Origin of the sequence: Proteiniclasticum aestuarii, assembly GCF_017368455.1 — a bacterium.
Lineage (GTDB): Bacteria > Bacillota > Clostridia > Clostridiales > Clostridiaceae > Proteiniclasticum > Proteiniclasticum aestuarii.
Genome location: NZ_JAFNJU010000009.1, coordinates 115,343 through 173,013 on the forward strand (window position 1 = coordinate 115,343; position 57,671 = coordinate 173,013).

At 45.8% G+C, this 57,671-nt stretch carries 52 protein-coding genes (1 of these 52 cut by a window edge); 44 read left to right on the forward strand and 8 right to left on the reverse strand.

Annotated elements, in window-relative coordinates:
* Positions 1-116: 116 nt before the first annotated feature.
* The 30 genes from J3A84_RS12025 (at position 117) to J3A84_RS12170 (ending at position 29,127) form a co-directional block, all read left to right on the forward strand.
* Positions 117-536 (forward strand): CBS domain-containing protein, encoded by a 420-nt coding sequence (locus tag J3A84_RS12025; protein ID WP_207600279.1) that lies wholly within the window; start codon positions 117-119, stop codon positions 534-536.
* A gap of 136 nt (positions 537-672) precedes the next feature.
* On the forward strand, positions 673-1,818 hold the full coding sequence (gene rpsA / locus J3A84_RS12030; RefSeq protein ID WP_207600280.1) for a 30S ribosomal protein S1: 1,146 nt from the start codon (positions 673-675) through the stop codon (positions 1,816-1,818).
* Between the two features lie 2 nt (positions 1,819-1,820).
* Complete coding sequence (locus tag J3A84_RS12035) at positions 1,821-3,263, forward strand: aminoacyl-histidine dipeptidase (RefSeq protein ID WP_207600281.1); 1,443 nt, start codon at positions 1,821-1,823, stop codon at positions 3,261-3,263.
* A 26-nt stretch (positions 3,264-3,289) separates the two neighbouring features.
* Positions 3,290-4,108: a sulfurtransferase gene (locus J3A84_RS12040; RefSeq protein ID WP_207600282.1), complete on the forward strand. Its 819-nt coding sequence runs from the start codon at positions 3,290-3,292 to the stop codon at positions 4,106-4,108.
* Positions 4,108-5,019: an FUSC family protein gene (locus tag J3A84_RS12045; protein ID WP_207600283.1), complete on the forward strand. Its 912-nt coding sequence runs from the start codon at positions 4,108-4,110 to the stop codon at positions 5,017-5,019. Before J3A84_RS12040 ends, J3A84_RS12045 begins: the two co-directional genes overlap by 1 nt.
* A 279-nt stretch (positions 5,020-5,298) precedes the next feature.
* Positions 5,299-5,874: a Maf family protein gene (locus tag J3A84_RS12050; RefSeq protein WP_207600284.1), complete on the forward strand. Its 576-nt coding sequence runs from the start codon at positions 5,299-5,301 to the stop codon at positions 5,872-5,874.
* 26 nt (positions 5,875-5,900) lie between these two features.
* Positions 5,901-6,581, forward strand: coding sequence for a RadC family protein (gene radC, locus J3A84_RS12055; RefSeq protein ID WP_207600285.1), 681 nt, complete (start codon positions 5,901-5,903; stop codon positions 6,579-6,581).
* A 22-nt stretch (positions 6,582-6,603) separates the two neighbouring features.
* Positions 6,604-7,617 carry a rod shape-determining protein gene (locus J3A84_RS12060; RefSeq protein WP_207600286.1) on the forward strand — a complete coding sequence of 338 codons (1,014 nt, stop codon included), beginning with the start codon at positions 6,604-6,606 and terminating at the stop codon, positions 7,615-7,617.
* Positions 7,618-7,620: 3 nt separating this feature from the next.
* Entirely contained in the window at positions 7,621-8,469 is an 849-nt protein-coding gene (gene mreC, locus J3A84_RS12065) for a rod shape-determining protein MreC (RefSeq protein ID WP_207600287.1), read from the forward strand.
* A gap of 17 nt (positions 8,470-8,486) precedes the next feature.
* Positions 8,487-8,957, forward strand: coding sequence for a hypothetical protein (locus tag J3A84_RS12070; protein ID WP_207600288.1), 471 nt, complete (start codon positions 8,487-8,489; stop codon positions 8,955-8,957).
* 142 nt (positions 8,958-9,099) lie between these two features.
* Complete coding sequence (locus J3A84_RS12075) at positions 9,100-9,738, forward strand: septum site-determining protein MinC (protein ID WP_207600289.1); 639 nt, start codon at positions 9,100-9,102, stop codon at positions 9,736-9,738.
* A gap of 23 nt (positions 9,739-9,761) precedes the next feature.
* Positions 9,762-10,559 carry a septum site-determining protein MinD gene (gene minD / locus J3A84_RS12080; RefSeq protein WP_207600290.1) on the forward strand — a complete coding sequence of 266 codons (798 nt, stop codon included), beginning with the start codon at positions 9,762-9,764 and terminating at the stop codon, positions 10,557-10,559.
* Between the two features lie 12 nt (positions 10,560-10,571).
* Entirely contained in the window at positions 10,572-10,835 is a 264-nt protein-coding gene (gene minE / locus J3A84_RS12085; protein WP_207600291.1) for a cell division topological specificity factor MinE, read from the forward strand.
* 105 nt (positions 10,836-10,940) lie between these two features.
* Positions 10,941-12,086, forward strand: coding sequence for an FtsW/RodA/SpoVE family cell cycle protein (locus tag J3A84_RS12090; RefSeq protein WP_207600292.1), 1,146 nt, complete (start codon positions 10,941-10,943; stop codon positions 12,084-12,086).
* A 54-nt stretch (positions 12,087-12,140) separates the two neighbouring features.
* Positions 12,141-13,553, forward strand: a complete 1,413-nt coding sequence (locus J3A84_RS12095; RefSeq protein ID WP_207600293.1) for a ribonuclease E/G — start codon at positions 12,141-12,143, stop codon at positions 13,551-13,553.
* Positions 13,554-13,679: 126 nt separating this feature from the next.
* Positions 13,680-13,994: a 50S ribosomal protein L21 gene (gene rplU, locus J3A84_RS12100; protein WP_207600294.1), complete on the forward strand. Its 315-nt coding sequence runs from the start codon at positions 13,680-13,682 to the stop codon at positions 13,992-13,994.
* A 2-nt stretch (positions 13,995-13,996) separates the two neighbouring features.
* Positions 13,997-14,329 (forward strand): ribosomal-processing cysteine protease Prp, encoded by a 333-nt coding sequence (locus J3A84_RS12105; protein WP_207600295.1) that lies wholly within the window; start codon positions 13,997-13,999, stop codon positions 14,327-14,329.
* A gap of 4 nt (positions 14,330-14,333) precedes the next feature.
* Positions 14,334-14,633: a 50S ribosomal protein L27 gene (gene rpmA, locus J3A84_RS12110; protein WP_207600296.1), complete on the forward strand. Its 300-nt coding sequence runs from the start codon at positions 14,334-14,336 to the stop codon at positions 14,631-14,633.
* Between the two features lie 163 nt (positions 14,634-14,796).
* Entirely contained in the window at positions 14,797-16,074 is a 1,278-nt protein-coding gene (gene obgE, locus J3A84_RS12115) for a GTPase ObgE (protein WP_207600343.1), read from the forward strand.
* 12 nt (positions 16,075-16,086) lie between these two features.
* Complete coding sequence (gene yhbY, locus J3A84_RS12120) at positions 16,087-16,383, forward strand: ribosome assembly RNA-binding protein YhbY (RefSeq protein WP_207600297.1); 297 nt, start codon at positions 16,087-16,089, stop codon at positions 16,381-16,383.
* A complete protein-coding gene (gene nadD, locus J3A84_RS12125) occupies positions 16,380-16,988 on the forward strand; it encodes a nicotinate-nucleotide adenylyltransferase (protein ID WP_207600298.1) in 609 nt (202 codons plus the stop codon). The genes yhbY and nadD overlap by 4 nt, the downstream gene beginning before the upstream one ends.
* A complete protein-coding gene (gene yqeK / locus J3A84_RS12130; RefSeq protein ID WP_207600299.1) occupies positions 16,951-17,559 on the forward strand; it encodes a bis(5'-nucleosyl)-tetraphosphatase (symmetrical) YqeK in 609 nt (202 codons plus the stop codon). The genes nadD and yqeK overlap by 38 nt, the downstream gene beginning before the upstream one ends.
* Before the next feature lie 8 nt (positions 17,560-17,567).
* A complete protein-coding gene (locus J3A84_RS12135; RefSeq protein WP_207600344.1) occupies positions 17,568-18,497 on the forward strand; it encodes an RluA family pseudouridine synthase in 930 nt (309 codons plus the stop codon).
* 98 nt (positions 18,498-18,595) lie between these two features.
* Complete coding sequence (locus tag J3A84_RS12140) at positions 18,596-18,823, forward strand: hypothetical protein (RefSeq protein WP_207600300.1); 228 nt, start codon at positions 18,596-18,598, stop codon at positions 18,821-18,823.
* A 299-nt stretch (positions 18,824-19,122) separates the two neighbouring features.
* Complete coding sequence (glgB, locus tag J3A84_RS12145; RefSeq protein ID WP_207600301.1) at positions 19,123-21,039, forward strand: 1,4-alpha-glucan branching protein GlgB; 1,917 nt, start codon at positions 19,123-19,125, stop codon at positions 21,037-21,039.
* Positions 21,039-22,172, forward strand: a complete 1,134-nt coding sequence (locus J3A84_RS12150) for a glucose-1-phosphate adenylyltransferase (RefSeq protein WP_207600302.1) — start codon at positions 21,039-21,041, stop codon at positions 22,170-22,172. Before glgB ends, J3A84_RS12150 begins: the two co-directional genes overlap by 1 nt.
* Positions 22,173-23,309 carry a glucose-1-phosphate adenylyltransferase subunit GlgD gene (gene glgD / locus J3A84_RS12155; protein WP_207600303.1) on the forward strand — a complete coding sequence of 379 codons (1,137 nt, stop codon included), beginning with the start codon at positions 22,173-22,175 and terminating at the stop codon, positions 23,307-23,309.
* A 9-nt stretch (positions 23,310-23,318) separates the two neighbouring features.
* Entirely contained in the window at positions 23,319-24,746 is a 1,428-nt protein-coding gene (gene glgA, locus J3A84_RS12160) for a glycogen synthase GlgA (protein WP_207600304.1), read from the forward strand.
* A gap of 19 nt (positions 24,747-24,765) precedes the next feature.
* Complete coding sequence (locus J3A84_RS12165) at positions 24,766-27,189, forward strand: glycogen/starch/alpha-glucan phosphorylase (protein WP_207600305.1); 2,424 nt, start codon at positions 24,766-24,768, stop codon at positions 27,187-27,189.
* A 117-nt stretch (positions 27,190-27,306) separates the two neighbouring features.
* Complete coding sequence (locus tag J3A84_RS12170; protein ID WP_207600306.1) at positions 27,307-29,127, forward strand: glycoside hydrolase family 13 protein; 1,821 nt, start codon at positions 27,307-27,309, stop codon at positions 29,125-29,127.
* Positions 29,128-29,183: 56 nt separating this feature from the next.
* Here the strand turns inward: J3A84_RS12170 and J3A84_RS12175 are convergent, their stop codons facing one another.
* Positions 29,184-30,533, reverse strand: coding sequence for a D-alanyl-D-alanine carboxypeptidase family protein (locus J3A84_RS12175; RefSeq protein ID WP_207600307.1), 1,350 nt, complete (start codon positions 30,531-30,533; stop codon positions 29,184-29,186).
* A 181-nt stretch (positions 30,534-30,714) separates the two neighbouring features.
* Between J3A84_RS12175 and J3A84_RS12180 the strand changes: the two genes are divergently transcribed.
* On the forward strand, positions 30,715-31,254 hold the full coding sequence (locus J3A84_RS12180) for a helix-hairpin-helix domain-containing protein (protein ID WP_207600308.1): 540 nt from the start codon (positions 30,715-30,717) through the stop codon (positions 31,252-31,254).
* Between the two features lie 36 nt (positions 31,255-31,290).
* Here the strand turns inward: J3A84_RS12180 and gltX are convergent, their stop codons facing one another.
* Both gltX and J3A84_RS12190 read right to left on the reverse strand, forming a co-directional pair.
* Positions 31,291-32,760 (reverse strand): glutamate--tRNA ligase, encoded by a 1,470-nt coding sequence (gene gltX, locus J3A84_RS12185; protein ID WP_207600309.1) that lies wholly within the window; start codon positions 32,758-32,760, stop codon positions 31,291-31,293.
* An 86-nt stretch (positions 32,761-32,846) separates the two neighbouring features.
* Positions 32,847-33,740, reverse strand: a complete 894-nt coding sequence (locus J3A84_RS12190) for a ComEC/Rec2 family competence protein (RefSeq protein WP_207600310.1) — start codon at positions 33,738-33,740, stop codon at positions 32,847-32,849.
* 217 nt (positions 33,741-33,957) lie between these two features.
* On the opposite strand from J3A84_RS12190, the gene J3A84_RS12195 reads away from it, so the two are divergent.
* Positions 33,958-34,689, forward strand: coding sequence for a lysophospholipid acyltransferase family protein (locus J3A84_RS12195; protein WP_207600311.1), 732 nt, complete (start codon positions 33,958-33,960; stop codon positions 34,687-34,689).
* Positions 34,690-34,751: 62 nt separating this feature from the next.
* Here J3A84_RS12195 and J3A84_RS12200 read toward each other — a convergent pair whose 3' ends face one another.
* Positions 34,752-35,219, reverse strand: coding sequence for an Lrp/AsnC ligand binding domain-containing protein (locus J3A84_RS12200; RefSeq protein WP_207600312.1), 468 nt, complete (start codon positions 35,217-35,219; stop codon positions 34,752-34,754).
* A 211-nt stretch (positions 35,220-35,430) separates the two neighbouring features.
* On the opposite strand from J3A84_RS12200, the gene J3A84_RS12205 reads away from it, so the two are divergent.
* Positions 35,431-35,838, forward strand: coding sequence for a hypothetical protein (locus tag J3A84_RS12205; RefSeq protein WP_207600313.1), 408 nt, complete (start codon positions 35,431-35,433; stop codon positions 35,836-35,838).
* A 119-nt stretch (positions 35,839-35,957) separates the two neighbouring features.
* Here J3A84_RS12205 and J3A84_RS12210 read toward each other — a convergent pair whose 3' ends face one another.
* Positions 35,958-38,993 (reverse strand): vitamin B12-dependent ribonucleotide reductase, encoded by a 3,036-nt coding sequence (locus J3A84_RS12210; RefSeq protein WP_207600314.1) that lies wholly within the window; start codon positions 38,991-38,993, stop codon positions 35,958-35,960.
* 222 nt (positions 38,994-39,215) lie between these two features.
* On the opposite strand from J3A84_RS12210, the gene J3A84_RS12215 reads away from it, so the two are divergent.
* Genes J3A84_RS12215 through J3A84_RS12225 form a run of 3 tightly spaced genes read left to right on the forward strand, consistent with a single transcriptional unit; the run spans position 39,216 to position 41,075 of the window.
* Positions 39,216-39,722, forward strand: coding sequence for a gamma carbonic anhydrase family protein (locus tag J3A84_RS12215; RefSeq protein WP_207600315.1), 507 nt, complete (start codon positions 39,216-39,218; stop codon positions 39,720-39,722).
* Between the two features lies 1 nt (position 39,723).
* On the forward strand, positions 39,724-40,569 hold the full coding sequence (locus J3A84_RS12220) for a CvfB family protein (protein WP_207600316.1): 846 nt from the start codon (positions 39,724-39,726) through the stop codon (positions 40,567-40,569).
* A gap of 50 nt (positions 40,570-40,619) precedes the next feature.
* A complete protein-coding gene (locus J3A84_RS12225) occupies positions 40,620-41,075 on the forward strand; it encodes a GAF domain-containing protein (RefSeq protein WP_207600345.1) in 456 nt (151 codons plus the stop codon).
* Positions 41,076-41,137: 62 nt separating this feature from the next.
* On the opposite strand, the gene J3A84_RS12230 is transcribed toward J3A84_RS12225, so the two are convergent.
* The 3 genes from J3A84_RS12230 to J3A84_RS12240 form a co-directional block, all read right to left on the reverse strand.
* Positions 41,138-42,175: an aromatic acid exporter family protein gene (locus tag J3A84_RS12230; protein ID WP_207600317.1), complete on the reverse strand. Its 1,038-nt coding sequence runs from the start codon at positions 42,173-42,175 to the stop codon at positions 41,138-41,140.
* Between the two features lie 145 nt (positions 42,176-42,320).
* On the reverse strand, positions 42,321-44,999 hold the full coding sequence (locus J3A84_RS12235) for a calcium-translocating P-type ATPase, PMCA-type (RefSeq protein WP_207600318.1): 2,679 nt from the start codon (positions 44,997-44,999) through the stop codon (positions 42,321-42,323).
* Positions 45,000-45,108: 109 nt separating this feature from the next.
* Complete coding sequence (locus tag J3A84_RS12240) at positions 45,109-47,022, reverse strand: NAD(+) synthase (protein ID WP_207600319.1); 1,914 nt, start codon at positions 47,020-47,022, stop codon at positions 45,109-45,111.
* A gap of 297 nt (positions 47,023-47,319) precedes the next feature.
* Here J3A84_RS12240 and J3A84_RS12245 point away from each other — a divergent pair, with 297 nt between their 5' ends.
* The 8 genes in view from J3A84_RS12245 to purD are tightly spaced (at most 12 nt apart) and all read left to right on the forward strand, a layout consistent with a single transcriptional unit that may run on beyond the window.
* Positions 47,320-51,045, forward strand: a complete 3,726-nt coding sequence (locus J3A84_RS12245; RefSeq protein WP_207600320.1) for a phosphoribosylformylglycinamidine synthase — start codon at positions 47,320-47,322, stop codon at positions 51,043-51,045.
* A gap of 12 nt (positions 51,046-51,057) precedes the next feature.
* Entirely contained in the window at positions 51,058-51,537 is a 480-nt protein-coding gene (gene purE, locus J3A84_RS12250) for a 5-(carboxyamino)imidazole ribonucleotide mutase (protein ID WP_207600321.1), read from the forward strand.
* The gene (purC, locus tag J3A84_RS12255) at positions 51,537-52,244 is read left to right on the forward strand and encodes a phosphoribosylaminoimidazolesuccinocarboxamide synthase (RefSeq protein WP_207600322.1); all 708 of its coding nucleotides are present in this window, start codon (positions 51,537-51,539) and stop codon (positions 52,242-52,244) included. Before purE ends, purC begins: the two co-directional genes overlap by 1 nt.
* Positions 52,241-53,635 (forward strand): amidophosphoribosyltransferase, encoded by a 1,395-nt coding sequence (gene purF / locus J3A84_RS12260; protein WP_207600323.1) that lies wholly within the window; start codon positions 52,241-52,243, stop codon positions 53,633-53,635. The genes purC and purF overlap by 4 nt, the downstream gene beginning before the upstream one ends.
* Positions 53,632-54,633 carry a phosphoribosylformylglycinamidine cyclo-ligase gene (gene purM, locus J3A84_RS12265; RefSeq protein WP_207600324.1) on the forward strand — a complete coding sequence of 334 codons (1,002 nt, stop codon included), beginning with the start codon at positions 53,632-53,634 and terminating at the stop codon, positions 54,631-54,633. The genes purF and purM overlap by 4 nt, the downstream gene beginning before the upstream one ends.
* Entirely contained in the window at positions 54,621-55,208 is a 588-nt protein-coding gene (locus J3A84_RS12270; protein WP_207600325.1) for a formyltransferase family protein, read from the forward strand. Before purM ends, J3A84_RS12270 begins: the two co-directional genes overlap by 13 nt.
* On the forward strand, positions 55,177-56,682 hold the full coding sequence (gene purH / locus J3A84_RS12275; protein ID WP_207600346.1) for a bifunctional phosphoribosylaminoimidazolecarboxamide formyltransferase/IMP cyclohydrolase: 1,506 nt from the start codon (positions 55,177-55,179) through the stop codon (positions 56,680-56,682). The genes J3A84_RS12270 and purH overlap by 32 nt, the downstream gene beginning before the upstream one ends.
* Positions 56,683-56,691: 9 nt before the next feature.
* On the forward strand, positions 56,692-57,671 hold the 5' portion of the coding sequence (gene purD, locus J3A84_RS12280) for a phosphoribosylamine--glycine ligase (RefSeq protein WP_207600326.1). It continues 274 nt past the right edge of the window; only the first 980 of its 1,254 coding nucleotides appear in the window; it begins with the start codon at positions 56,692-56,694; the stop codon falls past the right edge of the window.

A 57,671-nucleotide genomic window follows, 5' to 3' on the forward strand; every position in this document is an offset into this window, starting at 1 on the left:
TATAAGACGGGCAGAGCTTATGAACGATTTCTGAAATTCCTTCTGAATACGGTTTCATAATCCGGTTCTATGTTATAATGAGAGTGTAAAAGAAATACGAAAGAGGTACAGTGCATATGAATATTGCTTTTTTTCTAACCCCAAAGTCAGAACTGATTTACGAAATGGTAGACTCTACCATGCGGCAGGTTCTGGAGAGGATGGAACATCATGGCTATTCTGCAATTCCACTCATTGACAATGATGGAAAGTATGTTGGAACTCTTACTGAAGGGGATCTGCTCTGGAAAATCAAGAATACTCCAGGTCTGTCCTTTAGAAACACCAATAAAGTGAAGGTCAAGGATATCGAGAGAAGAAAGAAACATGAAGTGGTCACCATCAGTGCAGACATCAACAACATCATCGTATTGGCCCGTACACAGAATTTCGTTCCGGTGGTGGACGATGAAGGTGTGTTTATCGGTATCATCAAGAGAAGTGATATCATAGACTATTGTTATAACCTAATTACAGACGAAAAGAAGATCGGTTAATAACATATTACTGAGAAAAAGCTGAAGAAACTTCAGCTTTTTTATGTTACTATGTTGATATAACTATGCCATAAAAGGCGCAAGAAAGGGGTAAAGGCTACTATAAAGCCTAGTGAAGAATATGGATGAAAAAAACATGAATGATATTTCCATGGAAGAGGCAATGGAAGGATTCGCTCTGAATAAAGTGAAGGATGGAGATATCCTGGAGGGCACAATCCTCAAAGTGAACAAGGATGAGGTCATAGTAAACATCGACTATTATGCGGACGGAGTGATTCCAAGAGATGAGCTTACCAAGGACCATCATGAAGACATCACACAGACCAGCAGCATCGGCGATAAAATCAAAGTGATTGTGCTGAAAGCAGATGATGGTGAAGGAAATGTCCTGCTGTCAAAGATCAAAGCCGATGCCATCGTGGCAAAGGAAGAACTTGAAAAAGCCCTGGAAGAGAAAGAGGCTGTGGAAGTGAAGGTCCTTGAAGTGGTGAAAGGCGGTCTGAGAGTATTCTTCAAGGGTCTATCAGGGTTCATGCCTGCGTCCCTGGTATCCAACACTTACGTGGAGGATCTGAGCAAATTCACCGGAGAAACACTGAAGGCCTACGTGGAAGAATATGACGAAGAGCAGAGCAGGCTGATCTTCTCCAGAAGAGCCTATCTTGCTGAAAAAGATGCGGAAGAGAAAGCAAGGCTTCTTGCTACACTCAAGGAAGGACAGTCTGTAGAAGGAACGGTGTCGAACATCACTTCCTATGGTGCATTCATTGACCTGGGCGGACTCATCGGTCTTGCTCACATTTCCGACCTTTCCTACGGCAGAATCAACCATCCAAGTGAAGTACTCAGCGTTGGGGATAAAGTGACTGTCCATGTGCTGAAAATCGATCAGAAGAAGGAGAAGATTTCTCTTTCCCTGAAGAACAAGGGCCAGGATCCATGGAACAGAGTACATGAAATGAAGATCGGACATGTGTATGAAGCCAGCGTGAAGAAAATCATCGATGCAGGGGCCATCGTGCAGCTGGAAAACGGCATCGACGGACTGGTTCACATCAGCGAGATCAGCTATGACCATGTTACAGATGTCAATGAAGTACTGAAGGAAGGTCAGAAGGTCAACGTCAAGCTACTGAATATCGATGACGAGCGTAAGCGCGTCAGCTTCTCCATCAGAGATGCAAAAGAGGAAGACCAGAGTTTCTATGAAGAAGAAGATTCTGTGACCCTTGGTGACGTGTTTCAGAACTTAATGGATAAGTTTAAGGAGGAGAACTAAGAATGAGCATATTAAGCCAGTATGAACCTAAGAAGGTGCTGCACTACTTCGAAGAACTGACAAAGATTCCCAGAGGCTCAGGAAATGAAAAAGCGGTATCGGATTATCTGAAGAAGTTTGCAGAGGACAGAAATCTTGACGTCATTCAGGATGAAGTCATGAACATCATCATCAAAAAGCCCGGAACCTCAGGATATGAAGACAGCAAGCCAGTGATCATCCAGGGACATATGGACATGGTGGATGAAAAGAACAACGACACCGTTCATGATTTTTCCAGAGATCCGCTCAAACTGAGAATCGTGGAGGATCATCTCTATGCCACAGGCACCACCCTCGGTGCGGATAACGGAATCGCAGTTGCCTATGCACTGGCGATTCTTGACAGTGACGACATTCCACATCCTCCTCTTGAAGTGCTCATCACCGTGGAAGAAGAGACCGGCATGATCGGGGCAGCTTCAGTGGACGGCAAGCACTTTGAAGGAAAAATGCTCATCAATATCGATTCCGAAGAAGAAGGCACATTCCTTGTGAGCTGTGCAGGAGGGGCCAGGCAGACAGTGAAGCTTCCACTGCACTACACAAAAGCAGAGGGTGTTTCCTATAAGCTCAGCATCACAGGTCTGAAAGGCGGCCACTCAGGCATGGATATCATAAAAGAACGCGGCAATTCCAATGTGCTTCTGGGACGTGCATTATTCATGCTGCGCGAGAAATACGATTTTCTTGTCACGAGCCTTCATGGCGGTTCCAAGAACAATGCCATTCCAAGAGAGGCTGAAGCGATTCTTGTATTCAGTGGTAACGTGGAAGGGCTTCTGGATGAAGTTGCTAGAATCGAAACAACACTGGGTATTGAAATTGAAACCCAGGATGATGACTTCAACATCACCTTCAGCAAAACAGATACCCCTGAACAGTGCTATGACAAAGTGACAACGGAGAAAGCCATCGGGCTTCTCTTCACACTGCCAAACGGTGTGATCAGCATGAGTCAGGATATTCATGGTCTGGTGGAGACATCCCTGAATCTGGGCGTCCTCCATGAGAAAGAACAGAAGCTGTATTTTGATTTCGCAGTGAGAAGCAGCGTCGGTTCCAGGAAAGAGATGGTCCTAGACAAAGTGAAGACCATCGGAGAGATCTTCGGTGCACAGACTGAAATCACTTCCTCCTATCCGGAGTGGAGATACGCAAAGGACTCCAATCTCAGAGATGCCTTCATCAGCGTATATGAAAAGAAATATGGTGTACTGCCAAAGATCGAAGCCATTCATGCGGGACTTGAGTGCGGAATTCTCTCAGGCAGAATCGACGGTCTGGATATGATCAGCCTCGGACCCAACCTGTTTGATGTCCATACACCCGATGAGCATATGGATCTGAAATCTGTAAAGAATGTCTATGAGTTCCTGCTGGATGTGCTGAAACATCTGAAATAAACACTGTAATGAACATGAGGTGGACCATGAAGAATTTTAAAGACAGAGATTTTCTATTGACCCAGGAGGATCTGGTTCTCATTGACGTGCGCTTTGATATGACCAATCCGAAGTATGGGAGAGAAGCCTACGAGAAGGCCCATGCCAGAGGTGCCGGGTATCTGGATCTTGACAAGGATCTGGCAGGTCCGGTGAAAGCACACGGTGGAAGGCACCCTCTACCTGATGAAAAAGAGTTTCAGGAGAAGCTGCGTGCGCTGGGCCTGAATAACGACTCCAGAGTGCTCATCTATGATGATGGAGACAATTCTTCTGCCGGAAGACTCTGGTGGATGCTGAAATACTACGGACTTGAAGACGTCTTCGTTCTTCAAGGCGGATTCAGCGCTCTTGAAAAAGAGGATCTGACAGACAGAAAGGAAAGTTTCCCCAGAGGGGATATTCAACTGAAACCCGATGCGTCCATGACGGCCTCCTACGAAGAGGTGCTTTCCTATTCCAGGCAGGATCAACCTAAAGACAAGGTCCTGGTGGATTCAAGGAGCAGTGAACGCTACAAGGGGATTTTGGAGCCCATCGATATCAAAAAAGGGCATATCCAAAACGCGAAGAATGTATTCTTCAGGAGTCATTTCGATGATCAGAATAAGATCGACAAAGATGCGCTGCAGAAGAACTTTGAAGACATCGCAGCCTATGATGATGTGATCTTCCATTGCGGCTCTGGTGTAACCGCCTGCACAAACATCATGGCTTTTGAGGAACTGGGAAAAAAATCCAGATTATATATAGGTAGCTTCAGTGACTTTGTCAGTTATGAGGAAAATACCGTAGAAGGGGAATAATGATGAAGAACCGGCTTATCGGAATGAGAACCATTAAGACAGCTTTAGTCGTGATTATTTCATATATCGTCTCTTCTCTCATCAATGAAGAGCTTTCCTTTGCGCTGATCTATGCAGCGGTCATATGTGTTGAGACTTCTGTTGTATCCAGTGTGAAAATCGGATACAACAGAGTTCTTGGGACGGTTATAGGCGGCGTCATCGGACTGATCATGAATTATGTTCCGCTATACGGCGGCATCACCATGGCCATAGGCATCATCATCACGATCATGTTCACGAACCTGCTCAACATCAAGAAGGCGACCGGGATCGCCATCACACTTGTAGTCATCATCATCATCGGTTCCTCTGACACTTCTCCGGCCATCTATGCCATGCAGAGAACACTGGATACGATCATAGGAATTGTCATTGCGACCCTGGTGAATATGATGATATATCCTCCGGATCAGATGAGAATGGTCCGGGAGAGCTTTGAGCATTACAAGCATACGGCCAAGGAAATCGTTTCGGAAGTCCTTCTCTATGATATAGACAACGGACTGGCGACCCTGACGAAGGAGCTGGATGATTTCAGGGAAAAGTATGATTCTCTCAGCAAGGAGCTGAAGATTCTCAAGAAGTATGACATGGAAGACTATGAATACTACACACAGATGATTGAAGCTTCGGAAAAAGTGCTGATCTATACAGAAGCCATTTCCCTGAGCGACCCGGATGTCAAAATGACCGCAGACAACAATCAGAAGCTTACAAAGATTCTGGCACAAGATATGAAACAGACGGAATTTGTGGATCTTGATTCCTCCACAAGAGAAGACATGATCTTCAACTACAATCTGGCAAAACTCATTTCCGCACTGGAAAAGATTCTGCGCGTCAGAGTCGTAAGAACAGACCAGAATTAGATGCTGCATGAAAAGATCTCTCTAGATGGGAGATCTTTTTCTTTTTTGTTGAAGAGTCTTGAAGTTTCACTTTGCTATCTCGTATAATTGTCATGAAGTTTGGAATAATGATAGTGGAAAATCTTATTTCACTTCAGAAGCAGGAGATTATAAAGATAAACTTAAAATGACTTTAAATCGACTTATCCACCTTGTACAAAAATTTCTATGATGGTAAACTAATAAGTAGGAATTTTTTAGAAGCGAATTTCTATGATGAATTACACGGGAGGTGTTCCGATGAATTTTATACTGGCATCAGGTTCCTTAAGAAGACAGGAACTGATCAGAAGAATGGGCATAGACTATCAGGTCATTGTTTCTGATTTTGATGAGGAAAAGGTTCCTTATGACGGTGATCCTGAAGCCTACGTGAAAATTCTGGCCGCCGAGAAAGCGAAGAACATCCTAAGTGAAGAAACCAGTAACTCCTTTATTCTTGGCGCAGATACAATTGTCTGTGCGCAAGGGAAAATATTAGGTAAACCGACAGACAGGGAAGATGCCTTTTCCATGATGAAGCTGCTTGAGAACAGTACCCATGAGGTCTATTCTGGGCTAGCGCTCATTCATGAAAGAAAAGGGATTGTAGAAACTGTAGCCAGAAAAACTTCTGTGCAGTTCTCTTCTATGTCAGAGGAAGAAATTCACGCTTACCTGGATAAGAATGAATGGAAAGACAAGGCTGGAGCTTACGGAATCCAGGGAGCTGCAGGGCTTTTCATCGAAGGGATTGAAGGAGACTATTACAATGTGATGGGTCTGCCTCTCAACACCCTTTACCATATGCTCAGAAAATATCAGATCATCATGTAATGGAGTGGGGAATCTAGGAGGATTTTATGGAAACTAGAATCATGGATATGCCCCAGAACGAAAGACCTCAGGAAAGACTCCTGCGCTATGGTGCAGACAGTCTCTCAAACAGCGAGCTTCTGGCTGTTATTTTAAGGACAGGAACAAAAAACGAAAATGTGATCAACCTGTCTCAAAGAATCATCACTGCTTTTAATGGCATCAACGGCCTTTTGGAAGCATCCCAGGATGATCTCATGAGCATCTCCGGAATCAAGGAAGCCAAGGCTTCTCAGATTCTCTCCATGGCTGAAATGGCGAAAAGATTTCAGACCTATCGAAGCGGAGACAGCTATAAGATCAATTCACCCGGTGATGCTGCGGATCTCATCATGGTGGAACTCAGAGAATTCAAACAGGAAGTCCTGAAAGTGCTTCTGCTGAACACAAAGAATATCGTCATCGGTATTCACAATGCATCCATGGGAAGCCTGAATTCATCCATCGTACACCCCAGAGAGATATACAAGGAAGCCATCAGAAAAAGCGCTGCATCCATTATCATGGTGCATAATCATCCTTCGGGAGATCCTTCCCCCAGCAGTGAAGATCTTGCTGCCACTGGAAGAATTAAAGAAGTTGGTAAGATTATCGGGATAGAACTTCTAGACCATATAATCATTGGAGACGGGAAATACATCAGTTTAAGAGAAAAAAACCTATTGTAAATTTGAAAGGAGTTATTTATTCATGCGTTTATTTGGAATGAGCAAGGATATGGGAATTGACCTGGGAACAGCCAATACCCTGGTATATGTTAAAGGAAAGGGGATTGTTCTTAGAGAACCTTCTGTTGTGGCTTTCAATACACACACCAACAAGCCTCTGGCAGTGGGAGAAGAAGCGAAGAGAATGATCGGAAGAACCCCTGGCAACATCGTGGCGGTAAGACCCCTCAAAGATGGTGTCATTGCGGATTTCGATGTCACACAGACCATGCTGAGACAATTCATCGAAAAGACTGCATCCAAATCAGCCTTCACATCTCCAAGAATCATCGTCTGTTTCCCATCCGGAGTAACGGAAGTGGAAAGAAGAGCGATTCTGGAAGCCACGAAGCAGGCTGGAGCAAGGGATGTCATTCTCATGGAAGAGCCCATGGCTGCGGCCATCGGTGCCGGGCTTCCTGTGGATGAACCAACCGGTTCCATGATTGTGGACATCGGTGGTGGTACAACAGAAGTCGCAGTGGTTTCCCTGGGGGGCATCGTTGTAGCGAAATCCCTTAGAGTAGGCGGAGACGAAATGGATCAGGCCATCGTTGCCTACATCAAGAGAGAGTACAATCTCATGATCGGTGAAAGAACTTCTGAAGCCATCAAGATGAGCATCGGTTCTGCTTTCAAAATCGAAGGCAGTGAAGAAGAATACATGGATGTGAAGGGAAGAGACCTTGTCACAGGACTGCCTAAGGTGATCTCTGTTTCCGAAACGCAGATCAGAGAAGCTCTTCATGAACCGATATCAGATATTATTGAAGCTATTAAGACCACACTTGAAAAGACACCACCTGAGTTATCAGCTGATATTATGGATAAGGGCATAATGCTTGCTGGCGGAGGCGCACTTCTGAAAGGCCTGGGTGAACTGATTACTCACGAAACTCATATGCCAGTGGAAATCGCCGAATCCCCACTGGACTGCGTAGTACTTGGTGCAGGAAAAGCATTAGATAATTTCGATAAGATCGCAAGAAGCTATTAATACATGGCGAAGCTGTTAAAAAGCAAGCTGTCAAGAAAGATCGTGATCTTGACAGCTGTTCTGCTTGTGCTCTTCGGGATTACGGTATACAAGGACAATAAGTCCCTGGTGGAAAGTGGAGCAGGAGCTGCCCTTAATCCTGTTCAGAAAGTGATCTATTCCACCAATAAGAGAATGGAGAGTCTCATCGATTTTTTCCTTCGATATGAGGATGTGAAAAAGGAGAATGAGGACCTTCTTCTGGAGAACATCGAGCTGGAAGCAAAGCTTAGAAGTTTTGAATCCCTTCAGGAAGAAAACGAAAAACTCAAAGAGATGTTTTCCATCAAAAACAGGCAGGACCAGTACGATTATCTCGGAACGAATGTCATCGGCAGAACCGGTGGAGGAATCATCACTTCCTATATCATCGATAAAGGATCTGATGATGGCCTTCAGGCCGGGATGGCTGTGATGAGTCAGGAAGGGATTGTCGGTCAGATTACTGAAACCGCAGCCACATGGTCCGTGGTAGAAACACTGTCCAGCGAGAATATTTCCATACATGTGACCACCGTGGAAGATAAGATGAACAGCGGGATTCTTGAAGGACACATAGGCAGTGGTCAGAAACAGATGGCAAAGATCTCTTACCTGCCCATCGACTCCTCCATCAAGGAAGGTGACGATGTAGTGACCTCTGGACTTGGCAGGTTCTATCCCCCGGATTTCTACATCGGAGAAGTCGTTCGTGTGGAGGAAGACAAAGGAAATCTCATGAAAACAGCAATCGTTGAAACCGCTGTGAACTTCAACGATACCAGAATGCTTTTTGTCATTCTGCCTAAAAATATGGAGGATGTGGAATACTGATGAGGAGAATATTCATATTGTTTACAGCAGTATTTCTTCTTCTGATTGATCAGACTGTGCTTCCTTTCCTGTCAGTTTTCGGTTCCTATGGAAGCATTCTTTTCAGTTTCTTCGGTCTGTTTGCCATGATGACTGATTACGAAGATGCCATCACCCTGGCGCTAGTTGCCGGGGTGATGCAGGATCTTTTCTTCCCCTATGCGTTTGGACTGAATTCATTGATGAATCTCTTCCTGTATCTGGGTCTGTCAAGAATCGGTCTATCGCTGAAAGAAGGAAAAAAGACCATCCCGATTCTTTTTGTAACCCTGGCCCAGGGGGTCAAGACACTTCTCATTCTCCTGATTCTATTTGTTTTCGGCATCAGAGGGAATATCTTTTCCATCATCGTAACTCCAGCCTATACCATGATTCTGTGTATTCTGATCTACAAAATAGTGGTTTCATACAGCAGAATCCCGATCGTGAAAAAGGAATGGCGATTCTAGAAAACCTGCACTGCAGGTTTTTTTTGATATATCCGTGAAATTATCGATAATTTGCCATTTTTCAGTTATATGAGTGGAATTATTCATCCGAATCCTATAAAATAGATTTTAGGTGTTATTTTAAGTATATTGGAGGGAACCAATGACTAGTATCGATAGAATTCAGGTGAAAGGAAACCGTAAAGGTCTCAATCTGATTATCAATCTTTTAGAATTCAATTCCACTGAGGAATTAGTGGAAGCCGTAAAAAATAAACTGGAACCGCTGAAGAACTTCTACAGTGGAAATGCAGTTTATGTGACAACCTATCCCATCAGACTGAAAGATGATCAGCGAACCATCCTGGAAAAAGTACTCTATGAAACCATATCCCTTTCCAGTGTGAACTTTGAAGAGTCCAATAGAAAAGAGGATCTTCCGACAGTCTTTTCCGGTGTAGAAGAAGGTAATACCAAGTTTATAACAAAATCCATGCGTGGGGGTCAGATGGTTGACTTCAAAGGGAATGTTGTTGTAATCGGAGACGTTCACATCGGTGCCGAGATCTTCGCAGAGGGAAACATCGTCATACTCGGACAGCTGAAAGGGCGCGCCTTTGCAGGTACATCCGGCAATGAAAACGCATTTGTCGCTGCGATCAGGCTTACCCCATCTCTGCTTTCCATTGCAGGTACCTTTGGAAGACCTGCTGAAAGCGATACAAGTTTTCCTGAAGTTGCTAAGCTGCAGGATGGAAACATCTATGTAGAACCATACATACCAACTAAATTTGAATATTAGAGAGTAAAGAAGGAGAGACTTAAATGCCAGAATCGATTGTAATCACATCCGGTAAAGGTGGCGTGGGTAAGACAACGACCACAGCCAACATCGGAACAGCACTTGCACAGCTCGGACATAAAGTTGTTGTTATTGACGGAGACACAGGACTTCGTAATCTGGACGTACTCATGGGGCTTGAAAACAGAATCGTCTATACCCTGATGGATTATTTCGATGGAAGATGCAAGCTGAAACAGGCTCTGATCAAAGACAAGAGACTTCCGCATCTCTGCCTGCTTCCCACAGCACAGACCAGAGACAAGAACGACATCAGCACGGATCAGATGATCGGACTGATTGCAGAGCTGAAGAAAGAATTCGATTATATTCTCATTGATTCTCCAGCTGGAATCGAGCAGGGGTTCGAAAATTCCGTGGCTGCTGCAGACAGCGCGATCATTGTCGTGAATCCGGAAGTCACATCCGTAAGAGATGCAGACAGAGTCATCGGCAAGCTTGATTCAAAGGGAATTGAGAATCATAAGGTGATCATCAACAGACTGAATCATGAAATGACCGAGAGCGGAGAGATGCTCAATGTGGAAGATATCCTCGAAATCCTGTCCGTAAAGCTTTTAGGTATTGTTCCAGATGATCGCAGCATCACCATCTCCACCAATAAGGGGGAGCCTGTTGTGACAACGGAGGGGTCCTTGGCTGGTACCGCCTTCATCAATATCGCGAAAAGAATTACGGGTGAAGAAATCCCGCTTTTAAATCTTAAACCAGAGGAAGAAGGATTCTTTAGTAAACTATCCAAACTATTTAAGAAGAAGTAAAGGGGGCACAACATGGATATTTTCGGATTTTTCAAGAAGAAGAGCGGATCAAAGGATACCGCAAAAGACAGACTGAAACTCATTCTTATGCACGATCGTGGAGACGTTTCTCCTGAGCTGCTTGAAAATATCAAAAATGATATTTTGGAAGTGCTTAGAAGATATGTGGAAGTGGATGCGGACCAGGAACTGGATCTGCAGATCACACAGACGGACAGCGAGTATGGTTCAGTGCCTGCACTGGTTGCGAATATTCCGATCAAGAAGAAGAAATAAAACCGTAAGAAAATGTTAAATTGAAAGTAAGGGTTGTATGAGTTAATATATTAATGCATACAACTTTTATTTTTAGTCCTGATAAGAGGACGGGAAGGTTTTTACATGAATTTACTGAAATCATTAATCATAGATAAAAAAGATCTGAAGGAACTGGATTTCGGCATGCTGCTCAGTGCCGTGGCCATACTTTTGTTCGGGGCATTCAACATCTACACGGCCACAAGCAGTTATTATGCAAAGCTTCAGCTGATCTGGCTTCTGCTTTCTCTGGGAGTGGTCTATGTGATTCTGCTCATGGATTACAGAAAAGTCTACAAGATTGTGGATGTCCTGTACTGGATTGTGGTGCTCATGCTGATCTTTGTGCTTTTCACCACCAAAGTGAAAGGAGCAGCGGGGTGGTTCAGTATCGGAACAAGGGGTCTGCAGCCTGCTGAGTTTGCTAAGCTCACCACCATGCTTATGGTGGGAAAACAGCTCCATAAGGTTGATGGAAACATCAACAATCTGAAGAATTTCATTACAGTAACCATATATGCTCTGATCCCGGTGATTCTCATGCTCCTACAGCCTGAGATGGGGATCACCATGATCACCTTCTTCATTGTTCTGGGCATCTATTTTGTCATGGGACTTTCCCTGAAAGTGATCTTCGCCGGATTCGGGTTCATCGGACTGGCTGTTCTCGTAGTTCTGAAGACCAGCTTCCTGCCTTCTCACTGGAGCGACAGACTCACAAGTTTTCTCTTCAATGAAGGCAGCGAACTTGGCATCAACTATCAGCTCAGTAGAAGTGTCATCAGTATCGGCTCCGGAAAACTTACCGGAAAATTCAATTTTTCACGATTTCTGGAAGATATGACCAGCGGTAGCCAGTCCAGCACACAGTTTTTTAATCGTGTGCCTGAAAACCATACGGATTTCATTTTCTCGGTACTTGCGGAAAACTTCGGCCTCATCGGCGGGGTGACACTGCTGCTGCTATACGGATATCTGCTGTTCAGAATGATCCGTGTCGCGAGAAAGACGGAAGAAGATGATATTTTCGGTAAGTGCATTGCGGTGGGTGTTTTTTCCTCCTTTCTGTTCTCCATTCTGCAGAATATCGGCATGACCATGGGTATCATGCCCATATCAGGAATCACACTACCTCTTGTATCCTATGGAGGAAGTTCCGTGCTGACCACATTCATTGCCATTGCCATGGTGCTGAATGTGGGGATGAAGAAGAAAACCACATTATTCTAAATGGAGGCATGCTATCAAGGCAAAGAGAACATGCTCTCTGGAAGGTTGGATGAAATGATAGAACTATTTATAGAAGAAGATCACTACCGCAGAATCGCGATCAAAGATAACAGTATTCTGACAGAATGCTATTTTGAAGACAGGAATCAGGAGGTCCGTTCAGGGGATGTTTTTCTCGGCATCATCCGAAAGAAAGTGAAAGCACTCCATTCTGTCTTCATCGATATCGGTCTGAAAAAGAATGCGTTTCTTTATGTCACCAATAACAATAGATTTGAGGACTATAAAGAAGGACAGAGTATCCTGGTGGAGGTCATCAAGGAAGAAGATGGCAGTAAGGGCACCAAGGTGACAGATAAGGTTTCTCTTGGGGGCAGATTTGTGGTCTTTTTTGAAGGCAAGGGGATCGGATATTCCAAAAGACTGGACAGAGAAGAATTTCTGGAGAAGCAGGGAAACCAGAACCCGAAAGATGGTTTTAGGATACTCTTCCGCTCTGCAGCCATGGATGCAAACAAAGCAGAACTGGACAAGGAAATTGAAGAGATCCACAACGCCTTCAAAGAGATTCTGAAGAGAGCGGAAACAGGCATCGGCCCCCGAAGACTCTATGGAGAATCCTCCATACTGGACCGTATCCTGAGAGATCGATTTAGTGAAATCAACATGATCTATGTTGATACAGAAGATACTGCAGACATGGTGAAAAAAGAGTATGGACTTCCTTCTCTCGTACACGGGAATGGAAGAAGCCTTTTCGACTTCTATGGCATCGAGCAGGAACTTCTGAAGCTTCGGCATCGGAAAGTTCATCTCAAAGATGGCGGGAACATGGTCATAGAAATCACAGAAGCCATGGTCGTCATTGATGTCAACAGCGCAAAGTACACGGGAAAGAAGAACAAGGAAGATATGGCGCTCGCCATGAACCTCGCTGCGGTGGATGAAATCGCCAGACAGATCAGACTCCGGAATCTATCTGGAATCATCGTGGTGGATTTCATAGATCTGGCTTCTGAGGTCAATCGGGCTACCCTTCAGGAAACCATGCAGAGGAAGCTTCAGGATGATCCTCTGTTTTCCCGATGCTATCCGCTTACAGAGCTGAATCTCATGCAGATGACACGGAAAAAGAAAGGGTATCCTGTCTATCATTTCATCGAAGAAGAATGCAGCGCATGCGATCACAAGGGAAAAAGACTGAGCTTTGCATACCTGAAAAAGCTCATAAAAAACGAACTAATGAAAAAAGTGGACAATATCGAAATTCTGGATTACCTTATAGTCATAGGCACGCCCTATGAAGAACGTATTCGTAAGGACCTTCGCAGTTTCCTTGGCGAAATCGGCGCAGAGGGTAAACGGATCTATCTTGAGTTCAGCGCATCCGGCGATGATTTCAGAATTGAACCTCTGGTCTTTAAAAATCAGATCCAGGACAAGGAAAAATATCTCATCAGCGAGTAAATATTTCTTTACATAGCGAAATATCATTGCTATAATACTATGTAGGCCGCTCAGAAGAGGTTTTATTCAAACAGCATTCCAATGCTGTACCTTAAAGGCGAGTACTGATATGAGGAGGTGTTTCATATGTTCGCAATTATAAACACAGGTGGTAAGCAGTATAAAGTTTCTGAAGGAGATCTTCTCAAAGTTGAGAAAATTTCAGCTGATGTAGACTCCACTGTAGAACTTACAGATGTTTTAGCAGTATCCAACGGAGAAGGAGAACTTACTATAGGTAATCCTGCAGTTGAAGGTGCTAAGGTAACCGCTAAGGTTATTGCCCATGGCAAGTCCAAGAAGGTTGTTGTCTTCAAGTTCAAGCCAAAGAAGGATTTTAGAAAGAAGCAGGGTCATAGACAGCCTTTCACAAAGATTCTTATCGAAAAGATCGAAGCATAGTCATGATTGAAGTTCGATTTTTAAGAAAATCCGGTGATCTCATAGGTTTCACCTACGATGGTCATGCTGATTATGATGAGTACGGGAAAGATATTGTATGTGCTGCCGTCACTGCACAGTGTATGATGGCATATAACGGTCTTGATGAGATCATGAAGATCACAAACAGAATCGACATGGATCAGAATGGCGGATATCTGTCCGTGAGTATCGATAGTGCAACTCCTGAAGAAAAAAAGGATGCACAGATATTAATGGAAACATTATTATTAGGAATTAAAGCAATTGAATTGCAATACGGAAATTTTATAAAGCTAATTGAAGAGGAGGTGTAACACCATGCTTATATTAAACCTTCAGTTCTTCGCATCCAAAAAGGGTGTAGGAAGTTCAAAGAATGGTAGAGATTCTGAATCCAAGAGACTAGGAGTGAAATCAGCAGACGGACAGTTTGTTCTAGCTGGAAACATCCTGGTCAGACAGAGAGGAACAAAAATCCACCCAGGCACAAACGTTGGCAGGGGTAGTGATGATACTTTATTCGCAAAAGTTGATGGAGTTGTAAGATTCGAAAGACTTGGTAAGGATAGAAAGAAAGCGAGTGTTTACCCAGTTGAACTGGCAGCAGTTGCAGAATAGTAAGCAAACAAGGGCCTGCTTGAACAGCAGGTCCTGTTTTTTGAAATTGGTTCATTTATTTTCATGAAGAATCGAAGCTGTTTATAGTATAATAACAGATAGATGACTCAGATGAACCAGAGCGTAGAACAAAGAAAACCTAAGGCAGGTGAAAAAAATGAACATGTTTATTGATATTGCAGATATATTCATCCGAAGCGGAGACGGCGGAGACGGAGCCATATCCTTCAGACGCGACAAGTATGTGTCCCATGGTGGACCAGATGGTGGTGATGGCGGAAAAGGCGGAGATGTCATTTTTGTCGTGGATCCTTCCATGACGACGCTACTCAACTTCAAGTACAAGAGAAAGTTTGTTGCAGGAAACGGAGCCCATGGCGGACAAAGCAAATGCTATGGTCCAGCTGCAGAGAATCTGGAAATCCCCGTTCCACTTGGTACCATCATCAAAGACAAGGAGTCCGGTAAAATCATCGCGGACCTATCCAAAACCGATGACCGGTATGTGGTGCTCCGAGGTGGCAAGGGCGGAAAAGGAAATGCCAAATATGCCACTTCCACTCGTCAGGCACCGGACTTTGCTGAACCGGGGATGCCTGGTGAAGAAAGGAATATCACCCTGGAGCTGAAGCTGCTGGCGGATGTAGGCCTGCTCGGATTCCCCAATGTGGGTAAATCCACACTGCTGTCCAAAGTCTCCAAAGCGCAGCCCAAGATCGCCAACTATCATTTCACAACCCTTGAGCCCAATCTTGGCGTTGTGGCAATGCCTGGCATCAATCCTTTCGTCATTGCGGATATACCTGGAATCATTGAAGGCGCATCGGATGGGGTAGGACTGGGCATCCAGTTCCTGAGACACATCGAAAGAACAAGGCTTCTTCTTCATATCGTGGATATTTCTGGCATTGAAGGAAGAGATCCCTATGAGGACTTCAGACTCATCAATGAAGAGCTGAAACGGTACAAACTCGATCTGACGGACAGACCACAGATTGTGGTGATGAACAAAGTGGATCTTCTTTTCGATAAATCCTATATGGATGAATTCACAAAGAAAGTCAACGAACTGGGATACAGTGAGGTATACGCCATGTCCGCAGCAACCGGTGAAGGCGTAGCAGAACTCATGAAAATCTGTGCGGAAAAGCTGCAGAGCATCCCCGTGGTGGATACGATCTATGACGATGATGAAATGTACATTCCAGAAGAGAAGCGTTTCACCTATGAGATCACAGTGGATGAAGACGGCGTATTCGTTGTTTCGGGATCCTTTGTGGACAGGCTCCTTCATGCATTGAATCTCAATAACCCAAGTCAGCTGAGATACTTCCATAAAGTACTCGGCAACAAGGGGGTTCTGAACGACCTGAAGGAAATGGGCATACAGGACGGCGACTCCATCCGATTGAATGATTTTGAATTCGAATACTATGCATAGGAGGGCGGATAGATGATAACAACAAAACAGAGAGCATACCTGAGAAGTCTTGCAAACAAGATCGATTCGATTTTCCAGATCGGAAAAGGCGGAATCGAAGCACCATTCATCAAACAGGTTGAAGATGCACTGGAGAAAAGAGAACTCGTGAAGATTACTGTACTGGAAAACAGTGGGATGGATCCCAGAGATGCCCACGACCATCTGGTAGGAGCCCTTGGATGTGAAGGTGTTCAGGTTATAGGTTCGAAAATAGTACTTTACAAGGAAAGCAAAAACAACAAGAAGATCGAACTTCCAGGAAAATGAGAATAGGCATTCTAGGGGGGACCTTCAACCCCATACACAACGGTCATTTATATATGGCTTTTGAAGCCAAGGAAACCCTAGAGCTTGATAAAATCATCTTCGTGCCCAATTATATCCCTCCCCATAAGGAGGCCTATGACAGGGATCCCGAGGATGTGCTTAAGATGCTTGAACTGGTCATAGAGGAGTATGAGGGTTTTCTGATCTCCACCTATGAACTGGATAAGCAGGGTTTAAGCTACACATATGAAACATTGGATCACTTCACGAAGATCTATCCCCATGATGAATTCTTTTTTATCATCGGGGAAGATTCTTACGTGAATTTTTCTAGTTGGAAAAATCCCGAAATCATCAGTTCACTGGCAAAACTGGTTGTATTCCAGAGGCATGGATTTGATGAAAAGAAGAGTGATGGCACCAGAATACTCCTTGAGAAACAGGGGAAACGTCCCATCATACTGGATTCCATGATCCTTGAAATTTCAAGCAGTGATATAAGGGAAAGAGTAGCCAAAAGAAAAGAGATCAGTTTTCTGGTCCCTGCCAAAGTGAGGGATTATATTTATGAGCATGAACTATACAGTGGGAAAACCATGGAGTAAGAAGGATCTTCTGGACTACCTCAACCATCATCTCAAGGAGAGCCGGGTTCGTCACATTCTTGGTGTAGCTCAAGCGGCAAAGGAGCTTTCGAAGCTTTACGGCATAGATCCGGACAAGGTGGAGCGGGCGGCGCTCTATCATGATATTCTGAAAGATAAGGATAAAATCTGGCTGGTATCTTACATGCGCCAACATGGAGAAGAACCGGGAGAAGGGCTTCTGGCCTGGAAGACTCTGCACGCTCCGGCTGGCTCTATCTTCGCAAAGGAAGTCGGCGGGGAGCGGGATGAAGAAACGCTCAATGCCATTCGCTATCACACCACCGGACGACCGGGCATGTCATTGGCTGAAAAAATCATTTTTGTCTCTGATTATATAGAAGAAGGCAGAGATTTTGATGGCGTGGAGCAATTAAGAACTCTGGCCAGAAAGGATCTGGATCAGGCTGTTCTGGCTTCACTTCTGAGCAGTATTTCCTATCTGAAGAAAAGGAACGATCATGTCATGACCCAGTCTCTTGAAGCGGTGGCCTACTACACAGAAGTTACGGAAAGAAAGGATGCGAAATGAAAAGTACCATGAAAGTCATCGAAAAGGATATTCCGCTTTCCTATGCAGGCGAGAAAATCAAAACCTATCTGAAGGAAGAGATGAACCTGTCTACCAGATTCATCCGAAGCGCAGCCATGGAAAAGAGAATCAGAGTGAACAACAGACCTGTGAAACTGGATTACATCCTCAGAGAAGAAGACCATCTGCTTATTTCTCTGATCAGTAAAGAGACGCAGGATATTGAGCCGGAGAATCTGCCGATTTCCATCGTGCACGAAGATGATGCGATTCTCATTGTGAACAAAGCACCCTATATGGTCGTGCATCCTACCAGAAGACATCAGAGTGGAACACTGGCCAACGCTGTGATCCATCATTATCGTTCAAAGGGCGAAGACACCATCATAAGGCTGGTTTCCAGGTTGGATATGAACACATCGGGACTGACCATCCTTGCAAAGAATCAGTTTGTTCATTCTAAAATATCCCAGGACATGCAGAATGAGGATTACGACAAATACTATGTTGCCATCGTGAAAGGAGCCTTCCCTGAAGAAACCCGGCTCATTGATCTCCCGATCTACAGAGACGGAGATGGCGCATACAACAGAGTCATCGACGAGAGAGGACAGGAAAGCCGCACAGAGGTCGAAGTGATTGAAAGATGCAACGGGTACTCCTTGCTTCTTCTGAAGCTTCTGACGGGCCGTACGCACCAGATCAGGGTGCATCTTAGTCATTTGGGTTATCCTATCATCGGTGATGAACTCTATGGAGGGGATTTGACTGCCATGGATCGCCAGGCGCTTCATGCAGTGTACATCTCCTTCCAGCATCCCGTCACCGGAAAACCCATGGATGCCTTCGCGGATCTTCTTCCAGACATGTACGAGGTGGGAAAAAACATCGGATTTGATATGACAAAGGTAAACAGGAATCTATTCATGAACAGATGATGAGGAAACTCATCGTCTGTTTTTGTTTGCACAGTTTGCACATGATATAATCAAAGAAACATCTGATGATTCAGAATATATGAAAGGAGAAACGCATTGTGAGCGATAAGAAGAGAAACGGATTCGGTAATCTGGATCATATCCTTGACGAATATGCGCGAAAAGAGAGAAAAATCATGGAAAACAGCTGTATCACTGGAGATGATTCTGGAAAAACCGATGATGCCAGTTTCAGGAAGCAGCGGATCATGAAAATAATATCCGTGATGACTACATTTTCTCTCATTCTCGGATTACTTGTATTTCTGGTGCTGTGGCTTTTCTGAAACTACGGTTTGCATAGGGACTTAAAGGATTCAACTCCATTACTCCAAAAATCCAAGGTGAAAATACTATAGTGAACAGCCCGTGAAGGCAGCTGAATATCATGCTTCACGGCTTAGGTTCTATGTTCAGGGACTATTAGATTCATCTGGAATATGGTATATTATAAATAGAAAATAGTAAATATTCTAACATTATCAGGATGATTATGTACAATTCGAATGATTGATAATTGTATATGAAATCCCACCTATTCATCATCACATTCAAATCCAATGAAAAAGATAAGTAGGAGGAAACTATGGCGAAGACAAAAGAAGACCCTAAAAAAGTGCTGAACACGGAGTTCAACCATTATCTATTCAACACCGGAGAACATATCCGAAGTTATGAATTCATGGGTGCACATGTTATTGAATTTGAAGGAAGGAAAGGGGTGCAGTTCACAGTATGGGCACCCAACGCGCAAAGCGTATTCATCGCTGGTGATTTCAATGACTGGGGATATGGAGAAATGTTTCCTCAGGGAACCACAGGGATCTGGACCGGTTTTGTGGAAGGAATCGGAGAAGATGCGATCTACAAATACAGGATTCGAAGACATGACGGTTTCGAATTCCTGAAAGCTGACCCCTATGCGTTCTACTCGGAACTGAGACCGAAAACAGCTTCTGTGGTGAAAGACCTCAACGGTTTCAAATGGGAGGATGCCACCTGGCGTGCAAAAAACAAACGTAAAAATCTTGATGCCAATCCCATGAACATCTATGAAGTTCACCTGGGTTCCTGGAAGAGACACTGGGATGGGCGGTTCTTCACTTTTTCCCAGTATATTGATGAACTCATTCCTTATGTGAAAGAGATGGGTTACACCCACATCGAGCTTCTGCCCGTCATGGAACACCCGCTGGATGATTCCTGGGGATACCAGATCACCGGATACTACAGCGTCACTTCCAGATACGGGGAGCCGAAAGAACTCATGCAGTTCATAAATGAATGTCATAAACAGGACATCGGCGTTATTCTTGACTGGGTGCCTGCACATTTCTGCAGAGATTCTCATGGCCTGTACCTTTTTGATGGAACACCGACCTATGAATATCAGGATCCGAACAAGGCTTCCAATAACAGATGGGGGACGACCCATTTTGACTATGGAAAACCTCAGGTACACAGCTTCATCATCTCCAACGCACTCTTCTGGATGGACATGTTCCATGCGGACGGCTTAAGAGTCGATGCGGTTTCCGCCATGCTTTATCTGGATTATGATGATGGACCGTGGACCCCCAATATCTACGGGGGAAACACCAATCTGGAAGGAGTCGCACTGCTGAAGAAGCTCAATACCACCGTGAAAAAAGAGTATCCCGCAGCGCTGATGATTGCAGAAGAAAGTACAGCATTTCCGCTGATCACCCATGATGTGGAAAGCGGGGGACTTGCCTTCACCCATAAGTGGAACATGGGCTGGATGAATGATATCCTGAGATACTTTGAGCTGGATCCGATCTACAGAAAGAATCACCACAACCTCATCACCTTCTCCTTCATGTATGTCTTCAATGAGAACTTCATTCTGCCCATGTCCCACGACGAGGTGGTTCATGGAAAGAAGTCGCTGCTCAATAAAATGCCTGGGGATGAACAGATGAAGTTTCAGGGACTGCGAACCCTTATGACCTACATGATGTGTCATCCGGGGAAGAAAGTGAATTTCATGGGCAATGAGATTGCCCAGTGGATGGAGTGGAGATTCAGAGAAGGGCTGGAATGGATCGGTCTTAAATATGAAATGCATCAGAAGCATCAGTATTTCATGAAAGAGCTGAACAGCCTCTACAGAAATCACAAGGCCTTATATGAAATAGATGATTCCTATGACGGCATCGACATTCTGGATGCCGACAACAAAAATGAAAGTCTGTTTACGTTTATCCGTAAAGGAAAACAGCCAAGAGACTTTCTTGTGGTCATCTGCAACTTCACGCCGGTACAGAGGGACCATGTAAAAGTAGGCGTACCTTTCGAAGGGCAGTACGAAGAGCTGCTCAACACCGAGCTGAAAGAATTCGGCGGCGCATGGGAATATTCCGAGAAAACATTTAATACAACAGAAGAACAGGTCAATGGAAAAGACTTCTCATTAGAAGTCATAGCACCTCCATTATCTGTACTGATCATAAAACCAAAACGAATCAAGGGGGCGAAGTAATGAAAACAGAAATCATCGCAATGATCCTGGCAGGAGGACAAGGAACAAGGCTTGGAAAATTCACGAAAAATATCGCAAAGCCTGCAGTACCATTTGGAGGCAAGTACAGAATCATCGATTTTGTTCTGTCCAACTGTGCAAATTCCAACATGAACACTGTAGGTGTGCTGACGCAATATCAGCCGCTGATCCTCAATACCCATATCGGCATCGGTTCTCCATGGGATATGGATAGAAACGATGGCGGTGTCACCATCCTTCAGCCATATGCCAGCGCCACAGAAGAAAAATGGTTCCGCGGCACTGCTCACGCTATCTATCAGAATTTTTCCTATATCGAAGACTATGATCCCGATTTTATTCTTGTGCTTTCAGGAGACCACATCTATAAGATGAACTATGAGTCCATGCTGGATTTCCATAAAGAGAAGGAAGCCGCACTGACCATCGCGGTCCTTGAGGTTCCATGGGAGGAAGCACCAAGATTTGGTATCATGAATGCCGATGAAGAGCTGAGAATCAAGGAGTTCGAGGAAAAACCTGAAAAACCGAAATCAAATCTTGCTTCCATGGGCATCTACATCTTCAACTGGAAGCTTCTCAAGAAGTACATGAACGAAAACATCAATGCAGGAAAGAATATGGATGACTTCGGAAAGAATGTCATTCCGGAGTTCCTGAACGCCAATGAAAGAGTCTACGCCTACCCGTTCCAGGGTTACTGGAAGGATGTAGGCACACTGGATTCTTTATGGGAAGCGAATATGGATCTTCTGGATCAGAACTCTGAGCTGCAGATCAATGACCGCTCCTGGAAAATCTACTCCAAGAATCCATCCATGCCTCCCCAGTATCTATCAAAAACCGCCGATGTCAGAGACTCACTGATTGTGGAAGGATGCATCGTGCATGGAAAAATACGCAAATCGATTCTTTCTCCAAAAGTCATTGTGGGTGAAGGCACCGAAATCTATGACTCCGTCATCATGGAAGATGTGAAGATCGGTAAGAACTGCATCATAAGAAAAGCCATGATTGGTTCTCATTCCGTCATCCCCGACAATTCAACGATCGATGAAAATGGAGAAATCGCAGTCGTAGGCGAATTCGAGATATTTAAGGAGGCGAAATAGATGCCAAGAAATAAATTATTCGGAATTGTGAATCTGAGTGAAAATGATTACTATATGAAACAGCTGACCAACAACAGACCCTTAGCATCCATACCCTATTTAGGCAGATATCGTCTGATTGACTTCGCGTTGTCCAATATGGTCAATGCAGGAGTGGATACGGTGGGTATTTTCCTGAATGATAAATTCCGTTCTCTTATGGACCATATCGGAAACGGAAAGGAGTGGAATCTGGACAGGAAAAAAGGTGGAGTTTTCTACTTCTCGCCATTTTCCACTCCAGACATCCATAGTCAGCTGAGAGGTGACATCTCAACCTATTTCTCCAACATCGATTATCTGACGGAAGCTTCCGCAGATTATGCCGTGATCATGGGGACTTCCATGGTCTGCAACATCAATCTCCAGGATGTGTTCAGAAAGCATCTTGAAAGCAAAGCCGATATCACTGTTGTATACAAGACCATTGCGGAAGATGATTTCGGTTTTGAACGATGCAATACCGTCAACACCAATGAATACCACAGCGTAATCACTTTCGGAAAGAACATCAGAAGGCCTGATGCTCTGTCTGAAAAGAAGAAGATTTCTCTTGAGATCTTCATCGTAAAAAGAGAACTACTGGTGGATATGATTACCGATGCTGTCACCACTGGAGAGAATGTATATCTTAATGATGCGCTCCATGATGCAGTGACCAAGTATAAAGTCCGTGGTTATGAATACGATGGTCTGGTGAAAAACGTAAGCTCCATTGAAAATTATTACAGCTCCAGCATGGATATGCTCGATGAAGACAATATCCGTGATGTTTTCTTCGGTGAGAACAAGATCCAGACAAAAGTAAAAGATGAAACACCCACCTACTACTCTGATGACAGCAAGGTGACTAATTCCCTCATTGCCAACGGATGTAAAATCGAAGGCACCGTCATCAACTCCATCATTTTCAGAAGAGTCAATGTGGCCAAGGGAACGGTCATCAAGGATTCCATCATCATGCAGAATACGAATATCAGTGAAAACTGTACGATTGAAAATGTCATAACAGACAAACAGGTCGTCGTGACCAGCGGAACGGAACTGAAGGGAAGCCCAAGAAATCCATTGGTTGTAAGCAAGGGCTCTGTTCTTTAGGAGGAAACTATGAAAATTTTATTCGCAACCTCAGAATGCTATCCGTTTCTGAAAACCGGCGGTCTGGCGGATGTTGCCTACGCACTGCCCAAGGAACTGGTCAACTCCGGTGAAGACTGCCGCGTGATCATGCCCAACTACGGTACCATCAGCAAAGAGTATTCCGATAAAATGGAGCACCTTTTCGATACCACCGTTAAGGTTGGCTGGAGAGAACAGTACTGCGGGGTGAAGTATCTGAAGCATGAAGGAATCGACTACTATTTCATCGATAACATGTATTACTTCCACAGGGAAACTCCCTACGGTTATTTTGATGATGGAGAACGTTTCTCCTTCTTCTCTCAGGCGATCCTTGAAATTCTTACCCGTATCGATTTCGTACCGGACATACTGCACTGCAACGACTGGCACACAGCTGTCATTCCTGTGCTCATCCGGACAAAATACAAATGGGAAAGTAAATTCCAGCAGGTGAAGACTGTTCTGACCATTCATAACCTGCGATTCCAGGGCATCTATCCACCTGAAGTCCTTGGAAATCTTCTTGGTATCGGAAATGAGCTGCTCCAGGACTTCTGCTTTGAGTATTTCGGAAATGTCAATTTCCTGAAGGGCGGAATCAACTACGCGGATCTGGTCACCACCGTCAGTCCTACCTATGCGGAGGAGATCAAAACAGAGTATTTCGGCGAAGGACTGCATGGCGTCATGCAGAAAGTGGATTACAAGCTGCGTGGCATCCTGAACGGAATCGACTATAAGCTTTTCAATCCAAGAACCGATAAAAATATTCCATTCACCTATGGACTTCAGAAAATCGATGAAAAAGTGAAGAACAAGCTTGCTCTGCAGAAAGAGCTTGGTCTGGATGAAAGAGAAGACGTTCCAATGATCGGCATCATTTCAAGAATGACGGACCAGAAGGGGTTCGACCTGATTGCAGAAGGCATTGAAGAGCTGCTTTCAAAGGATCTTCAGCTTGTGGTGCTGGGAACCGGTGACAGACGTTATGAGGATATGTTCCGCTATTTCAGCTATAAGTATCCGAATAAAGTCTCTGCCAATCTGGCCTATAATGGAGTTCTCGCACAGAAGATCTATGCAGCGTCCGATCTGTTTCTGATGCCTTCCCAGTTTGAACCCTGCGGACTTTCTCAGCTCATGGCTTTGAGATACGGCACGGTGCCGATCGTGCGCGAAACCGGTGGTCTCAAGGATACGGTCATCCCATACAACAAGTTCACAGGAGAGGGAATCGGATTCACCTTTTCAAATTATGACAGTTATGATATGCTACAAGCGATATATCGTGCGCTGGAAGCATATAGAGACAAGTCCGGCTTCAGAAACATCATGCTTCAGGGTATGAGAACAGACTACAGCTGGAAGTCTTCAGCGAAAGTATATCAGGAATTGTACCGAGATATTCTTTAACCAAAAGGAGAAACACTAGATGATAATAACAAAAGAACAGTTCAAAAAGGACTTTGAGAAGAAAATGCTCAAACTCTATGCACAGGAGGTGGAAGATTCCACTGTCCACATGCAGTATTTCACATTAGGCTATCTGATGAAGGAATACATTTCAGAAGGATGGGCTAAAACCACAAACAGATACACGAAATACGGGGAGAAGCAGGTCTATTACTTTTCCATCGAATTTCTGCTTGGAAGACTTCTTGCAAGCAACCTCCTCAATCTGGGCATCCGAAACACAGTGAGTGATGCTTTAAAAGATATGGGTCTCAGCCTGAAAGAGATTGAAGATGTGGAGGTGGACCCGGGTCTTGGAAACGGTGGTCTGGGCAGACTGGCAGCCTGCTTCATGGATTCCATGGCGTCCTCAGGAATTCCAGGAAACGGAAACGGAATTCGCTACAAATATGGGCTGTTCCAGCAGAAGATTGTGGATGGCTACCAGGTGGAGCTTCCGGAAAACTGGCTGAGAGATGACAATGTCTGGGAAATCAGAAAGAGCGATAAGGCTGTGAAAGTGAAATTTTACGGTGATGCCTGGATGAAACCCAGAGAAGATGGAAGCCTCGAGCCGATTCACACCGACTATCAGGAAGTCCTTGCCGTGCCCTATGACACCGCTCTTGTAGGATATGAGAACAAGACAGTGAATACTCTGAGATTATGGAATGCGGAAGTGCCGAACTACACTGACGATATTCAGGGAGAGCTGAATTTCAATAAAGTGCTCCTGAACAAGAGAGAAATCGAAAGCATCTCAGAGGTTCTCTACCCTGATGATTCTCACCATGAAGGAAGAGTTCTGAGACTGAAACAGGAATATTTCTTTGTGTCTGCAGGTCTTCAGAGTATTGTGGCTCAGCATAAGGATGCCGGACACCCGCTCAGTGAACTTCATAACTATGTGGCCGTCCATATCAATGATACCCATCCCGCCGTCGCCATCCCCGAACTCATGAGAATCCTTATGGATGAAGAGGGCATGGAGTGGGCTGAAGCGTGGCACATCACGCAGAACACCATGAGCTATACAAATCACACCATCATGAGTGAAGCCCTTGAGAAATGGCAGATCGATCTGTTCAAAGAACTGCTTCCCAGAATCTATCTGATCATCGGCGAAATTGACCGCCGGTTCAGAGAGATTCTCAGCAGCAAATTCGGAGAAGATCAGAACCAGATCGAGAAAATGGCCATCATCTCCGGTGGATATGTAAGAATGGCGCACCTTTGCATCCATGGAACGCACAGTGTCAATGGTGTTGCGAAGCTTCATACAGAGCTTCTGAAAAGCCAGGAGCTCAGGGACTTCTACATGCTTTACCCCTATAAGTTCAACAACAAGACCAACGGCATCACCCATAGAAGATGGCTGATGCTGGCGAATCCTGAACTCTCGGATCTACTGGATGAAACCATCGGCAATTCCTGGAGGAGGAATCCTCAGGACCTGAAACTCTTCAAGAAATACAAGAGAGACCCTGAGATCCAGAAAAAGGTGGAACAGATCAAAAGAAACAACAAGGAAAAACTGGCAGCATACATCAAGGAGAAGAATGGTATCATCGTGGATCCCAATTCCATCTTCGACGTTCATGTCAAGAGGCTTCATGCATACAAGAGGCAGCTGCTGAATGCGCTTCATATCCTGCATCAGTATCATGAAATTCTCGAAAACCCGAATTTTGAAATGCTCCCGAAGACCTATATCTTTGCGGCTAAGGCTGCACCTGGCTATTACTTTGCGAAGGAGATCATCAAATTCATCAATGCTCTTGCGGAACAGATCAACAACGATCCAAGAGTGGAGGACAGAATCAAGATCGTATTCCTTGAGAACTACAGCGTCACCCTGGCGGAGCAGATCATTCCGGCTTCTGAAGTTTCAGAACAGATTTCAACCACCACAAAAGAGGCTTCGGGCACAAGCAACATGAAGTTCATGATGAACGGCGCTGTGACTTTGGCTACACTGGATGGTGCAAACGTTGAAATACTGGAAGAGGTGGGACATCCGAATATCGTCATCTTCGGTATGACGGAGAAGGAAGTCCTGAACTATTACAGAAACGGCGGCTACAATTCAAGAGAAATCTATGAATCGGATGCGCGCGTAAAAAGAGTCCTCGACAGCCTCACCAACGGATTCATCAAGGGAATCCAGGTGGAAGGACAGGATATCTTCAAAAACCTCATTGATTACAATGACGAGTTCTTTGTGCTGAAGGATTTCGATTCCTATGTGGCAGCGCAGAAAAAGATGGAAGACCTCTATAGGGATCGGTTCACCTGGAATAAAATGTCCATCGAGAACATCTCTTCTTCAGGTGTCTTCTCCTCTGATGTAACCGTCATGCAGTATGCTTCAGGAGTCTGGGATACTAGAATCATTGAAAGATAGAAGGAAACAGAACCAAATAGAAAAGCAACCGATAAGTCCTGGTACATTCCAGGACTTATCTCAAATCAGGCATAAAGGATGGTGGAGTACTCTGGTCAGCAGGGACACTCGAATTTTATGAATTATCGCGACATCACAATTGAATACAACTCATTCAATGAAACCTACAAAAGACCTTTTGGTGCTACAAAGGTCAATGAGGAAATCACGTTTCGCATACTGGTGGAACAGGCGAAGAATGCTGAAGTGACACTGGTTGTGGCAAAGGAAGGGCATGGAGAAAGATACATCCGTATGAGTCCAGATGAGAAGGCTTATCATAAAGCTTCCTATACAGCGGATGAAGTGGGCCTATGCTTCTATTTCTTCATCATAAGCTATCAGGACCATGATGTGCACCGTACGGTCTATGCAGGTTCACCTGGCCACGGAATCGGCGGGGAACAGATCATCAAGGAAAACCGCTGGGACATCACCCCATACCAGATCACCTTTCACAATTATACAAAACCTGCACCGTCCTGGTACAAGGAAACGATTTTCTATCAGATTTTCGTGGACCGCTTCTATAACGGCAATGAAGATCAGCGGATCAGCAGCCCGAAGAAGAATTCCTTTCTTTACGCCACCTGGGAAGATACCCCCATGTATATCAAGGACTGCCAGGGAAACATCATAAGATGGGACTTTTTCGGCGGAAATCTTCTGGGTGTGGTGAAGAAACTGGACTATCTGAAGGAGCTGGGCATTGGCGGTATTTATCTTAATCCCATTTTCAAAGCCAGAAGCAATCATAAGTACGATACCGGAGACTATCTTTGCATCGATGAGATGTTCGGTGATGAAAAAACCTTCCAGCTGCTCATTGAGGAGGCGGAAAAAAGAGGGATTAGAATTGTTCTGGACGGAGTCTTCAATCATGTGGGTGCAGATTCCAAGTATTTCAACGCTTTCGGCAACTACCCGGACCTGGGTGCCGCAGAAAGCATGGATTCTCCGTATTATCCTTGGTTCAATTTCTCCCATTATCCCAGTGAGTATGAAAGCTGGTGGGGTGTGAAGGATCTGCCTAATGTGAATGAGCACAATCCTTCCTATCGTGACTTCATCGTTGGAAAAGACGGCGTCATCGAAAAATGGACGAAGATGGGGATCGGCGGATGGAGACTGGATGTGGCAGATGAGATGCCCGATGATTTCATCAAAGATATCCGCACCACCATGGACAGCATTTCTGAAGACAACATCCTCATCGGGGAAGTATGGGAAGATGCATCCAATAAAATCGCCTATGGAAAAAGAAGAAGATATCTTCTGGGAGACGAAATCCATGCCACGATGAATTATCCGTTCAAAGATGGCGCCATAGCGTATATAAACGGCCACATGAGGGCTCGAGACCTTTACACCAGGTTTATGTCTCTGAAGGAAAACTATCCAAGAGAAGCCTTTTACAGCGTGTTGAACAACCTGGGCACCCATGACACGAAAAGAATCTATACGGAAATCGATGATGTTTCAAAACTGACGATTGCCGTAGGGATGCTTCTGACATTTCCAGGTGTCCCGTGTATCTACTATGGCGATGAAGCCGGCATGAAAGGGGAGGCGGACCCCTACAATCGGGGACCTTACCCCTGGGGAAATGAAAATGAAGAGATTTCGACCATTTACAGAAATATGCTGAAACTCCGCACCTCCGATGAAGTCTTTTCAAAAGGGGATTTCATTCCATTTTATCAGGAAAATCTGTTCGGCTATATGAGAACCACAGCTGAAAGCGCTTTCCTCGTCCTCATCAACAGAGATCCGGAAGAGGCGAGACTGGTGATCAGTGATGTCATCGGGCTAGAGTCCCTACCGGATGCCGAAGCCGCACTGCTGGATGATTTCTATCATCTGAAAAGCAGCTCTTTCACCTGCATCAGACTCCGATAACAAAGCAAGGAAGCCCGCTGCACCATATATCCTGGTGCAGCGGGCTTCCTTTTCTTCTATCTTTTCTGATTCTCTATTCTTTTCAGATATTCCATTCTCTTATGGGACATTTTTCTTCGTTTCCTCTTCTTCGCGGTATTCAGCATTCTCATGCCAATCGTCAGTATCGCAAGAACAGATACAGTGCCGAGCAGGAGAGGGACGATCTTATTCAGCAGGCTGTTTTCTTTGATCTCATCCAGTATCTGAGATTCCTCCAGTTCCGCTTCGGTGAACAGGATATCGCTTTCACAGACAAGATCGATTTTACCTACTTCATTGTTATTGATGATGACATTGACCGTATCAATGACATCTCCTTTCTGATGGTCCTCGGTAATCACGATTTCATCGAACTCCAGCAGAGGTTTCGGTTCACTCTGGTCTGTCGAGACATAGTGAAAGTCTTCTCTGGCCACCAGGGTGCGTTCTTCCCCGTCAGGCAGAACAATCTTTTTCATTTCCTGCCCTTTCTTGTAGAGAACATGCACAGCAGTGTTTTCAAAAGCCCATTCAAATAACTCTTTGCTTTCTGTCCAGTAGGTGCTCTGGTTCACACCTTTCACGATGGAGACCACCAGGGTACGTCCATCTTTTTCGGCCAGTGAGGTGTAGGAAAAACCCGCTTCCGGTGTCCATCCGGTTTTCCCCATGATGACCGGTTCATAGTAGTACTGACTGTTTTTTCTCATCATATCGTTCTTGTTGGTTGCCCATCGATTCATATCTGTGAGAAGATTGGTCAGCGGGAGCATATGACTATGTTTCTGCGCGATTTCCAGCAGCTTCTCATTCTTTCCTGCTTCTGCAGTGATGAGAGCCAGGTCCCGGGCGGTACTTCTGTTGTTTTCGCTGTCATCGTAGAAGAGACCCGAAGGATTGTAAAATTCCGTATTCACCGCACCGATGCTGTGGGCTCTTTCCGTCATGAGCTTCGCAAAAGCCTCTATGCTGCCGGAAATCTCCTCCGCCAGAATCTCAGCGGCATCGTTGGCCGAATGAAGCATAAGGGCATAGAGAAGATCGATCACCATGATTTCTTCGCCTTCCTTGAAGCCCATGGATGCTCCCTTGGCATAGGGTGGATTGGGTCCTACCGTGACCATTTTCTCCAGATCCAGCATTTCAACAGCGAGCAAGGCGGTCATCACCTTCGTCGTGGAAGCGATCAGATTCTGCTTCTCGCTTTGCTTGTCATACAGAACCACACCGGTTTTAGCATCCATGACGACAATGGATTCAGAGAACGTTTCCGGTGGCGGTGTTCTGGTTTCTATTGTCGATCCGAAGACGGATTGGACTGTAATTGTACTCATAAGCAGTATTAATATAATCATTCCGGGTAGTTTTATCTTATTATGTCTCAATTTTCACACCTCGCTTCAATAATTATATCAAATATCACAATAGAGCACTATAAAAAACATAAAATAATACATAATGGAAGTAAAAGAATAATAGTAGATGTAGGTGAAATCGATGAAGCTCTTCAGCAGGAACAGAATTGACTTTCTTTCAGCTCTCCACAGAACAGGCTTATGCATCTGTATGGCTACTTTGATCCTCAGTTTCAGCGGATGCTCACGGGACAAGGAAGCCCTTTTCCTGGATCCGGAAACCGAAGAGGAGATTGTAGTCGTTACGGAAGATGAGGTGCCTTTATTAAGCATCATCGTCGAAATCAAGGGTGAAGTCCTGGATCCGGGAGTCTATACCGTGCCCGGCGATTCCAGACTCAACGATCTGGTGCTGGAATCCGGTGGCATCACATCTTCCGCAAACCTCAGAAATGTGAATCTCGCCATGAAGATCGAGGATGGACAATCCTTCTATATTCCATCGGTTCATGACGAAGAGCAGGAAATCATTGTAGGTGAGGAAACCCAGGGGAATGGGAAGATCGATCTCAATAAAGCTACACGCGAAGAGCTCATGAGTGTCACCGGCATCGGGCCATCGACGGCCGACAACATTCTTGCCTACAGAGAGGAGAACGGTAAATTCTCCTCTGTGGATGAGCTGGTGCAGGTGAATCGCATCGGAGACAAAACCCTGGAGAAAATCAGAGACTATTTTATCGTGAAATAGGCAAACGGGAATCTTTTCAACAGATTCCCGTTCATTCTATGCATTTATGGTTTCTTTGAGCAGTTCAATACCTGTTCTGATACGGTCCAGGGATTCTTCTTTTCCAAGAACATCCGCTGCCTCGAATGCGCCACCGGGTGTGAACTGTTTTCCTGTCAGTGCGGTTCTGATGGGCCATAGCATCTGTCCGTTCTTCATGCCCAGTTCCTTCACTTTTTCAAGGACGATTTCATGAAGCTTGTCGATGTTCCAGTCTTGCTCAGACACAGATTCCAGTACCGGAAGGATGGTCTCCAGAGAGGAGAGGGCCACTTCACTGTTGGTCTTCATCTTCTTATGGGTATACATATCAGTGGAGTACTCCGGCAGGGCGTAGAAAAAGTCAACCTGTCCAGTGATTTCACTGAGCACTTCCACACGAGTGTGAAGAATGTCTGCAATCTTCATGGTGTCCAGCGGCTTATCCTTGATATCTTCCAGAATATAAGGAAGAGCCAGTTCATGGAACTTCTCAAGGGGCAGCTTTTTCAGGTATTCTCCATTCATCCATCTGAGTTTCTCTGAATCGAAAATGGCCGGACTCTTATTGATGTTCTTGTATTCGAATACCTCAACCAGTTCTTCCAGCGAAAAAATCTCCTGGGTTGTACCAGGATTCCATCCCAATAGAGATATGTAGTTCAGAACAGCTTCCTTCAGGTATCCTTTGGCCAGCAGATCTTCAAAGGAGGCATCACCGGTTCTCTTGGACAGCTTATGCTGCGCATCCTTCATGATGGGAGGACAATGGACGTAGACTGGAACATTCCAACCGAAGGCCTCATAAAGTCTGTTGTACTTCGGTGATGAGGAAAGATACTCGCTTCCACGCACCACATGGGTGATTTCCATGAGATGGTCATCCACAACATTGGCGAAATTATAGGTTGGAAGTCCGTCGCTCTTGAGCAGGACCATATCCTCCAGTTCCTCATTATCCACTGAAATGGTTCCATAGATGACATCTTCAAACTTGGTTACGCCTTCGGTGGGATTATTCTGTCTGATCACATAGGGAAGGCCCTTATTGAGATTGTTTTCCACTTCTTCATGGCTCAGGGAACAGCAGTGCTTGTCATACTTGAATGGCTTCTTCTTCGCTTCCGCATTTTCTCTCAGCATATCCAGACGCTCTTTTGTGCAGAAGCAGTAGTAGGCTTCCTTTTTTTCCACAAGCTTTTCAGCATACTCTCTGTAGATCTCTCTTCGCTCGCTCTGGACATAGGGACCGAATTCTCCGCCCACATCAGGACCTTCATCATGAATCAACCCTGTATCTCTGAGTGTATTGAAGATCACATCTACAGCACCTTCCACATATCTCTCCTGGTCTGTATCCTCAATTCTTAATATAAAGTCTCCGCCTTCATGTTTGGCAATCAGGTACGCATACAAAGCGGTTCTTAAGTTACCCACGTGCATGTATCCTGTCGGACTTGGGGCAAATCTTGTTCTTATTTTACTCATAACAGCCTCCTTACAGATTAAAGAAGTTTCGGCCACGAGCCAAAACTTCATTGTCATTCTTAATTATACTATTCAGGTGATTTCTGTCAATTGGTTAGGGGGATAACTTCTTTCCCATTTGCTGCAAAGACGACGCTGCCCATTTCTTCTGTCAGAAGCGTCTTGGCTCCGATGGCCTCATAGCGCTCCAGAATTTCAGGGGAGGGGAGGTTGTGATCATTCCCAAGACCTGAAGTTACCACGATATATGTAGGTTCCACTTTCGCGAGAAAAGCTTCCGAACTTGAAGTCCTGGATCCGTGATGGGGCGCTTTCAGCACATCAGATTTCAGCTCCTTACCCGTTCGAAGCACCTCGGTCTCGATCAGCTCCTCCGCATCCCCGGAGAAGAGAAAAGCGTTGGAACCCACCACCAGTCTCATGATGGGAGAGTAGTTGTTGGGATTCAGATAGGTGTCTCTGTTCGGGGATAGAATCTCCAGAGTGATGCTTTCTCCAAACTTGAACTCCATGCCGCCTTTGAGTATTTTTCTAGGGGTCTGCTGATCTTCGAGCGCAGTGGTCATTCGGATGAAGGATTTCGTCACAAGCTCCTTATCCGGCGCATAGAATTCCCCGATCTCGAAAGCAGACAGCACATCACCCATGCCACCGATGTGATCTTCATGAGGGTGAGTCAGAAAAACAAGGTCCAGTTTCTTCACATCATAGGTCTTCAGATATTCTATGATGGTATCCGCATGTTCCTGCTCTCCGGCATCAATGAGTATGTTCTTCCCGCTGACTTCCATGAAAATGGAGTCTCCCTGGCCGATATCGATATAATGAACCTTCACAGGTACTTTAACGGACTGGATTCTGGTGACTGTACTGGATTTCTCTACACCCACTATGCCATAATCGAGAACAAAATAGATTCCGATCAGGCTGATCAGAAGAATAATGAAAAGAATCATGGGCAAATAAGTTCTTTTTCTCATGGATACCTCCGAATTTCTCTTTATCATCATTTTACCATCATTCCAGATAATTAGACATACCAGCCATGCATTCCAGTTCCGCTATTCTTTCCCTGCATTCATAAAAATACTTCATGAAAACCATAGGCCGGTAAAGAATAATGCATTATAATGGAATATAAGAAAATGAACAATCTGCTCAGAAAAAGAAGATCGATACACTGCAAGGAGAAAATATATGGTATTTGATATAATAAGCAAAATCCGATTTGGTCTGTCACTGATTCGACTATGGTTCAGCATGCTTGGAACCCGATTCTCAAAAAAGAAAATGAGCCGGGATGCCTACTATCAGGAAATTCTTAGAAGGGCTAAGGTCCATACTTCCGATCTGGTCAGAATATCCAGGATGAACCTCGTGGTGGAAGGTCTGGAAAATATACCGGATGAACCGGTGGTCTTCATGGGGAACCATCAGTCCTACATCGATATCTATGTGACGGTCACAACCTTAAGCAGAAGACTGATCCTCATCGGTAAGAAGGAGATTCTGAAAATACCCATAATCGGCAAATTAGGCCGTGAGATGAATGTTCTCTTCCTCGACCGGGAAAACCCCCGTGAAGGTCTGAAAACGATTCTGGAGGCCATCAGGCTCATCAAAGAGGAAAGGTTTGATGTGCTGATCTATCCTGAAGGCACCAGAAGCAAGTCCAGAGAAATGGGGGAATTCCACAAAGGCAGTTTCAAGATTCCCCAGAAATCAAAGGCACCCATTATTCCAATGGTCGTCAATGATGCATACAAGGTGTTTGAAGACACCTACAGAGTCACCCCCGGGGTGGATGTCCACCTGAAGTTTCTGCCACCTATCTATATGGATCAGCTCACAGAGGATGAGGTGAAGAATATCGATCAGGTACTCAAAGACAGAATCCAGAAGGAACTGGATGCTTTCAACGCAAAATGAAAAGATATAAAAAAACAGCTGCGATGTAAGCAGCTGTTTTGCTATTTGATGACTGATCTTCACTAAAGCTTGATGTTTCTGTCCAGTGGCTGTGATAAGGAGATAAAGGTATCGGTTCTCTGTACACCACTGATGATATTGATACTATTGAGAAGCAGATCCTGCAGGTGAGCGATATTCTTACATACAAGTTTTGTAAATATTGAATAGTCTCCAGTCGTATAATGCAGTTCTACAATTTCATTGATATTAGCCAATTCGTCGATGGCTGCCTGGAAAGAGGAACTCTTGTCCAGATAGATTCCCACGAAGCAGCAGACGTCATAGCCCAGTTTAGGCATATCGAGAAGAATCTTCGTTCCTTTGATAATGCCAAGATCTTCCATTTTCTTCATTCTCACATGAATCGTACCACCTGAAACATGACACACTCTTGCGATTTCAAGATATGGTGTTCTAGCGTCCTTGATGAGAATTTCCAGAATCTGCAGATCCAGATCATCCAGATTGATTCCAGTATTGCTTGTCATAATGCACCCCCATAATTCGATATAACTTATTATATCAAATAAAATGACATAAAATAGTAATATCGTAAAAAAAATATTCTTTTTCCATGGATTTTATAATACACAATAATTAACAATTTGTAAAGGAGTGTTTTTCGCCGGATCCCTATTATCGGCTTGATTATTCAGCTGGAATGGCATAGAATAAAAAGGAATTAAGGGAGGTTTTAACTTGAATTGGACGAATCTGTTAGTCATTTTTGCCATGTCCATTGCCATCTTCTTTGTTTACTCCATAGTGAACATCAACTATCTGAGTAAGCTTAAAGTCAGCAAATGGACCGTATTGGTTGTATCGCTGGTATTTCTGTTTATAGGTCTGATCATTCCAGCTTACACCGATAATCTGGTCATCCATTATATACCCACAGCAATCTTTGTGTTCTTTTTCCTGTGGTATTCCGATCTGTCTGGACTTTCCAAAATCGGTGCACCGAAAAACAGAACATCCGCTACGAATACAACTACCATAAGACCAAAGGCAAAACCAAACAAACTGAAGTATGTCGATGAAAAAGACATCGTAAAAGCGGAAGAACTGAAAGGGAAGAACAAACTTTTCAAGAAAAATAAGAAATAATTTCTTTATGATTCTATAAGAGATTATAAGAGCAGATATGGCAGCATATCTGCTTTTTTACGGAGAAAAGCAGCCGCATCACCTAGCGTGATGCGGCTGCCTGTTTTTATGATTTTATTTTATGAGCAACCGGTGGTTGTTCCGCAGTCCAGACAGACCTTACAGGTTCCGTTCTTGACCATTCTGGTGCTCTGACAGGTAGGACATACAGAGTCGTAGAGTTTTTCACCGTTCTTTTCTGCGTCCTTTATGATGTCCTTCACATCGGTCTCATCCACCACCATGGACAGCTGTTTGATATTCTCGGTTTCATAGTAATTGTTCACAAATCTGGATCTTGATCGCGTCAGCACATCATTCTCTTCCGGCTTGATCTGCACCCTGGAGTAATCTCCCAGTTCGATATCAATGACCTTGGAGATCAGATCCGAAATGGAGCTCACATTCTTGATGTAAGGATGCTTGGAAACAAATCCGTAAGGCTCATATTTCTGTCCTCTCAGCATCTTGGAGATATCCTTTGGCGGGATATGATACTGCAGCATGACGGATACTGTCTTGGACAGGGAGTTGAGCAGACCTGTGATCAGGGTTCCTTCTCTGTCGGTTGTCATGTAGATTTCAGAAATTTCACCTCTGGCATTTCTGTTCACCGTGACATAGACTTTCACATCATCGATCTGGGCAGGGTGGGTATGTCCGGCACGGATGCCATTCATTTTCTCCCTCCTGTTTCCGCCAGCATTGGTCTTCGGAAGGTTTCTTCTGGCTTCTTTTGCGTATTCCAGCAGAGCATCGTAGGTGAGATTTTCCAGTTCCAGATCCTCATCCTGATGATCGATCTTCGTATTCAGCGGCTGGGCGAACTTGGATCCATCTCTGTAGAGGGAGATTCCTTTGACGCCGGTTTCCCATGAACGGATATGGACTTCCTTGAAGTCTTCCACCGTTGCATCCTTAGGCAGATTCACTGTCTTTGAAATCGCGCCGGATACAAGAGGGGTGAGCGCAGCGACCATAAGTACATGGCCATAATGCTGAATGAATCTTTTTCCGGTTCCACATACGTTGGCCGTGTCAAAGATCGGATAATGCTCTTCCTTCAGGTGTGGGGCTCCTTCGATCTTACCATCCACAACCATGCCGTTTTCTTCCTTGCCGATGTAGGCCATGATGTCCTGGACCTCTTCTTTGGTGTATCCAAGATTCTTCAGTGCCACTTCCACGATGGGATTGGCAATGGTCATGAATCCGCCACCCACAAGCTTCTTGTAGACCACGTGGGAGAAGAATGGCTCAATGGATGTGGCGGCGCAGTCCATGGCGAAGGAAATGGTACCTGTCGGCGCAATGACGCTGACCTGGGCATTTCTGTATCCGAACTCTTCTCCATGATTCACCGCATCGGTCCATGATTCCTTCAGTACATCAGAAAGCTCTGTCTGGCCAAGCTGCATAAGAAGGCCATGGTTGATGCGGATAGGCTCATAATGAAGCTCTTCCATGTCTGTATCCAGGGCACCTGCCACTCTTGCGTGGTTTCGGATGACTCTGTTCATATATTTTCTGTTCAGATCATACTTTTCAAAAGGTCCTACAGCTTTCGCCATCAGTGCGGAAACCTTGTAGCTTTCTCCTGTGATCAGTCCCATGATTCCTGCTGAAAGCGCTCTTGCTTCATCAGAATCGTAAGGAAGCCCTAAAGCCATAAGCAGGGATGCGATATTCGCGATACCCAGTCCTGTAGTTCTGAACATGTAAGTTTTTCTTGCAATGTCCACAGTAGGGAACTGTCCCCAGTTGATGGAGGATTCCAGCAGCAGTTGATTCAGTCCGATCATATGCTTCAGTCCTTTGACGTCAAGCACATTCTTCTCCACATCATAGAATCTGTAGATATTAAGGGATGCCAGATTACAGCTGGTGTCATCCAGGAATGCATACTCTCCACATGGATTGGTGGAATTCAGTCTGTTGTGCTTTGCCCAGAGATCTCCGTCTTCCCCAGCAGGGCATGTATGCCATGCATTGAATGTATCCGTGAACTGAGGTGCAGGGTCTGCTGATTTGCATGCGGCATCATTGAACTCTTCCCATAGTTTGGAGACTTTGATTTCTCTGTTGACGGAATCATCCACTCTTCCACGAAGTGTTATGGTGGCGTCGGGATCGTTATCCAGATTCTTCACTTTTCTCATGAATTCATCAGAGATTCTCAAAGAGTTGTTGGAATTCTGACCGGATACGGTTTCGTATGCTTCTCCATCAATATCGGCATCATATCCCATCTTTGCCAGTGCACGAACCTTGTCTTCTTCCTTGGCTTTCCAGAGGATGAACTGTTCGATTTCAGGGTGGTCCACGTCGAGACAGACCATCTTGGCTGCTCTTCTTGTGGTTCCGCCTGATTTGATGGCACCCGCATTTCTGTCAAGACCTTTCAGGAAGCTCATAAGACCTGATGAAACACCTCCACCAGTGAGTTTTTCCCCAACAGCTCTGATATTGGAGAAGTTGGTTCCGGTTCCGGACCCGCCCTTGAACAGTTTGGTTTCGGAAACATACTGCTCGGAAATGGAATGATCTCCAAGAAGCTTGTCTTCAATGGAGAGAATGAAGCATGCGGATGCCTGGGTTCTTGTATAGGTATCCTGAGATTTCACGACTTTCTTCTGATCAGGATCATAATAGTACAGATCATTCTGTCCACCGGTGATGCCATAGCTCTGCTTCAGCCCGGTATTGAACCACTGCGGAGAGTTTGGTGCATACATCTGATTCAGAAGGCCATAGACCATTTCATCGTAGAAAATGTCTTTTTCCTCCTGCGTCTTAATGATCCCTTCATCTACAAGAGATTCCATCCAGAATGAAACCATTCTATGTGCGACCATTTTCATGGAATCCTCATACCCGGATTCGTTGTTTACACCAGCTCTTCTGAAATATTTCGAAGCGATGATGTCAACGGCGTTCTGTGAATAATGAACCGGAAACTCCAGTCCCTTCATTTCTGTAATCACTTTACCGGTCTTGTGGTTTTTCAAAAGAACATCTCTTTTGCTCCAGTCAAATAAGTCATACACAGTTTTGTCTTTATTATTATCCAGCTCTTTAGTATAATAACGTTTGAACAAGTCTTTAATATCCTTCATTGCTTACCTCCCAAATAATTGACGATGAAATAAGTATAATACTATATGTTGTGTAAAGCAATACTGAAAACCACAATATGTAGATATTTAACAACTTGACAACGCGAAATAAAGGGGAAAAGAAATGATGGGATTTAAAGGAACTCAAAAAGAGTCCACGAAAGATCGATTCATCGGATAAATTTGCACGAAGCGCACAAAATTTGAGGAAAATGAGGTATGATGATTAAAGAATTTAAAGGGATGAGACCCAAAATACAGGAAAATTGTTTTATCGCGGAAAATGCGACACTGATCGGAAACATCGAAATCGATGAAAAGTCATCCGTCTGGTACGGTACGGTGATCCGAGGGGATGTGGCACCCATCCGCATCGGAAAGGAAACCAATATTCAGGATAATTCCATTCTCCACACAGAAGAAGGCCTCACGATGACCATCGGGGATCATGTGACCATCGGGCACGGCTGCATCGTTCATGGCGCATCCATTCTCGGACACTCCATCATCGGTATGGGCAGTATCCTTCTGAACGGATGCGAAATCGGAAAGAGCTCCATGGTGGGAGCCGGAAGCCTCGTGACAGAAGGCAAGAAGATTCCGGAGGGAGAACTGTGGATAGGGCGTCCTGCAAAATTTGTGAGAAAACTTACAAAGGAAGAAATCATAAAACTGGAAAATTCGGCAAATCACTATTTTGACTATGCCATGGCGCATAAAGGAGACTGATATGATTAAATTCGGCGATTACAATATGTTGAAAGTGAAGCGAGAAGCAACCTTCGGACTTTATCTGGACAAGGAGACAGGAAACACCTCCGACGACATCCTTCTGCCCAATGGGAATATAGTTGGGGATACACCAAAGATTGGGGATGAAGTCCAGGTGTTCATATACAGAGACTCCAAGGACAGACTCATCGCTACCATGAAAAAGCCTAAGGTTACAGTCGATAATTTTGCCGTCCTGAAGGTGACTTCTATCACTGAATTCGGTGCCTTCATGGATTTCGGACTGGAAAGAGACATTCTGGTGCCCAAAAGAGAAATGAAATACACCATGGTTCCCGGGAATGAATACCTGGTATTCATCTATGAGGACAAAACCGGTCGTCTGGCCGCTTCCACTGAAGTAGGCCGCTATCTGGATCTTCCAGAGGAAGATCAGTATAAGGTGGGAGACACGGTCACAGGCATCGTCTATGACAAACAGACCAACGGCACACTGGAAGTGGCCATCGAAGAAAAGTATATGGGTATCGTTCTGAAAAACGAGTACTTCACGGATATCCGTCCTGGCGACAGAGTCACTGGAACCATCAAGAGAATCCTGGAAGATGGAAGAATAAGCTTCACGCCCCGTAAGAAGATGATTGAGGCGAAAGAGGAGCTTTCTGACACCATTTTAGACTATCTCAAGGATCATGAAGGATTCATGCCGTATAATGACAAGTCCACACCGGAGGAGATCAGAAAACAGTTCAACAGCAGCAAGAACTATTTCAAGATTTCTCTCGGAAATCTCATGAAGAAAGGACTCATCAGGCAGGATGAAAAGGGAACCCATCTGAAATAAGACCATTCGAAGGAGGACTCAAATTGATCGAAACAGCAAATCCCACGGGAATGAGCAGAGAAAAGAAACTGAAGAGTGCACTGCTGTTTACCAAAGCGCAGCTGAAAAATGAAACAGACACTTTGGCGAATCTATCCAACATCAGTGCTGTCATCAATATGTACATGGATGACATCAACTGGGTAGGTTTCTACCTCATGAAGGAAGGGGAGCTTGTGCTCGGACCTTTCCAGGGAAAACCAGCCTGCAACCGCATCGAAATCGGTGCAGGAGTATGCGGCACCTGTGTGAAGGAAGGCAAATCACAGATGGTGGATGACGTGCTTTCCCTTGATAATCATATCGCATGCGACTCCGCATCCCGTTCCGAGCTTGTGGTGCCTATCTATAGAAGCGGTGAGATCTTCGGTGTTCTGGACATCGACAGCCCTTCACTGGCAAGATTCACAGAGCTTGAGAAAACCTATATGGAAGAGCTTGTGGGGATTCTGGAAGAATCTCTATAGGAGAAATAAGAGTTACTAAAAAAAAACAGATTGAACCGTAATTTACGGCTCAATCTGTTTTTTCACATTTTATTCTTCAGTTCCAGAATGGTATTGAATTCGGTGTACATCAGATCCAGCGTTTCAAGGATTCTCGTCGCCCCTTCAGAATCCTCAGTGGGGTAGACCCTCTGATGAGGCATGTATGTTGTCTCTTCCTTGGTGGTATTCATAAAATCAAGACTACCAAGGGCATCGATGAATTTTCTGAACTCCTTGACGTCTGAATCCTTCAGGATCACTTTGAAGGCGTCTTTCGTGTAGCAGCTGTCATAGGCCAGGTGCGTCATGACTTTCAGTCTTCGGATGATTTCTTCGGATGTCTTCAGATTTGTCTTCTGCAATGCATTCAGGGGAATCAGCGGTTCTTTCTTCAATGCTTCAATATTATCTGTGACAGCTTCGATATCGGCAAAAACGTGCGAGAAAGGCATATTATAACTCTTCTTTTCTGATGTTTCATCTTCTAGAAGATACTCAATGGTCAGAGACATGATGGTTTCCAGCTTGAGTCTGACAAATTCCAGTCTTTTTCTTGTGATTTTTCTGTAATAGAAGAAAGAGAAGATGAGGTTGAAGATAATGGCAATGAGTACTCCGAGACCCAATGCCAGCATACGCAGCCGGATGGTGAGTAGAATGCTGGGATTGCCCATGGCATCGCTCTGAATGTACTGTGTCATATAGATACTGGTGAAGATGGCCACAGGAGACACCGCCCTGTAATCGATCTTCAGGGCCATGTAGAGGGTAAGTCCCATGCCCAGCATGATGGTGAATACATTCGCACCAAAGAAATACACGAGTATTCCAGTTGTGACTGCACCGAGGAAGGAGGCAAGCAGCTGGTTCATGCCGCCTTTGACGGCAGAAATGTTTGTCACTTCCAGATTGTACATGACACCAAGAAGGACGGATATCATGTCAAGCCTGGTGACTTCGAACATCATGCCAAAGACATAACCCGTTCCAATGGCAAGCATCGCTTTTACAATATACAGCCAGGAGTCAAGAAGCACGGCTTCTTTCCTGAGACCGATCAGTCTTTTAATCTGTTCCATATTAGCTCCTTTTCGATTAAAAAATATGATTTCTGTACTCAATATAATATCACAGCGAAGAAAAGATGTGTATGTAATTATTCAAATCGGACGTTAAAACCCCCTGAAGCTTGACTTCATCCGCTTCAGGAGGCTTCTTTCTATGTTATAGAGGCAGATTGTTCTTTTTTCTGTAGGCTCTCATGAAAACCTTGATGATTTCATTGGCTATGAGAGGCAGCAGAGACAGGCCGAAGACGATGAGCCAGTCATTCAGCGGCAGCGCGATGACTTTGAAGGCATCTGCCAGGAATGGGATGGAAATCAGTCCAAACTGCAGCAGTGTTCCTGCTATGATGGACAGGATGAGATACTTGTTCTTAAAGAATCCCACCTGGAAAATGGACTTGGTTTCGTTTCTCATGGTCAGAGAATAGAAGAGCTGGGATGTGGCCAGTACCACGAAAGCCATGGTTCTGGCGTAGATCAGCACATCTTCTGGCGCATCCGCTGACTCGAATAGGGAAGAGCCTCGCTCAGCAAGTCCGATGGCAAAGGCAAGCAGCGTCAGGGATCCGATGAGAAGACCGCCTATGATCGCTCTTGACCCTGCACCTCGGGCAAAGAAGCTTTCCTTCGGATCTCTTGGTTCTTTCTTCATGACATCCGGGTCTCCAGGGTCTACACCGAGCGAAATCGCCGGAAGCGTATCCGTAACCAGATTCACCCACAGAATCTGAGTGGGGAGCAGTGGTATGGCGAAGGAGAACAGCACCGACACGAAGATCGCCACGATTTCTCCAAGGTTGCACGACAAGAGGAAGATTACCGCTTTCTTGATGTTGTTGTAGATGTTTCTTCCTTCTTCGATGGCCGCAACGATGGTTGTGAAGTTGTCATCCGTCAGAATCATATCCGCTGCGCCTTTGGATACGTCTGTTCCGGTGATACCCATGGCTACGCCGATGTCGGCATGCTTCAGGGACGGAGCATCATTGACACCGTCTCCGGTCATGGAAACGATATTGCCCTGTTTCTTGAAAGCCTTGACGATTTTCACCTTATGATCCGGAGAAACTCTGGCAAAGACTCTGTAATTGTTGATCTTTTCAGCGAACTCCTCATCGGTCAGCTCATCGATCTCAGCACCGGTCATGGCCTGAGTGATATCATCGGCAATGCCCAGCTCCTTGGCAATGGCTACGGCAGTATTCTTGTGGTCACCGGTGATCATGATGGATGTGATGCCAGCCATATGAGCAGAAGCGATGGAATCCTTCACTTCCAGTCTTGGCGGATCGATCATGGCAACGAATCCTATGACAGTAAGATCCTTCTCCATCTCATCTTCGTCGATCTTCACTTTGGTATCCTTATACGCCACACCCAGGACTCTTAGCGCCTCGTTGGACATTTCAATGGATCTGTCCAGGATGGTCTTTCTCATTTCCTCAGTGAGCGGTTTCACTTCACCATTGACAAGAATGCTGGAAGAGATCTTCAGGATGTTGTCGATGGCACCTTTTGTATGGACGCGGTATCCACCGTTTTCCTCATTGAGCGTGGACATGAGTTTTCGGTCGGAGTCAAAGGGCTTCTCGTCTACACGAGGATAGAGTCTGTTCAGCTCTTCCTTCGTCATGCCATGCTTGTTGCCCAGAACAATCAGCGCGATTTCCGTAGGGTCCCCAGTGGATTCCGTTTTATTGGCTGTGGCATCACTGCAGAGCACGAAGGACTTGATCAGTTCTTCAGACGCTTCATCCTTGGCTTCATGGGACTCTTCCCGAATGTCCACATCCACCAGTTCGTCATAGATGTAGTATTTCAGGACAGTCATTTTATTCTGTGTCAGGGTTCCTGTCTTGTCGGAACAGATGATGTTCACAGAACCCAGTGTTTCCACAGCAGGAAGCTTCTTCACAATGGCATTGATCTTACTCATACGGGTGACGCCCAGCGCCAGCACAATGGCAACAATGGCTGGAAGCCCTTCAGGTATGGCCGCTACTGCCAGACTGATGGAGGTCAGGAGCATGTCCAGAAGGTCTCTTCCTTGAAGAAAACCGATGATGAACATCAGGATGGTTATACCGAGCGCAAGCTTACCTAAGGTCTTGCCCAGCTCATCCATTCTTTTCTGAAGAGGTGTCATATCATCTGTCTCTTCATTGAGGCTCTTCGCGATACTGCCCACGATGGTTTCCATGCCGGTACCTACGACGACACCTTCTCCACGACCATAGGTCACAAGGGTGGACATGAACGCCATGTTGGTTCGGTCGCCCACGGGGATATTCTCTTCAGTAAACTCTTTGTCATAGAACTTGCTTGAAGGTACAGATTCACCTGTCAGAGCAGATTCTTCTATCTGAAGATTAGAACTGGTGGTGAGCCTGATGTCTGCAGGCACATAGCGTCCTGCATCCAGAATGACCACATCACCAGGTACAATCTGTGTGGAATTGATTTCTTTTGTCTCTCCGTCTCTACGCACCAGAGACCTAGGCGTAGTCAGTTTATTGAGTGCTTCGATGGCTTTTTCAGCCTTGGCTTCCTGAACAACGCCGATGGTGGCATTCAGAAACACCACGGCAAGAATGATGACGGAATCTGCATATTCACCGACAATCAGCGTCACCACTGCCGCACCAAGCAGGACATAAATAAGTGCATCATTGAGCTGGGAGAAAAACAACTGAATCAGTGTTTTCTTCTTCGCTTCCTGGAGTTTGTTTTCTCCATATTTCTCTTTTCTCTTCTCCACTTCCGCCTCGGAAAGACCCCTGGACAGATCCACGTCCAGTTCTTTCAGGACTTCGTCTTGTGATTGATTAAACCACATATTAACACCTCTCTTTTTTATACTGTTTTCTTATATTAATATTAATCTGCCATAATATCAATGATACCACCTGATTATTATACCTTTAAAATGTGCCCAAGTAATTAACTTATTCTAAAGTATCCATGAAAGTATCATACGATGCATCAGAAGGCATTCTCAGGTCACCACGAGGGGACAGGCTGATGCTGCCCACTTTCGGTCCATCAGGCATTGCAGATCTTTTAAACTGCTGGGAATAGAATCTCTTCACAAAGACCTTCAGCCATTTCCGGATGGTTTCCGGATCATAGACACCCCGGAATGCGGTTTCAGCCATGAAGAGAATCTTTCTGTACCCGGCTCCATACTTCATGTAGTGATATAGGAAGAAATCATGAAGCTCGTAGGGTCCCACGATATCTTCCGTCATCTGCAGAAGCTCATCTTCTGTGCCTTTTGGCAGAAGCTCCGGACTCACCGGAGTTTCCAGTACATCTTTCAGCACCCGGGAAATATTTCCGGAAAACTCTTCTTCATAGAAATAGCGCACCAGATACCGTACAAGGGATTTCGGTATGGAGGCATTGACGCCATACATGGACATCTGATCTCCGTTATACGTGCACCAGCCGAGGGCCAGCTCCGATAGATCACCGGTTCCGATGACAATGGCCCCTTCCTTGTTGGCGATATCCATGAGAATCTGGGTTCTTTCTCGCGCCTGCACATTCTCATAGGTGGCATCATGGACAGCTTTGTCATGTCCGATGTCACTGAAATGCAGAAGGGAGGCTTCCACAATGCTGATTTCCCGAAGATCGGTGCCCAGTTCTCTGCACAGTTCCAGTGCGTTCTGATAGGTGCGGTCTGTTGTGCCGAATCCGGGCATGGTCACCGTGATGATATTTTCATGAGGAATGCCCAGAATCTGATAAGTCTTTGTGATGACCAGAAGAGCCAGCGTGGAATCAAGGCCACCGGAGATGCCGATGACGGTCTTTTTCATATGAAGATGATTCAGCCGCTTCGCCAGGCCGTGACTCTGTATGGCGAGGATTTCTCTCGCTCTTGTCTTTCGTTCCTCGGGATTGTTCGGTACAAAGGGATGGGGATCGATTTTTCTGTCGAATCCGACCACTTCATAGGATGCATGACGGAAGGAGACTTTCTCTGCAAGGTACTGGGGATTCACCGCTTCATTTCTGAATGTCGTATTCCTCAGTCTTTCCCCACGGATTCTTGCGATATCGATGAATGCGGTGATCTGATCGGTCTCGATGGAAAACCTTTCGTTTTCAGCGAGAACCGTTCCATATTCAGAGATCAGAAGATGCCCGCTGAAGACCAGATCCGTGGTGGACTCGTTGGGTCCTGCGGAGGAATAGACATAAGCGCCGATGTTTTTCGCGCTGGTGATCTTCACCAGGTCTCTTCGATACACGCTTTTTCCAGCCAGTTCATTGGAGGCGGACAGATTGAATATGATTTCCGCACCCTGGAGAGACAGACTGGATGAAGGGGAGACCGTGGCGAAAAGATCTTCGCATATTTCCACTCCGAATGAATATTCTCCAGCTGAAAATACGAGGTTCCCGAAGGGAACCCTTTTATGCGCGCCGAGATCGATCTGTTGTCCATGGGTTCTATGGTAGGCTGTGAACCATCTGCTCTCATAGAATTCATTGTAATTGGGTAGATTCTGTTTCGGTACGATACCGAGAATCTCTCCTTCGAAAAGAACTGCTGCACTGTTATAGAGTCTCCCTTCATGTCTGACAGGAAGCCCCAGAATCACAACCATATCCAGGTTCCTGGTGAATGCGATGATCTCCTCCAGTGCCTTTTCCGCTTCCTCCAGAAGATCCGCAGAAAAAAACAGATCTGCTGCTGTGTAGCTTGTCAGGGACAGTTCCGGGAAAAGAGCCACCTTCACGCTGTTTTCTGAAAGCTGTCGGATCGATGTAAGGATTTCTTTCTTGTTGTAGTGCACATCAGAAACCTTAAGTTTCGGTGACACTGAAGATATTTTGATATAATCCATTTTTTTATACCTCTCCATATCATAAGTTCATCCTGATGAATATCAGGATATATTACATTCATTATACCATCTAGACTTCTCGCTTGAAACAAGGTGAGAAGGGGAATGGATGAAAGCCTCAACATATTTCCTCTTTATAGCCGGAATAGTTCTCACTCCTGTCTTCAATCTTATGAAAACGAATAACCCTTTATTAATATTCTTACCTGTACGAACAATAATTTAATTTCTTTCAATAATGTTGACATATAAACTTAGGATGTTATCATTTAGTTATAAAACGTTCGGGAGGAAAACATGAGCAGTATACTAAATATTTTCGTTGAGAAGAAACCGGAATATAGAAACGAAGAGCAGAAACTGGACAAAGATCTGCATCTGATGCTTGGTCTTCAGACAGAATCTAGAATGATTCATTTATATCAGGTCCAGGGACTCACGGATGAGGAGCTTTCCAGGGTGGAGTACACGGTATTCTCTGAGTCCTCCACAGACAGAACTTCAAGGGACACATCCTCTTTTGTTCATCAGCCGCACTTCATTCTGGAACTGTTACCCGGCCAGTACGATCAGCGTGCAAAAGCCGCAGAAGACTGCATCAAGCTGATTCTCGGTAAATTCGATGTGGAGGTCCGTTACAAAACCGTTTATGTTTTTCCCGGTACCACCCCGGAGAATCTGAAAAAAATCAGAAGCTATCTTCTGAATCCCGTGGAAATGCGAGAAGGGCAAGTTCAAAGCCACTTTGACAGCTTTCCTCAGAAAAACATGAAAGTAGAGCACCTGGAAGGATTTCGCACCCTGACAGGGGAAGATCTCTTCACTTTTCTTCATAAGCATTCTCTGGCTATGACCAGGGAAGATCTGCTTCTCATACAGAACTATTTCATTCAGGAAAACAGAGAACCTACCATCACCGAAATCAAAGTGCTCGACACCTACTGGTCGGATCACTGCAGACATACCACCTTTCTCACACATCTCAAAGACATCCGCATACAGAGCGGCTTCACTCCACTTCAGAAGGCTTATGATCAGTATCTTCAGATCAGAAAGAATCTGGGAAGAGAGAATCGCCCCGTCACATTGATGGATTTGGCCACCATTGGCGCTAAATATCTGAAAGAGCAGGGGCTTGCAGAGGATCTGGATGAATCAGAAGAAATCAACGCCTGCAGCATTTCAAGAAAAGTAAGAACCAATGAGGGGATCAAAGACGTACTCCTCATGTTCAAAAACGAAACCCACAATCATCCCACAGAGATTGAACCCTTCGGCGGGGCAGCCACCTGTCTCGGAGGCGCAATCAGAGATCCCTTAAGCGGTCGTGCTTATGTCTACCAGGGCATGAGAATCACAGGCGCTGCAGATCCGGGAAAACCCCTGAAGGAAACGCTTCCGGGAAAACTGCCCCAGAGAATCATCACAAGGGGTGCCGCGAAAGGATTCTCTTCCTATGGAAATCAGATCGGCCTGAACACCGGATTTGTTGAAGAAATCTATCATCCCGGATATGAGGCCAAAAGAATGGAGACGGGCGCCGTCATCGCTTCCGCTCTCAAGGAGAATGTGAGACGGGAGACACCGCAGAAAGGAGATCTCATCATCCTGCTCGGAGGGAAGACCGGCAGAGACGGAATCGGTGGAGCCACAGGTTCCTCCAAAGGTCATGACGCTTCCTCCATCACTGAGTCCGGAGCAGAGGTTCAGAAGGGGAATGCCGTGGAGGAGCGTAAGCTTCAGAGATTCTTCCGTAACGAAAAAGCATCCAGACTCATCAGAAGATGCAACGACTTCGGTGCCGGCGGTGTTTCCGTCGCCATCGGAGAACTGGCCGAATCTCTTGACATCTATCTCCATCGCGTACCCAAGAAATATATGGGACTGGATCCTACGGAAATCGCCATTTCAGAGTCCCAGGAAAGAATGGCTGTGGTCATTGAAGAGAGAGATCTTCCTGATTTCATCCGCTATGCCCAGGAAGAGAATCTGGAAGCAACTGTTGTGGCCGTGGTAACAGATACCGGAAGGCTCAGAATGTATTACGACGATCAGGTGGTGGTGGATGTCTCAAGAGACTTCATCGATACCAATGGAGCCACCTCCGAAGCTTCCGTCCTCATCGAGCTGGATGCGAAAGACCGGAGTGCATCGAAAGAGAAACTGACCCTGAAAGAGGTGTTGGCTCAGGTTTCCGACCTGAATTCCTGTTCACAGAAAGGACTTCTGGAAAACTTTGACACCACCATCGGAAGAAACAGTCTGATTCTGCCTTATGGAGGAACGTATCAGGATACGAAAAGCTCTGGAATGGTTTCTCTCATACCACTGAAAAACCTCACCTCCTATGATGCTTCCGTCATGACCTATGGGTTTGATCCGCTGTCTCTGGAAAAGAATCCTTTCATCGGCGCTTATGACTCTGTTGTAGAAAGTCTTGCAAAAGTCGTTTCCCTTGGCGGAAATCCGAATGACGTTCGTCTCAGTTTCCAGGAATACTTCCGGAAACTGGGTGATGATCCTTCCAACTGGGGACGTCCTTTCGCGGCACTACTTGGTGCACTCCAGGCGCAGCTGGATTTCAAGGTTCCTGCCATCGGCGGCAAAGACTCCATGTCCGGGACCTTTCAGGATCTCCATGTGCCGGATACCCTGATTTCATTTGCAGTGACCACCGTACAAAAAGAGAACATCCTTCATAACATCCTGAGTAAGACAGACAGCGTGCTCCTGACCCTTCGAACCCCAAGGTCTGAAGGTGTCTATGACGCACTGGTGTTTGATGAAAATGCGAAGCTTATCCGAAAACTTCAGGAAAAAGGCTATCTGCGTTCAGTGGATACGCTGAAAAAGGGCCTATTCATGACACTGCTTAATATGGCTGCTGGTAACAGAATCGGATTCAGACTGGAAGCACTGACCCTTCATGAAAATCGCCGAGATCCGGGAAGTTTTGTGCTGGAAGTTTCCAGAAAACATCTGAGCGAGATTCTTTCCATCGGGCATCATCTTCTTCTGAAGGTTGTGGGCGCCACCCATGAAAATAAAATCATAGAGATCGATGGGGAAGAAATCGCCATGGAAGAGCTGCTTGAGAGACATAAGGCTCCCTTGGCTGAGATCTTCAGTGAATACACCGAGGAGGGAATCACCCTGGAGTCGACATACAGTGCCAAGGAAAGCCCCGTTTATCCTTCCTATGTGGAACATCCGAAAGTACTGATTCCTGTCTTTTTCGGAACCAACTGCGAGCTGGACATCGAATATGCCTTCAGAGAGGCGGGGGCTGAAACAGACACCTTCGTCTTCAGAAATGGAGAGAAGGAAATGAAGGCATCACTGGAAGATTTCGCACAGAGAATCAGAGGATCCCATATCCTGATGCTTTCAGGTGGATTCAGCGCCGCGGATGAACCGGAAGGGTCCGGAAAGTACATCGCCAACATACTAAGGAATCCCCTGGTGAGAGAAGCCATCCATGATCTCATCGACAACCGCAAAGGACTTGTACTGGGCATCTGCAACGGCTTCCAGGGCCTCGTCAAATCCGGACTGCTTCCCTATGGAAGAGTCATTGAGCCGCACGAAGAGATGCCTACACTGACCTACAACACCGCCGGAAAGCATATGTCCAGAATGGCCAGAACAAAAGTGGTGTCCAGAAATACGCCATGGATGAACAGCGCTTCTCTAGGAGACGTGCATGATGTGCCGGTTTCCCATGGAGAAGGACGTTTCATGGCATCTGAAGCGCTGCTGAAAGAGCTCTCAGACAACGGCCAGATCATCACTCAGTATACGAATCTTTCCGGAGAGGTGACCATGGAGGGTCCATATAACCCCAACGGTTCCATGTGGGCCATCGAAGGCATCTCCTCCAAGGACGGCAGAGTCTTCGGAAAGATGGGTCACACCGAAAGATACCAGGATGGGCTGTATCTGAACTATGACGGTTCCTACTATACGGAAATGTTCAGATCCGGTGTAGATTATTTCAGAAACACAGACAATATTGAAGAATAAAGGAGTAAAAGCATGAAAGTATTAATTCTATTTGGAAGCCCGTCGGACAAGGAGACCATGAAGAAGGCAAAAGACCTGCTTGACGAATTCGGCGTGGAGAATGAATCCTATGCCATATCAGCCCACAGAGCACCGGACCTTCTGGAGAAAGTTCTTCGCGAGAAGGAAGCAGAAGGATTCGAAGTGATCATCGCAGGCGCAGGGCTTGCTGCTCATCTTCCTGGAGTCGTCGCCTCAAAAACCGTTCTTCCTGTCATCGGTGTTCCACTGAAGGGGGCACTGGAAGGACTCGACGCACTGCTTTCCATCGTTCAGATGCCCAAACAGATTCCTGTTGCCACCGTGGGCATCAACAATGCGGCCAACGCTGCCATGCTGGCTGTGGAAATATTATCCATCAAATATCCCAAGCTGAGAGAAAAGCTGCTGAACTATCGTGATGCAATGAGAAAGAACATAGAAGAAAATAATTCTGCGGAGGTAATCTATTAATGAACATGCTGTATGAAGGAAAAGCCAAAAGAATTTTTGAAACTGAAAAAGAAGATCAGGTCATTGTCTACTACAAGGATGACGCCACGGCATTCAACGGAGAGAAGAAGGGGACCATCGAAGACAAAGGCATCATGAACAACGAGATCACCTCCATCATCTTCCGCTACCTTGCAGACCACGGCATTCCAACCCACTACATCCGCACCATTTCTGAAAGAGAGCAGCTGGTGAAAAGGGTCTCCATCATTCCCCTGGAAGTGATTGTGCGTAATGTGGCAGCAGGATCCTTTTCCAAAAGACTGGGCGTTCCTGAAGGGCAGTCTCTTCAGACCACCATCTTTGAAATATGCTACAAAAATGATGACTACGGAGATCCGCTCATCAATGATACCCATGCTGTAGCCCTTGGACTCTCCACTTTCGATGAACTGAAGGAAATCTATGCCCTCACAGAGAAGATCAACCATCTTCTGAAGGACTTCTTCCTGAAACTGGGACTGATCCTTGTGGACTTCAAACTCGAGTTCGGAAAAGACAAAGACGGAAATATCCTTCTTGCGGATGAAATCAGCCCTGACACCTGCAGACTCTGGGATGAAAAAACCAATGAGAAAATGGACAAGGACCGATTCAGACGAAATCTGGACAACGTGAAAGGTGCTTACTCTGAAGTTATCAGCAGAATGAAGCAGGGGGAATCATGATCGAGATAATGGATAAGTTCAAAGAAGAATGCGGCGTCTTCGGCATCAGCACGAAAGATACCCAGGCATCCTATGATGTCTATGATGGTCTCTTTGCCCTTCAGCACAGAGGACAGGAAAGCGCTGGCATCGCATCTTTTCATCAGGGAGAGATGCAGGTGAGAAAGAAGATGGGCCTTGTGTCCCAGGCTCTGACGAAAGAGGATCTGGATGAACTGGAAGGCACCCTCGCCGTGGGACATGTGCGTTATTCCACTAAAGGGGACTCCAGTGTGCTCAATGCTCAGCCGCTGACGGCCAGAAGCAAATTCGGTTCCATGGCTGTTGCCCACAACGGAACACTGATCAACACGGAAGTCATCCGAAGCCTTTTGGAGGACAGCGGTGTCATCTTCCAGACCGATACGGATTCTGAAGTCATCGTGAATCTGATCTCAAGGGGGATTCATCGCGGTCTGGAAAATGCTGTCCTGGATGCCATCCGTACGGTGAAGGGGAGTTTCGCCCTGGTCATCGGATTCGGCAGCAAGCTCATCGGCATCAGAGATTCCTATGGAATTCGTCCTCTGGTGCTGGGAAAAAGGGGGGAGGACTACATCCTGGCTTCAGAAAGCTGCGCCATCGACACCATAGGAGGAACGCTCATCAGGGACATTCTTCCAGGTGAAATGGTCATCATCGAAAACGGTGAAGTGAAGTCCTACATCTATTCCGAAAAGACCACCCGTCAGACCTGTTCTTTTGAATACATCTATTTCGCCAGGCCGGATTCCGTCATCGACGGTATCAGTGTGCATTCTCTCCGGATCAGAACCGGCGAAATGCTCTATAAGGAGTCTCCTGTGGAAGCCGATGTGATCATAGGGGTACCGGATTCCGGTCTGGCTGCGGCCATCGGCTATTCCAGAGCCTCAGGCATTCCTTTTGATATCGGCTTTTCCAAGAACAAGTACATCGGAAGAAGCTTCATCACGCCTTCCCAGAAGGCTAGAGAAAAGGCTGTTTCCCTGAAGCTCAATGCCCAGAAGGAAGTGGTCTCCGGCAAAAGAGTCGTCCTCATCGACGATTCCATCGTCCGTGGCACAACTTCAAAGTATCTGGTGGATCTTCTCTACCGCGCCGGTGCCAAGGAAGTGCACTTCAAAGTCTCATCACCCATGGTCATGTTCCCCTGCTACTTCGGTATCGACACGCCCTACAGGGATACCCTCATCGCGTGCAAAATGACGAAGGATGAAATCAGAGACTATATCGGAAGCACTTCACTGAGCTATCTGAGCAATGATGGCCTCATCGCTTCCCTTGGAAGCAGCGCCTTCTGCACAGGATGCTTTCAGGGAGTCTACCCGCTGGGTGCGCCTAATGAATTTCTGGAGGTCGTGAATATATGATGGATTACAGAACCGCTGGTGTGAATATCGAGGAAGGATACAAATCAGTGGAGAAAATAAAAGGCTATGCCAAAAGAACCCTGAGCCCTCTCGTGCTCAATACTCTGGGCTCCTTTGCCGGAATGATGGAAATCCCGGAAGGGTACAGAAGACCGGTGCTCATTTCAGGTACAGATGGAGTCGGCACCAAGCTGAGGATCGCCTTCGATCTTGGAAAATACGATACCGTCGGCATCGACTGTGTCGCCATGTGCGTCAATGACATTCTGTGCCATGGGGCTCAGCCGCTGTTTTTTCTGGATTACATCGCCTGCGGAAAGCTCGATGCGGAAGTATCCTCGGAACTGGTGAAAGGAATCGCAGAGGGTTGTCTTCAGGGAGGACTTTCTCTCATCGGAGGAGAAACTGCCGAGATGCCGGGATTCTATGAAGAGGGAGACTATGACATGGCAGGTTTCGCCGTAGGTGTCAGTGAAAAGGATGCGATCATCACCGGAGATGAGATCAGACCCGGAGATGTGCTCATCGGACTGCCTTCTTCAGGATTTCACTCCAACGGATACTCCCTTCTGCGCAGAGTTTTCACCGACTATCAGGAGTCCTTTCAGGACACCACCATGGGCGAGTATCTGCTGAGACCTACGAGAATCTATACCGACATTGTGCAAAAAGCCATGAAGAACTTCGTAATCAGAGGTATGGCCCATGTCACAGGTGGGGGTTTCATCGAGAATCTGCCCAGAATGCTTACCAGTAGCGCTCTGCGCATCAATGTGAATCTTGATTCCTATGCCCTTCCAGAGATCTACAGACTTCTGGAGGAACGCGGCGTGAAAAGGGACACTTTCTATAACACCTTCAACACAGGAATCGGCTACGTTTTCTGCATCCGCAGAGAAGACTGCGCACAGTTCATGGAATTTCTGAAGGCCAACGGAGAATTTCCTGTGGAGCTTGGTTATATCGATGAAGGGGAAGAAGCAATATGTTTAAGATAGCAGTACTTATTTCCGGTGCAGGCACAACGCTGAAATCCATTCTGGATGACGCAGAAAAAGATGGAGCCTACGAAGTGGGCCTTGTGCTCTGCGACCGCAGATGCGGCGGCATTCAATACGCGCAGGAGAAGCAGATTCCCTTCAAGATTCTGGAGCGAGACAGCATGCTCTCTGAGCGAATTCTTGAAGAAGTGGAGTCCTTCGACCTGGTGGTTCTGGCGGGATTTCTCTCCATTCTGGAAGGAAAGGTCCTTCAGGCCATGAAGGACAGGATCATCAATCTTCATCCGTCTCTTCTCCCGTCTTTCGGAGGTAGAGGTATGTATGGGATCCATGTCCACGAAGCCGTCTACAAATCAGGTATGCCCATATCCGGATGCACCGTCCATTATGTGGACGAGAAGGTGGACGGCGGGAGTTTCATCCTGAAGCGCATCATCGGCATCAGAGATGCGAAGAATCCGGAAGAGATTCAGTCACTCGTTTCTTCGATCGAAAAAGGCGCTCTGACCGACGCGATCAGACTGCTTGCAAAAGGGGAGGATATCTATGAGAGCACTCATCAGTGTATATGACAAAAGCGGACTAAAGGAACTGGCGGATTTCTTCGTGAAACATGACATTGAAATGATTTCCACAGGAGGCACCTACGCCTATCTGAGAGAAAACGGATTTCATCCGGTCAAAGTGGAAGAGATCACTGGGTCCAGAGAAATTCTCGGCGGTAGAGTCAAGACGCTGCATCCGATGCTCCATGGCGGAATTCTCTACAGAAGAGATCTGCCTGAAGATCTTCTGGAAGTGGAAGCGGAAGGAATCGAAGGAATTGATTTCGTTTGCGTGAATCTCTATCCCTTTTTCGATAAGCTCAAGGAAAACCTGACCACAGATGAACAGGTGGAGTTCATCGACATCGGCGGACCCACCATGCTCCGCGCGGCAGCGAAGAACTACCGATATGTGTATACCCTGTCCGATCCTTCAGACTATAAAGACTTCATATCGATCTACAGTGAAGGAACCGATGAGGAAAAGGCTTCCTTGAGAAGAAGGCTCGCAGGACAGGTCTTTAACCTCATGGGTGCTTACGACAGCGCCGTCTCAAACTTTCTCCTGAAAGAGGAGGAGAAGAGATATCTCAGTCTTTCCTACAGAAAAGTATCTGATCTGAGATACGGAGAAAACCCCCATCAGAGCGCCTCCGTATATGAATCCCTGGACACCGAAGGTGCGCTGAAAAACATCGAAATTCTCTGGGGAAAGGAGCTTTCCTACAACAACTTCAAAGATCTGGACATCGCATGGAAAGTGGCCAGCTCCTTTGATGAGCCTGCCTGCTGCGCCCTGAAGCACAACACGCCCTGCGGTGTAGCCCTGGGAAAAGATGATTTTGAAGCCTACAGCAAGGCCTATGAAGGCGATCCTGTTTCCATTTTCGGCGGCATCGTCGCGTTGAACTGCAGCGTCACAAGAGAAACCGCGCTGAAAATGAATGAGATCTTCCTGGAAGTTGTCATGGCACCTGCCTTCACGGAAGAGGCACTGGAAGTACTGAAGAAAAAGAAGAATCTGAGAATCATCCGACTAAACGAAGCACCTTCCTCCAGAAGAGCCTATGTATCCCTGGATGGTCTGATGCTGTCACAGGACGAAGATCTTGAGGATTACAATGCACTTCGGGTCGTTACAAAAAAGGCACCGGATCAGGAAGAACAGGAAGAAATGGAATTCGCCTATAAAGTCGTCAAGTTCGTCAAGTCCAATGCCATCGTTGTCACCAAAGACAGGATGACCCTTGGCATTGGTGGAGGACAGGTCAACAGAATCGATGCCGCGAAATTCGCCCTGGAGAAATCCAAAGGGCAGGGCGTGATTCTTGCATCTGATGCTTTCTTCCCCTTCAGCGATGTGGTGGAGGAAGCCTCCAGACAGGGCATCAGGGGAATCATTCAGCCCGGAGGTTCCTTAAGGGACCAGGATTCCATCGATCTTTGCGATGAAAAGGGAATCTCCATGATTTTCACCTCAATGAGACATTTCAAACACTAGGAGGTCAACATGAAAATTCTAATCATTGGTGAAGGAGCCAGAGAACATGCCATCGCCCGAAAACTGGCCGCATCGGAAAAGGTCAGTGCCATTTATGTGGCGCCAGGAAACGGCGGTACAAAGCGACTGGAGAAATGCACAAATATTCCCAAAGGGACCCTTGCAAAGCTGAGAGATTTCGCCAGTGCGCAGGAGATCGACTATACTGTTGTGGGTCCGGAAGCGGATCTCATGGAAGGAATTGTGGACCTGTTCCACGAGGCAGGCCTTAAGATCATCGGACCGCACAGAGCGGCCGCGCTTCTGGAAGGGTCCAAGGCACTGGCCAAGGATTTCATGGTGAAATACGGCATCAAGACCGCTGCCTATGAAGTCTTCACGGACTTTACAGCGGCAAAGAGATACCTTGCCTCATCGGCATACCCTCTGGTCATCAAGGCGGATGGGCTGGCTGCAGGCAAGGGGGTCGAAATTCTGGAGACCTATGAGGATGCGCTGAAAACCCTGGAAGCCTTCATGCTGGAGGAGAAATTCAGCGAAGCAGGCAAAAAAGTGGTCATAGAAGAATATCTCACCGGAAAAGAGGCCTCCATCATCACACTTTATGATGGAAAAAGCATCATCGCCCTGAACTCCACCATGGACCACAAGAAGATCAGGGAAGGAGAGACAGGGCTCAATACCGGCGGGATGGGTTCACTGACCCCCAATCCTCATTTCACGGAAGTTATGCAGGAAGATTTCAGACAGAACATCCTGAATCGGACCCTGGTCGGTCTGAAGGAGGAAAACCTCACGTTCAGAGGAATCATCTTCTTCGGGCTGATGCTTACGGAAAAAGGGACCTATCTTCTGGAATACAATCTGAGATTCGGAGATCCTGAAACCCAGAGTCTGCTGGAGACCCTGGAGAGCGATCTAAACGTTCTGTTCCTGAAGATGCTGGAAGGAACCCTAAAGGAGGAAGATGTGGTCTGCTCTTCCGACAG

Excerpts from the sequence above, each read along its gene's own strand:
- J3A84_RS12190 (WP_207600310.1), bottom strand. The coding sequence starts at position 33,740 with ATGAGAAAAAGAACTTATTTGCCCATGATTCTTTTCATTATTCTTCTG.
- rpmA (WP_207600296.1), top strand. The coding sequence starts at position 14,334 with ATGCTTATATTAAACCTTCAGTTCTTCGCATCCAAAAAGGGTGTAGGA.
- J3A84_RS12045 (WP_207600283.1), top strand. The coding sequence starts at position 4,108 with ATGATGAAGAACCGGCTTATCGGAATGAGAACCATTAAGACAGCTTTA.
- radC (WP_207600285.1), top strand. The coding sequence starts at position 5,901 with ATGGAAACTAGAATCATGGATATGCCCCAGAACGAAAGACCTCAGGAA.
- J3A84_RS12035 (WP_207600281.1), top strand. The coding sequence starts at position 1,821 with ATGAGCATATTAAGCCAGTATGAACCTAAGAAGGTGCTGCACTACTTC.
- J3A84_RS12060 (WP_207600286.1), top strand. The coding sequence starts at position 6,604 with ATGCGTTTATTTGGAATGAGCAAGGATATGGGAATTGACCTGGGAACA.
- J3A84_RS12180 (WP_207600308.1), top strand. The coding sequence starts at position 30,715 with ATGGCTACTTTGATCCTCAGTTTCAGCGGATGCTCACGGGACAAGGAA.
- J3A84_RS12220 (WP_207600316.1), top strand. The coding sequence starts at position 39,724 with ATGATTAAATTCGGCGATTACAATATGTTGAAAGTGAAGCGAGAAGCA.
- purF (WP_207600323.1), top strand. The coding sequence starts at position 52,241 with ATGATCGAGATAATGGATAAGTTCAAAGAAGAATGCGGCGTCTTCGGC.
- yqeK (WP_207600299.1), top strand. The coding sequence starts at position 16,951 with ATGAGCATGAACTATACAGTGGGAAAACCATGGAGTAAGAAGGATCTT.
- J3A84_RS12090 (WP_207600292.1), top strand. The coding sequence starts at position 10,941 with ATGAATTTACTGAAATCATTAATCATAGATAAAAAAGATCTGAAGGAA.
- obgE (WP_207600343.1), top strand. The coding sequence starts at position 14,797 with ATGTTTATTGATATTGCAGATATATTCATCCGAAGCGGAGACGGCGGA.
- glgD (WP_207600303.1), top strand. The coding sequence starts at position 22,173 with ATGCCAAGAAATAAATTATTCGGAATTGTGAATCTGAGTGAAAATGAT.
- glgB (WP_207600301.1), top strand. The coding sequence starts at position 19,123 with ATGGCGAAGACAAAAGAAGACCCTAAAAAAGTGCTGAACACGGAGTTC.
- J3A84_RS12050 (WP_207600284.1), top strand. The coding sequence starts at position 5,299 with ATGAATTTTATACTGGCATCAGGTTCCTTAAGAAGACAGGAACTGATC.
- J3A84_RS12200 (WP_207600312.1), bottom strand. The coding sequence starts at position 35,219 with ATGACAAGCAATACTGGAATCAATCTGGATGATCTGGATCTGCAGATT.
- J3A84_RS12040 (WP_207600282.1), top strand. The coding sequence starts at position 3,290 with ATGAAGAATTTTAAAGACAGAGATTTTCTATTGACCCAGGAGGATCTG.
- purC (WP_207600322.1), top strand. The coding sequence starts at position 51,537 with ATGAACATGCTGTATGAAGGAAAAGCCAAAAGAATTTTTGAAACTGAA.
- nadD (WP_207600298.1), top strand. The coding sequence starts at position 16,380 with ATGAGAATAGGCATTCTAGGGGGGACCTTCAACCCCATACACAACGGT.
- J3A84_RS12230 (WP_207600317.1), bottom strand. The coding sequence starts at position 42,175 with ATGGAACAGATTAAAAGACTGATCGGTCTCAGGAAAGAAGCCGTGCTT.
- glgA (WP_207600304.1), top strand. The coding sequence starts at position 23,319 with ATGAAAATTTTATTCGCAACCTCAGAATGCTATCCGTTTCTGAAAACC.
- J3A84_RS12235 (WP_207600318.1), bottom strand. The coding sequence starts at position 44,999 with ATGTGGTTTAATCAATCACAAGACGAAGTCCTGAAAGAACTGGACGTG.
- J3A84_RS12240 (WP_207600319.1), bottom strand. The coding sequence starts at position 47,022 with ATGGATTATATCAAAATATCTTCAGTGTCACCGAAACTTAAGGTTTCT.
- J3A84_RS12105 (WP_207600295.1), top strand. The coding sequence starts at position 13,997 with ATGATTGAAGTTCGATTTTTAAGAAAATCCGGTGATCTCATAGGTTTC.
- J3A84_RS12195 (WP_207600311.1), top strand. The coding sequence starts at position 33,958 with ATGGTATTTGATATAATAAGCAAAATCCGATTTGGTCTGTCACTGATT.
- purM (WP_207600324.1), top strand. The coding sequence starts at position 53,632 with ATGATGGATTACAGAACCGCTGGTGTGAATATCGAGGAAGGATACAAA.
- yhbY (WP_207600297.1), top strand. The coding sequence starts at position 16,087 with ATGATAACAACAAAACAGAGAGCATACCTGAGAAGTCTTGCAAACAAG.
- J3A84_RS12210 (WP_207600314.1), bottom strand. The coding sequence starts at position 38,993 with ATGAAGGATATTAAAGACTTGTTCAAACGTTATTATACTAAAGAGCTG.
- minE (WP_207600291.1), top strand. The coding sequence starts at position 10,572 with ATGGATATTTTCGGATTTTTCAAGAAGAAGAGCGGATCAAAGGATACC.
- J3A84_RS12245 (WP_207600320.1), top strand. The coding sequence starts at position 47,320 with ATGAGCAGTATACTAAATATTTTCGTTGAGAAGAAACCGGAATATAGA.
- J3A84_RS12165 (WP_207600305.1), top strand. The coding sequence starts at position 24,766 with ATGATAATAACAAAAGAACAGTTCAAAAAGGACTTTGAGAAGAAAATG.
- gltX (WP_207600309.1), bottom strand. The coding sequence starts at position 32,760 with ATGAGTAAAATAAGAACAAGATTTGCCCCAAGTCCGACAGGATACATG.
- J3A84_RS12150 (WP_207600302.1), top strand. The coding sequence starts at position 21,039 with ATGAAAACAGAAATCATCGCAATGATCCTGGCAGGAGGACAAGGAACA.
- rpsA (WP_207600280.1), top strand. The coding sequence starts at position 673 with ATGAATGATATTTCCATGGAAGAGGCAATGGAAGGATTCGCTCTGAAT.
- J3A84_RS12270 (WP_207600325.1), top strand. The coding sequence starts at position 54,621 with ATGTTTAAGATAGCAGTACTTATTTCCGGTGCAGGCACAACGCTGAAA.
- J3A84_RS12095 (WP_207600293.1), top strand. The coding sequence starts at position 12,141 with ATGATAGAACTATTTATAGAAGAAGATCACTACCGCAGAATCGCGATC.
- rplU (WP_207600294.1), top strand. The coding sequence starts at position 13,680 with ATGTTCGCAATTATAAACACAGGTGGTAAGCAGTATAAAGTTTCTGAA.
- J3A84_RS12225 (WP_207600345.1), top strand. The coding sequence starts at position 40,620 with ATGAGCAGAGAAAAGAAACTGAAGAGTGCACTGCTGTTTACCAAAGCG.
- J3A84_RS12135 (WP_207600344.1), top strand. The coding sequence starts at position 17,568 with ATGAAAGTCATCGAAAAGGATATTCCGCTTTCCTATGCAGGCGAGAAA.
- J3A84_RS12170 (WP_207600306.1), top strand. The coding sequence starts at position 27,307 with ATGAATTATCGCGACATCACAATTGAATACAACTCATTCAATGAAACC.
- J3A84_RS12215 (WP_207600315.1), top strand. The coding sequence starts at position 39,216 with ATGATTAAAGAATTTAAAGGGATGAGACCCAAAATACAGGAAAATTGT.
- minD (WP_207600290.1), top strand. The coding sequence starts at position 9,762 with ATGCCAGAATCGATTGTAATCACATCCGGTAAAGGTGGCGTGGGTAAG.
- mreC (WP_207600287.1), top strand. The coding sequence starts at position 7,621 with ATGGCGAAGCTGTTAAAAAGCAAGCTGTCAAGAAAGATCGTGATCTTG.
- J3A84_RS12075 (WP_207600289.1), top strand. The coding sequence starts at position 9,100 with ATGACTAGTATCGATAGAATTCAGGTGAAAGGAAACCGTAAAGGTCTC.
- purE (WP_207600321.1), top strand. The coding sequence starts at position 51,058 with ATGAAAGTATTAATTCTATTTGGAAGCCCGTCGGACAAGGAGACCATG.
- J3A84_RS12025 (WP_207600279.1), top strand. The coding sequence starts at position 117 with ATGAATATTGCTTTTTTTCTAACCCCAAAGTCAGAACTGATTTACGAA.